The organism is Paraburkholderia sp. SIMBA_054, assembly GCF_046534875.1.
GTDB lineage: Bacteria > Pseudomonadota > Gammaproteobacteria > Burkholderiales > Burkholderiaceae > Paraburkholderia > Paraburkholderia hospita.
Genome location: NZ_JAWRXV010000011.1, coordinates 55,635 through 113,305, shown reverse-complemented (window position 1 = coordinate 113,305; position 57,671 = coordinate 55,635). Strand labels below are relative to the sequence as shown.

Annotated in this window: 52 protein-coding genes (2 of these 52 cut by a window edge); 24 read left to right on the top strand and 28 right to left on the bottom strand. The window is 63.5% G+C overall.

What is annotated here, in order from left to right; all coding sequences use genetic code 11:
- Positions 1–228 carry the 3' end of a MotA/TolQ/ExbB proton channel family protein gene (locus SB822_RS15795; protein WP_007740081.1) on the top strand. It extends 462 nt beyond the left edge of the window, so 228 of the gene's 690 nt are visible here — the last part of the coding sequence; the start codon falls outside the window, past its left edge; its stop codon occupies positions 226–228.
- Between the two features lie 196 nt (positions 229–424).
- Here the strand turns inward: SB822_RS15795 and SB822_RS15790 are convergent, their stop codons facing one another.
- From SB822_RS15790 to SB822_RS15780, 3 genes are all read right to left on the bottom strand, one after another.
- A complete protein-coding gene (locus tag SB822_RS15790; protein WP_007579973.1) occupies positions 425–1,795 on the bottom strand; it encodes a gluconate:H+ symporter in 1,371 nt (456 codons plus the stop codon).
- A gap of 82 nt (positions 1,796–1,877) precedes the next feature.
- A complete protein-coding gene (locus tag SB822_RS15785) occupies positions 1,878–2,996 on the bottom strand; it encodes a porin (protein WP_007579970.1) in 1,119 nt (372 codons plus the stop codon).
- Between the two features lie 170 nt (positions 2,997–3,166).
- Positions 3,167–4,366 (bottom strand): aminotransferase class V-fold PLP-dependent enzyme, encoded by a 1,200-nt coding sequence (locus SB822_RS15780; RefSeq protein WP_410855144.1) that lies wholly within the window; start codon positions 4,364–4,366, stop codon positions 3,167–3,169.
- 117 nt (positions 4,367–4,483) lie between these two features.
- Between SB822_RS15780 and SB822_RS15775 the strand changes: the two genes are divergently transcribed.
- On the top strand, positions 4,484–5,317 hold the full coding sequence (locus SB822_RS15775; protein WP_410855143.1) for an IclR family transcriptional regulator: 834 nt from the start codon (positions 4,484–4,486) through the stop codon (positions 5,315–5,317).
- A gap of 80 nt (positions 5,318–5,397) precedes the next feature.
- Positions 5,398–5,859 (top strand): RidA family protein, encoded by a 462-nt coding sequence (locus tag SB822_RS15770; protein WP_007730901.1) that lies wholly within the window; start codon positions 5,398–5,400, stop codon positions 5,857–5,859.
- A gap of 79 nt (positions 5,860–5,938) precedes the next feature.
- On the opposite strand, the gene katG is transcribed toward SB822_RS15770, so the two are convergent.
- Together katG and SB822_RS15760 are read right to left on the bottom strand one after the other, a co-directional pair.
- Positions 5,939–8,119, bottom strand: coding sequence for a catalase/peroxidase HPI (gene katG, locus SB822_RS15765; protein ID WP_410855142.1), 2,181 nt, complete (start codon positions 8,117–8,119; stop codon positions 5,939–5,941).
- 101 nt (positions 8,120–8,220) lie between these two features.
- Positions 8,221–8,565, bottom strand: a complete 345-nt coding sequence (locus SB822_RS15760) for a hypothetical protein (protein ID WP_410855206.1) — start codon at positions 8,563–8,565, stop codon at positions 8,221–8,223.
- Here SB822_RS15760 and SB822_RS15755 point away from each other — a divergent pair.
- Entirely contained in the window at positions 8,486–9,778 is a 1,293-nt protein-coding gene (locus SB822_RS15755; protein WP_410855141.1) for an autotransporter strand-loop-strand O-heptosyltransferase, read from the top strand. The two genes, SB822_RS15760 and SB822_RS15755, sit on opposite strands and share 80 nt — an antisense overlap.
- Positions 9,779–9,945: 167 nt before the next feature.
- Complete coding sequence (locus SB822_RS15750; RefSeq protein WP_410855140.1) at positions 9,946–15,231, top strand: AIDA repeat-containing protein; 5,286 nt, start codon at positions 9,946–9,948, stop codon at positions 15,229–15,231.
- A gap of 91 nt (positions 15,232–15,322) precedes the next feature.
- Here the strand turns inward: SB822_RS15750 and SB822_RS15745 are convergent, their stop codons facing one another.
- From SB822_RS15745 to SB822_RS15730, 4 genes are read right to left on the bottom strand one after another with little or no spacing between them, the layout of a single operon-like run.
- A complete protein-coding gene (locus tag SB822_RS15745; RefSeq protein ID WP_410855139.1) occupies positions 15,323–16,156 on the bottom strand; it encodes an AraC family transcriptional regulator in 834 nt (277 codons plus the stop codon).
- Complete coding sequence (locus SB822_RS15740) at positions 16,153–16,875, bottom strand: NAD(P)H-dependent oxidoreductase (RefSeq protein ID WP_410855138.1); 723 nt, start codon at positions 16,873–16,875, stop codon at positions 16,153–16,155. Before SB822_RS15740 ends, SB822_RS15745 begins: the two co-directional genes overlap by 4 nt.
- Positions 16,868–17,602 carry an enoyl-CoA hydratase-related protein gene (locus tag SB822_RS15735; RefSeq protein WP_410855137.1) on the bottom strand — a complete coding sequence of 245 codons (735 nt, stop codon included), beginning with the start codon at positions 17,600–17,602 and terminating at the stop codon, positions 16,868–16,870. Before SB822_RS15735 ends, SB822_RS15740 begins: the two co-directional genes overlap by 8 nt.
- A complete protein-coding gene (locus tag SB822_RS15730; protein ID WP_410855136.1) occupies positions 17,599–18,051 on the bottom strand; it encodes a DUF2000 domain-containing protein in 453 nt (150 codons plus the stop codon). The genes SB822_RS15735 and SB822_RS15730 overlap by 4 nt, the downstream gene beginning before the upstream one ends.
- Before the next feature lie 248 nt (positions 18,052–18,299).
- Here SB822_RS15730 and SB822_RS15725 point away from each other — a divergent pair, with 248 nt between their 5' ends.
- Both SB822_RS15725 and SB822_RS15720 read left to right on the top strand, forming a co-directional pair.
- Positions 18,300–19,967: a GMC family oxidoreductase gene (locus SB822_RS15725; protein ID WP_410855135.1), complete on the top strand. Its 1,668-nt coding sequence runs from the start codon at positions 18,300–18,302 to the stop codon at positions 19,965–19,967.
- A 78-nt stretch (positions 19,968–20,045) separates the two neighbouring features.
- Complete coding sequence (locus SB822_RS15720) at positions 20,046–21,962, top strand: alkyl/aryl-sulfatase (protein ID WP_410855134.1); 1,917 nt, start codon at positions 20,046–20,048, stop codon at positions 21,960–21,962.
- 82 nt (positions 21,963–22,044) lie between these two features.
- On the opposite strand, the gene SB822_RS15715 is transcribed toward SB822_RS15720, so the two are convergent.
- From SB822_RS15715 to SB822_RS15705, 3 genes are all read right to left on the bottom strand, one after another.
- Entirely contained in the window at positions 22,045–22,452 is a 408-nt protein-coding gene (locus SB822_RS15715) for a VOC family protein (protein WP_410855205.1), read from the bottom strand.
- 204 nt (positions 22,453–22,656) lie between these two features.
- Entirely contained in the window at positions 22,657–23,268 is a 612-nt protein-coding gene (locus SB822_RS15710) for a TetR/AcrR family transcriptional regulator (protein ID WP_410855133.1), read from the bottom strand.
- Positions 23,269–23,625: 357 nt separating this feature from the next.
- Positions 23,626–24,654 carry a LysR family transcriptional regulator gene (locus SB822_RS15705; protein WP_007585125.1) on the bottom strand — a complete coding sequence of 343 codons (1,029 nt, stop codon included), beginning with the start codon at positions 24,652–24,654 and terminating at the stop codon, positions 23,626–23,628.
- Positions 24,655–25,038: 384 nt separating this feature from the next.
- On the opposite strand from SB822_RS15705, the gene SB822_RS15700 reads away from it, so the two are divergent.
- The gene (locus tag SB822_RS15700; RefSeq protein WP_007585126.1) at positions 25,039–25,542 is read left to right on the top strand and encodes an Ohr family peroxiredoxin; all 504 of its coding nucleotides are present in this window, start codon (positions 25,039–25,041) and stop codon (positions 25,540–25,542) included.
- 15 nt (positions 25,543–25,557) lie between these two features.
- Here the strand turns inward: SB822_RS15700 and SB822_RS15695 are convergent, their stop codons facing one another.
- From SB822_RS15695 to SB822_RS15680, 4 genes are all read right to left on the bottom strand, one after another.
- A complete protein-coding gene (locus SB822_RS15695; RefSeq protein WP_410855132.1) occupies positions 25,558–26,787 on the bottom strand; it encodes an MFS transporter in 1,230 nt (409 codons plus the stop codon).
- A 12-nt stretch (positions 26,788–26,799) separates the two neighbouring features.
- Positions 26,800–27,633, bottom strand: a complete 834-nt coding sequence (locus tag SB822_RS15690; protein WP_007585128.1) for a shikimate dehydrogenase family protein — start codon at positions 27,631–27,633, stop codon at positions 26,800–26,802.
- A gap of 53 nt (positions 27,634–27,686) precedes the next feature.
- The gene (locus SB822_RS15685) at positions 27,687–29,072 is read right to left on the bottom strand and encodes an MFS transporter (protein ID WP_007585134.1); all 1,386 of its coding nucleotides are present in this window, start codon (positions 29,070–29,072) and stop codon (positions 27,687–27,689) included.
- A gap of 243 nt (positions 29,073–29,315) precedes the next feature.
- Entirely contained in the window at positions 29,316–29,897 is a 582-nt protein-coding gene (locus SB822_RS15680; RefSeq protein WP_410855131.1) for a TIGR00730 family Rossman fold protein, read from the bottom strand.
- Positions 29,898–30,103: 206 nt separating this feature from the next.
- Here SB822_RS15680 and SB822_RS15675 point away from each other — a divergent pair, with 206 nt between their 5' ends.
- The 4 genes from SB822_RS15675 (at position 30,104) to SB822_RS15660 (ending at position 32,929) form a co-directional block, all read left to right on the top strand.
- Positions 30,104–31,525: a PLP-dependent aminotransferase family protein gene (locus SB822_RS15675; RefSeq protein WP_410855130.1), complete on the top strand. Its 1,422-nt coding sequence runs from the start codon at positions 30,104–30,106 to the stop codon at positions 31,523–31,525.
- A 123-nt stretch (positions 31,526–31,648) separates the two neighbouring features.
- Entirely contained in the window at positions 31,649–32,092 is a 444-nt protein-coding gene (locus SB822_RS15670) for a carboxymuconolactone decarboxylase family protein (protein ID WP_007730841.1), read from the top strand.
- Positions 32,093–32,160: 68 nt separating this feature from the next.
- Positions 32,161–32,481, top strand: coding sequence for an SMR family transporter (locus tag SB822_RS15665; protein ID WP_410855204.1), 321 nt, complete (start codon positions 32,161–32,163; stop codon positions 32,479–32,481).
- 127 nt (positions 32,482–32,608) lie between these two features.
- The gene (locus tag SB822_RS15660) at positions 32,609–32,929 is read left to right on the top strand and encodes a pyrimidine/purine nucleoside phosphorylase (RefSeq protein WP_410855129.1); all 321 of its coding nucleotides are present in this window, start codon (positions 32,609–32,611) and stop codon (positions 32,927–32,929) included.
- A gap of 60 nt (positions 32,930–32,989) precedes the next feature.
- On the opposite strand, the gene SB822_RS15655 is transcribed toward SB822_RS15660, so the two are convergent.
- Positions 32,990–33,949, bottom strand: coding sequence for a LysR substrate-binding domain-containing protein (locus SB822_RS15655; RefSeq protein ID WP_410855128.1), 960 nt, complete (start codon positions 33,947–33,949; stop codon positions 32,990–32,992).
- 136 nt (positions 33,950–34,085) lie between these two features.
- On the opposite strand from SB822_RS15655, the gene SB822_RS15650 reads away from it, so the two are divergent.
- The 9 genes from SB822_RS15650 to SB822_RS15610 all read left to right on the top strand — a co-directional run bounded on the left by SB822_RS15650 (position 34,086) and on the right by SB822_RS15610 (position 42,418).
- On the top strand, positions 34,086–35,150 hold the full coding sequence (locus tag SB822_RS15650) for an ABC transporter substrate-binding protein (protein ID WP_079494566.1): 1,065 nt from the start codon (positions 34,086–34,088) through the stop codon (positions 35,148–35,150).
- A gap of 54 nt (positions 35,151–35,204) precedes the next feature.
- Positions 35,205–36,275 carry an ABC transporter ATP-binding protein gene (locus SB822_RS15645; RefSeq protein WP_410855127.1) on the top strand — a complete coding sequence of 357 codons (1,071 nt, stop codon included), beginning with the start codon at positions 35,205–35,207 and terminating at the stop codon, positions 36,273–36,275.
- Positions 36,262–37,134 (top strand): ABC transporter permease, encoded by an 873-nt coding sequence (locus SB822_RS15640; RefSeq protein WP_410855126.1) that lies wholly within the window; start codon positions 36,262–36,264, stop codon positions 37,132–37,134. Before SB822_RS15645 ends, SB822_RS15640 begins: the two co-directional genes overlap by 14 nt.
- 4 nt (positions 37,135–37,138) lie before the next feature.
- The gene (locus tag SB822_RS15635; RefSeq protein ID WP_007585148.1) at positions 37,139–37,936 is read left to right on the top strand and encodes an ABC transporter permease; all 798 of its coding nucleotides are present in this window, start codon (positions 37,139–37,141) and stop codon (positions 37,934–37,936) included.
- Positions 37,933–39,069, top strand: a complete 1,137-nt coding sequence (locus SB822_RS15630) for an NAD(P)/FAD-dependent oxidoreductase (protein WP_410855125.1) — start codon at positions 37,933–37,935, stop codon at positions 39,067–39,069. Before SB822_RS15635 ends, SB822_RS15630 begins: the two co-directional genes overlap by 4 nt.
- A gap of 7 nt (positions 39,070–39,076) precedes the next feature.
- The gene (locus SB822_RS15625) at positions 39,077–39,418 is read left to right on the top strand and encodes a (2Fe-2S)-binding protein (RefSeq protein ID WP_007730857.1); all 342 of its coding nucleotides are present in this window, start codon (positions 39,077–39,079) and stop codon (positions 39,416–39,418) included.
- Positions 39,408–40,826 carry an FAD-dependent oxidoreductase gene (locus SB822_RS15620; RefSeq protein ID WP_410855124.1) on the top strand — a complete coding sequence of 473 codons (1,419 nt, stop codon included), beginning with the start codon at positions 39,408–39,410 and terminating at the stop codon, positions 40,824–40,826. Before SB822_RS15625 ends, SB822_RS15620 begins: the two co-directional genes overlap by 11 nt.
- Positions 40,827–40,833: 7 nt before the next feature.
- Positions 40,834–42,000: an NAD(P)/FAD-dependent oxidoreductase gene (locus SB822_RS15615; RefSeq protein ID WP_410855123.1), complete on the top strand. Its 1,167-nt coding sequence runs from the start codon at positions 40,834–40,836 to the stop codon at positions 41,998–42,000.
- 64 nt (positions 42,001–42,064) lie between these two features.
- Positions 42,065–42,418 (top strand): RidA family protein, encoded by a 354-nt coding sequence (locus tag SB822_RS15610; protein ID WP_114223256.1) that lies wholly within the window; start codon positions 42,065–42,067, stop codon positions 42,416–42,418.
- 30 nt (positions 42,419–42,448) lie between these two features.
- Here the strand turns inward: SB822_RS15610 and SB822_RS15605 are convergent, their stop codons facing one another.
- The 3 genes from SB822_RS15605 to SB822_RS15595 all read right to left on the bottom strand — a co-directional run bounded on the left by SB822_RS15605 (position 42,449) and on the right by SB822_RS15595 (position 45,124).
- On the bottom strand, positions 42,449–43,966 hold the full coding sequence (locus SB822_RS15605) for a diguanylate cyclase domain-containing protein (RefSeq protein WP_410855122.1): 1,518 nt from the start codon (positions 43,964–43,966) through the stop codon (positions 42,449–42,451).
- Between the two features lie 444 nt (positions 43,967–44,410).
- Complete coding sequence (locus SB822_RS15600) at positions 44,411–44,671, bottom strand: hypothetical protein (protein ID WP_007585162.1); 261 nt, start codon at positions 44,669–44,671, stop codon at positions 44,411–44,413.
- A gap of 288 nt (positions 44,672–44,959) precedes the next feature.
- A complete protein-coding gene (locus SB822_RS15595; RefSeq protein WP_007585164.1) occupies positions 44,960–45,124 on the bottom strand; it encodes an FmdB family zinc ribbon protein in 165 nt (54 codons plus the stop codon).
- A gap of 265 nt (positions 45,125–45,389) precedes the next feature.
- Between SB822_RS15595 and SB822_RS15590 the strand changes: the two genes are divergently transcribed.
- Positions 45,390–47,312 carry an SMP-30/gluconolactonase/LRE family protein gene (locus tag SB822_RS15590; RefSeq protein WP_410855121.1) on the top strand — a complete coding sequence of 641 codons (1,923 nt, stop codon included), beginning with the start codon at positions 45,390–45,392 and terminating at the stop codon, positions 47,310–47,312.
- 34 nt (positions 47,313–47,346) lie between these two features.
- Here the strand turns inward: SB822_RS15590 and SB822_RS15585 are convergent, their stop codons facing one another.
- From SB822_RS15585 to SB822_RS15570, 4 genes are all read right to left on the bottom strand, one after another.
- Positions 47,347–48,495: an acyltransferase family protein gene (locus SB822_RS15585; RefSeq protein ID WP_410855120.1), complete on the bottom strand. Its 1,149-nt coding sequence runs from the start codon at positions 48,493–48,495 to the stop codon at positions 47,347–47,349.
- A 126-nt stretch (positions 48,496–48,621) separates the two neighbouring features.
- A complete protein-coding gene (locus SB822_RS15580) occupies positions 48,622–49,236 on the bottom strand; it encodes a hypothetical protein (RefSeq protein ID WP_007730872.1) in 615 nt (204 codons plus the stop codon).
- A gap of 53 nt (positions 49,237–49,289) precedes the next feature.
- Entirely contained in the window at positions 49,290–50,081 is a 792-nt protein-coding gene (locus SB822_RS15575) for a molybdopterin-dependent oxidoreductase (protein ID WP_410855119.1), read from the bottom strand.
- A gap of 3 nt (positions 50,082–50,084) precedes the next feature.
- Positions 50,085–50,678, bottom strand: a complete 594-nt coding sequence (locus SB822_RS15570) for a cytochrome b/b6 domain-containing protein (RefSeq protein ID WP_007730876.1) — start codon at positions 50,676–50,678, stop codon at positions 50,085–50,087.
- Positions 50,679–51,036: 358 nt separating this feature from the next.
- Here SB822_RS15570 and SB822_RS15565 point away from each other — a divergent pair, with 358 nt between their 5' ends.
- The gene (locus SB822_RS15565) at positions 51,037–53,232 is read left to right on the top strand and encodes a TonB-dependent receptor (RefSeq protein WP_410855118.1); all 2,196 of its coding nucleotides are present in this window, start codon (positions 51,037–51,039) and stop codon (positions 53,230–53,232) included.
- Between the two features lie 22 nt (positions 53,233–53,254).
- Here SB822_RS15565 and SB822_RS15560 read toward each other — a convergent pair whose 3' ends face one another.
- On the bottom strand, positions 53,255–53,908 hold the full coding sequence (locus tag SB822_RS15560; RefSeq protein WP_410855117.1) for a DsbA family oxidoreductase: 654 nt from the start codon (positions 53,906–53,908) through the stop codon (positions 53,255–53,257).
- 174 nt (positions 53,909–54,082) lie between these two features.
- Here SB822_RS15560 and fusA point away from each other — a divergent pair, with 174 nt between their 5' ends.
- Positions 54,083–56,128 carry an elongation factor G gene (gene fusA, locus SB822_RS15555; RefSeq protein WP_007585190.1) on the top strand — a complete coding sequence of 682 codons (2,046 nt, stop codon included), beginning with the start codon at positions 54,083–54,085 and terminating at the stop codon, positions 56,126–56,128.
- 30 nt (positions 56,129–56,158) lie between these two features.
- Here the strand turns inward: fusA and SB822_RS15550 are convergent, their stop codons facing one another.
- The 3 genes in view from SB822_RS15550 to SB822_RS15540 are tightly spaced (each overlapping or abutting the next) and all read right to left on the bottom strand, a layout consistent with a single transcriptional unit that may run on beyond the window.
- Positions 56,159–56,806, bottom strand: a complete 648-nt coding sequence (locus SB822_RS15550; RefSeq protein WP_024162981.1) for a DUF2894 domain-containing protein — start codon at positions 56,804–56,806, stop codon at positions 56,159–56,161.
- On the bottom strand, positions 56,799–57,446 hold the full coding sequence (locus SB822_RS15545; protein WP_007585194.1) for an OmpA family protein: 648 nt from the start codon (positions 57,444–57,446) through the stop codon (positions 56,799–56,801). Before SB822_RS15545 ends, SB822_RS15550 begins: the two co-directional genes overlap by 8 nt.
- Positions 57,443–57,671, bottom strand: partial view of a DUF802 domain-containing protein gene (locus SB822_RS15540; RefSeq protein WP_410855116.1) — the end only. 2,210 nt of this gene lie beyond the right edge of the window; the window shows 229 of its 2,439 coding nt (coding positions 2,211–2,439); the start codon falls outside the window, past its right edge — the gene reads right to left on this strand; it ends in the stop codon at positions 57,443–57,445. Before SB822_RS15540 ends, SB822_RS15545 begins: the two co-directional genes overlap by 4 nt.

Below are 57,671 nucleotides of genomic sequence, written 5' to 3'. Positions count from 1 at the left end.
CATGCGCTGATCGTCATCGGACATACGGGACAGGCGAGTATCGATCACGTCGCGGGTCCCGTGGGCGAGTCGCTGATCATGACGGCGTTCGGGCTGTTCGTCGCGATTCCCGCCGTGCTCGGCTACAACGCGCTGACGCGGGCCAATCATGGGCTTGCAACCCAGCTCAACCGCTTCGCACATGGCATTCACGCGTACTTCGTGACGGGCGCGCGGCCTGCGGCGTGAAGGGCGCGAACCCTATTTACAAGGCTTCCTGTCCCTGGCATGGCGCGCTGGGCCGCTTCGGCGTGCGCGACAGCGCAAAAGTCAGCGAAGCGTGAGAGGAAGCACGAAGGAGATTGTCGATCTGAGGCTGGCAAGCATGCGCTCGCCAGCCCTGGCGGCTCATGGCATCCGGATGACTGCCGTCACCCGGCGAAACTCACACCACAGCGGCGACGCCCAACGTCAGCAGCAACGCCGTGACGGAGATGATCGTTTCGCAAACCGTCCACGTCTTGAAGGTCTGCGGCACGCTCATGCCGAAGTACTCTTTCACGAGCCAGAAGCCGCCGTCGTTGACGTGCGACAGAATCAGCGAGCCCGCGCCCGTTGCCAGCACCAGCAACTCGGGGCGCACGCCCGTCGCCGTCGATGCCGCCGCTGCCGCGATCGGCGCGATGATGCCCGCTGCCGTCGCCATCGCGACCGTCGCCGAACCCGTTGCGACGCGGATCAGCGCTGCCACCAGCCATGCGAGGATCAGCAGCGGCACATGCGCGCCCGTCGCGACATCGACGATCGCCTTCGACGCGCCGCTGTCGATCAGAATGCGCCCGAAGCCTGCACCCGCGCCCACTACCAGCGTGATGCTCGCGGTCGGCGCAAGACACTCGTTGGTGAACTTCAGGATCTGCTCGCGTCCGAAGCCGCGCGTCGTGCCGAACGTATAGAAGCTCAGCAGCACGGCAAGCAGCAGCGCCATGTCGGGGTGGCCGATCAGATGCAGCACGTCGTTGGCCGTGGTCTTCGCGGGCACGATCAGATCGGCCCAGCTTCCGACCAGCATCAGCAACACCGGCAACAGCACCGTCAACAGCGTGATGCCGAAGCCCGGCAAGGCCTGATTGGCGCGCCTCGCATCCTGCTCGATGAACTGCTGCGCCATCGGATTCACGCCTTCCAGCACCACGAAGCGCTCAATCAGTTTTGAAAACAGCGGACCGGCAAGGGCCGCCGTCGGAATGCCGACGATCAGCGCGTAGAAAATCGTGTGGCCGATATCCGCGCCATACGCGGTAACGGCCAGCAGCGCGGCCGGGTGCGGCGGAATCAGGCCGTGCACGACGGACAGACCCGCGACCATCGGAATGCCGACGCGAATCATCGACGTGCCTGTGCGTTGCGCAACGTTGAACGCAATCGGGATCAGCAGCACGAAGCCCACTTCGAAGAACACGGGCAGGCCGACCAGGAATGCGATACACATCATCGCCCAGTGCACGTTCTTCGGCCCGAACAGATCGATCAGCGTGCGCGCGATGCGCTCGGCACCGCCCGACTCGGCCATCATCTTGCCAAGCATCGTGCCGAGCCCGACGACGATCGCGATATGGCCGAGCGTGCCGCCGACCCCGGTTTCGAACGACTTGAGAATCGACGTCATCGGCATGCCGACGGCCAGCGCGAGCGCGACGGACACCACCATCAGCGTGATGAACGGATTCAGTTTGAAGCGCGCGATCAGCACGACGAGTGCGACGATCGCGATCAATGCGTAGACGAGTAGCAGACTGCCGGTGACGGTCGCCATGTTTGCTCCTGATATAGGTGATCGGCAACAGGACACGGCACGCTGCGATGGCGCGCTTTCGTGCCTGTTGCCATGCCGTGCTTTAGAACTTGTGGCGGATGCCTGCCACGGTCACGAACTGGCCTTGATTGCTCGACGGATTCGAAATGCCTTCAACCCACGCATTCGCGCCCGACGCGCGCTGATAGATGCCGTTCAGGTACAGGTCGGTCGTCTTCGACAGGAAGTACTCGCCGCCCAGTGCGACCTGGTTGTAGTGCGCGTTTTTCGCCGACGCCGCCGTGCTGTTCTGCAGCGTGTAGATGTAGCCGAGCGTGACGAGCGTTGCGGGCGTCGCCTGGTACTTCAGCATCGCTTCGTAGTTCTGGAAGTGCAGGCTGCCGCCCGCGATGATGTCGAAGTGCGAGTTCGTGTACAGCAGCGCGAGCGTGGCCGGCCCGATCGTGTACGCACCGCCCGCGCCCCACACCTGGTTGCGCTTCACGTTGCTGATGATCGACGTGCTCGTGCTGTAGTAGTTGTCGGACGGTGCGGCGCCCGTCGTATTGGTCGCCGGCTGGTTGGTGAGCGAGTACGCCGCGTCGAGGCGCAGCGGGCCGTTCACGTAGTCGGCGCCAACGCTCCATGCGCGGTTGTTCGCGAAGTCGCCCGCCGTGTTCGAGAACGCGTACATGGCATTCGCGGTGAAGCCGGCGATGGTCGGCGTCGTGTACTTCACTGCGTTGCTGGTGCGGTACGTGTTGTTCAGGTCGTCGTTGTCGTAGATCGCGTTTCCATACTGGCTCAACGCGCCGACGCCGTTGGCCTGCAGATTCGACAGATAGTCCTGCACGCTGTTGTACTGGCGGCCGAGCGTAATCGTGCCCGCCTTGCTGTTTTGCAGCGCAACCCATGCGCTGCGGCCGAACAAACGGCCGCCCTGGCCCAACGCGCCCGTCTCCAGGCTGAAGCCGTTTTCAAGGCGGAACAGCACCTTGTTGCCGCCGCCCAGATCTTCGCTGCCGAGCAGGCCCCAGCGCGAGCCCTGCACGTTGCCCTGCGTCGCCTGGATGTTGTGCTCGCCCTTCTGGTTGTTCGTGTACGTAAAGCCCGCATCGACGATGCCATACAACGTGACGCTGCTCTGCGCGTGGGCCGCTTGCATGCCAAGTCCGGCAACAGCGACAGCAATGGCTGAGCGGGCGATCTTCTTCTTATACATCGTGGTTTCCTCTGGTTGAAGTAAAAGCCAATGGATTGATGGCTGCTCCAATGACTTCAGGTATCCTAAACAGACGTGACAAAGCAGCACCTTGAACAAGGTGCATCGGCCAATATGACCGTTGAAACTGGCGGTGAATCAGTTCGGTGCGGCCGGTTTATTTGTTTCGTTCAATCCGGCCATGCGCGACGCGCCGCAATCCGGCGCGCGTCGCGTTTGTGAAACGGCGTGACAATCGGTTCGGGCGACGCCAGCGCCCGTTCAAGCTCGGCCACGATCCGCGCGAGCACGACCTGTTCTTCACCCGCGTGCAGGTTGCATGGATCGAGGTAAAAGAAATTCAGTTCGGCTTCGTGGTCGCGCACGATCACGGGCGCGTCGTCGCCTTGCGGACGCGCCAGCGCGTCGGCGAGATCCCATGCGGTGATACGCGCCTGATTCGGATCGATATGAAGCTTCAGGCGGTCGAGCGGATTGCCGGTCGGATCGGCCTCGATTTCCGCCCATACGCCCGTCTGACGGTTCAGCGTTTCGCGCCACAGCGTCAGGGCGCTGCGCTCCGTTGCGCGCATGGCAGCGTGATCGCGGGTGCGCCATTGCTCCAGCGCCGCGATGGCGCCGACGATGCCTTCCTTGCCGACCTTCATCCCGCGCCCAATGCCGCCGTTCTGGAAATACGCGGCGCGCACCAGCGCCTTCGACCCCGCGACGATGCCCGCCGTCGGCCCGCCCAGAAACTTGTGCGCCGAATACAGCACGAGGTCGGCGCCCGCCGCGATGAAGCGTGTGAGGTCATACTCGGACGCGGCATCGACGATCACGGGCACGCCCTTCGCATGCGCGACTTCGATGAATGCTTCGAGCGGGATCATGCCGTATTGCACGGTGTGATGCGAGACGACATACAATGCGGCCGCAGTGCGCTCGCCGATTGCCGATGCCAGTTGATAGTCATGCGCTTCCGTCGCCGCGCCGACGGGCACGACGCGTGCGCCCGCAAGCCGGATGGCCTGGTCGACGGGTGCGCCATAATTGACGAGGTGGCCTGTCTGCACGACGACTTCGTTGCGCAGTCCAGTCGTGTCCGGCAAACGTTCGATCAGGCCGAGGTCATCGCCTGTCATGGTGGCGGCGATGCTCAACGTGATGGCCGCCGAGCACGACGCCGTCACGTAACCGCTTTCGCTGCCGCACGCCTGCGCGATCGCGGCCGAGGCCTTGCGCTGCAGATCGTCGATTTCGACGAACTGCGGCAGGATCTCCGCGACGCTGTCGATCACGGCTGCGCCGACGCTGGACGCGCCCAGGCCCGTCATCGTTCCCGAGACGTTGATGACGGGGCGTAAGCCTAATCGAGAGCGGATGTCCATTCCAGCGCCTCCGAAGCATCATTCCTTAATTAAGGAATATATGTTGTAATTGTGGATGAGTCTAACATACAATGTCCTTGCGTCAACTGGACAAAAACATCCCTATCCGAGGACTACATGGCACGACCGCCCCGTTCCACCGCGGCTGCTCAAACGCCGGCCCGCGTCGACGCGAGCCCCGCTGCCGAAGCTGCCGCGCCTCGCACGCGCACCAGCGCGCTCGATCGCGCGGTGCAGATTCTCGACGCGCTGCAGGACGCCGGCAAACCGGCCACCGCATATGAAATCGCGCATCGCGTGAACGCGCCGCTGTCGACGGTCTACTCGATCATCAACGACATGGTCGAGAAGAACCTGTTGTCGCGCGCGGCCGACGGTGCAATCTGGCTCGGCTCGCGGCTCTATGGTTACGGACTCGCGTATGCGAGCTCACTGGACTACCTCGCCGTGGCCAACGAGGAAATGCAGCGGCTGTCGGCGGAAGTCGAAGAGACGGTGCAGGTTTGCGGTCTTGAAGAAGGCATGATGGTCGTGCTGCAGATGGCCGAGGGTCCAGGCCATTTCCGCGTGACCTCGCGCGTCGGCAGCCGCGTTCCGGTGAACTGGACGGCGTCCGGGCGACTGCTCGCGGGACATCTGCCCGCCGCCGAATGCACGGCGTTCTTCAGGCAATACGCGCAGCCCTCGCCCACTGGCCGCGCCGAAACGCGCCCCGATGTGCTCGCGCGCAACGCACGGCAAGCGCTCGACGAGCGGCTGTCGATCCAGATCGGCGAATCGGATGCCTCCGTGGCGTGCCTCGCAGCGCCCGTGATGAACCGTTCGGGCGCATGCGTCTTCACCATTTCGATCGTGATGCCCGAGGCGAAAGCGGAGCAAGGCACCGAACGTTACGCGCAGGCCGTGCAGAGCGTCGCGGCTCGCATCGAAACCCGCCTTGGCTGGCGCTGACCTCGACGCTGTTGCCGACAGCACAGCGACGCACGACACGTTGAACTTCCCTCAAGAACTCTTTCGCTTTCGACTTGCCGATGAACTGCTATGAGCGGCTGCGCGCGCGCGGCCTGACGCTTCCCACTGTGCCGACGCCCATCGGCAACTTCATGCACTGCACGCGCGAGGGCGGCCTGCTGTTTCTGTCCGGCCAGGGACCGCTCGACGAAACCGGCAAGCTGATGACAGGCAAAGTCGGCGCAACGGTCACGGCCGATGAAGCCTATCGGCACGCGCAGCTCGTCGGCCTGAACCTGCTCGCCGTGTTGCATGCGGAACTGGGCGATCTGCAGCGTGTACGGCGCGTGATCAAGCTGCTGGGTATGGTCAACGCAACGTCCGAATTTGCCGAGCATCCACGCGTGATAAACGGTTGCTCGGACCTGTTCGTCGAGGTATTCGGCGATGCCGGCCGTCACTCGCGTTCGGCTGTCGGCGTGGGCTCGCTGCCGAACAACATCACGGTCGAAATCGAGGCCATCGTCGCCGTGCGCGACTGACAATAAAAAAGCGGCCAGTCTCTTTCGACCGGCCGCCTTTGCCTTCGATTCAGGCAAGTTCAATACTCGCCCCGAAGCATCACGCGATATCGAAGCGATCCAGGTTCATCACCTTGTTCCAGGCCGCAACGAAGTCATGCACGAACTTCTCCTGCGAATCCGTGCTTCCATAGACTTCGGCCAACGCCCTGAGCTGCGCATGCGAGCCGAAAATCAGATCGACGCGTGTGCCCGTCCATTTGAGTTCGCCCGTCACGCGATCATGTCCGCCAAACACGTCGCCGGCCTCGGTCACTGGCTTCCACTCGGTGCCCATGTCCAGCAGATTTACGAAAAAGTCGTTGGTCAGCGATTGTGACCGGTTCGTGAAGACCCCATGCGGCGAGTGTCCCGCGTTTGCATCGAGCACGCGCATGCCGCCCACTAGCACTGTCATTTCGGGCGCAGTGAGTTTCAGCAATTGCGCCTTGTCGATCAGCAACGCTTCAGCCGAAACGGAGCATGGCCGCTGCAGATAATTCCGGAAGCCGTCCGCGAGCGGTTCGAGCACTGCGAACGAGTGTGCATCGGTTTCAGCCTGGCTGGCGTCGGTGCGTCCCGGCGTGAACGGCACGCTCACGTCATGCCCCGCGTTGCTTGCCGCCTGTTCGACGCCCACGCAACCGGCCAGTACGATCAGGTCGGCGAGGGACACTTTCTTCCCGTCCGATCGGTCGTCGTTGAATGCCTGTTGCACGGATTCGAGCGTCTCCAACACCTCCGACAACTGCGCCGGCTGATTCACCTCCCACCCGTTTTGCGGCGCGAGCCGGATGCGCGCACCGTTCGCGCCACCGCGCTTGTCGGAGCCGCGAAACGTCGATGCCGACGCCCATGCGGTCGACACGAGCTGTGAAACGCTCAGCCCCGTCGCCAGAATCCGCTCTTTGAGCGCATCGATATCGTGTCCATCGATGAGCGGATGATCGACGGCAGGCACGGGGTCTTGCCAGAGGAACGTTTCTTTCGGCACATCAGCGCCGAGATAGCGCGAGCGCGGCCCCATGTCACGGTGCGTCAGCTTGAACCACGCGCGCGCGAATGCATCGGCGAACTCGTCGGGATTGTCGTAGAAGCGGCGCGAGATCTTCTCGTAGTTCGTATCGAAGCGCAGCGCGAGATCCGTGGTCAGCAGCGACGGCGAGCGGCGCTTCGACGGATCGTGCGGATCGGGAACGGTGCCCGCGCCCGCGCCGCCCTTCGGCGTCCACTGATGTGCGCCAGCGGGACTCTTCGTCAGTTCCCACTCGTAGCCGAACAGGTTCTCGAAGAAGTTGCTGCTCCACTGCGTCGGCGTCGTTGTCCAGATGACTTCGAGTCCGCTCGTCGTCGTGTCGTCGCCCTTGCCCGTGCCGTAGCGATTCTTCCAGCCGAGTCCCTGCTCTTCGAGACCCGCGGCTTCCGGCTCGCGCCCGAGATCGGACGACGGACCGGCGCCGTGCGTCTTGCCCGTCGTATGCCCGCCCGCGATCAGCGCGACCGTCTCTTCGTCGTTCATCGCCATGCGCGAAAACGTCTCGCGAATGTCTCTCACGGCCGCAGCAGGATCGGGATTGCCGTTCGGCCCTTCGGGATTCACGTAGATCAGGCCCATCTGCACGGCGGCGAGCGGCGCTTCGAGTTGACGGTCGCCGGAGTATCGCTCGTCGCCCAGCCACGTGCGCTCGGAGCCCCAATAGATGTCTTCGTCCGGTTCCCATGCATCCTCGCGGCCGCCCGCGAATCCGATGATCTTGAACCCCATCGACTCCAGCGCGACCGTGCCCGTCAAGACGATCAGATCGGCCCACGATATCTTGTGGCCATATTTCTGCTTGATCGGCCAGATCAGCCTGCGCGCCTTGTCGAGATTGACGTTATCCGGCCAGCTGTTGAGCGGCGCGAAGCGCTGCTGCCCCGAGCCCGCGCCGCCACGGCCATCGCCCGTGCGGTAAGTGCCCGCGCTGTGCCACGCCATGCGTACGAACAGCGGTCCGTAGTGACCGAAGTCAGCTGGCCACCAGTCCTGCGACACAGTCATCAACGCGCGCAAGTCCCGCTTGACTGCTTCGAGGTCGAGGCTCTTGAATGCTTCTGCGTAGTTAAAGCGCTTGTCCATCGGATCGGACAAGGACGAGTGCTGGTGAAGGATCTTCAGGTTCAGCTGATCGGGCCACCAGTCATGGTTCGACGTACCGCTTCCGGCGGTATGGTCGAACGGACACTTCTTTTCAATCGACATGTCACCACTCCTTTGCTCGGGCATCGCCGAGCTTAAGAGCAATGCCCTTGCGCCGATTTCTCAAAACATGCGTGCGCTTCCAAATTGCACGAAAAGAGAATTCATAAGCCCTCATTGCACCGATTGCACACTGACAAACCGCAATTAAAGTTTTCAGGCTCACCTGCCGATATCACCGCGGTCAATAAAAAGATCGTGAAGCCAGAACACTTCACGACCAGCAGCGGCAGCGGCAAAGGTTTTTTCCAGTATTTGGGCAATCGTGCATGGCCCGCCTCTTCCGCTTCACGACATCTGGAATAAAGCGCACGCGCGCTCTTGACCGGATAGCTGGGGTTCCCGTGTTGTTTAACTTTCATTTCGAATATGTCGACAGCAGTGACGCAGTCATGCACGGTGACAGAGAGCGCCGATAGCGCGCAAACCAACTCGAAGAACAACGACACGGCCGCCCCTCAAGCAACGCCTTCGAGCGGCCAGCCCGTTCAAAGACCAACGGCCGTGCCGACCCAGCAAGGGCCCGCCGGCATCCGCTTCGATTTCAACGATGGCTGCCGCGTCACGCTCCCCGCGGGCGACGGCGAATGGCGCGTGCTGCTGCGTGACACCGCAACCGCGAATCCCCTGTTCGAAACGCAACTCGTGGCGGGCGCGGTCGCCAGCAGCAAGAAGTACTACGTGCCGTTCGAAATCGAAGTCTGGTCGCAAGGCAAGGAAGTGTTCCGGCATCGACTCGATCTGACCGATCGCAACGTGCTCGTGCATCTACCCGTCGGCACGCTTGGCGACACGCTGGGCTGGTTTCCTTATGTCGCGAAGTTCGAGCGGCAGCATCGCTGCCGGTTGACGTGTGTGATGGGCGAAGCGCTGATCGCACTGTTCAGGGACGCCTACCCGTCGATCACCTTCGTCACGCCCGACGCCGTCAATCCCGACGACTACTACGCGACCTACAACATCGGCCTCTTCTTCACCGACGAAGCGAATGTGCATCAGCCCTGCGATTTCAGGCTGGTCGGCCTGCATCGTACGGCCGCTTACATTCTCGGCGTCGATCCGCAAGAGGAGCGTCCGAGGATCACATTGCCCGACGCGAGCCGCCCGATTCCCGAGAAGTACGTCTGCATCGCGACCCAAAGCACCACGCAATGCAAGTACTGGAACAACCCCACCGGCTGGCGCGAGATCGTGCAATTTCTCAAGCAGCGTGGCTACCGCGTGATCTGCATCGATCAGAAAGCGACGCACGGTAACGGCGTCGTATGGAATCACCTGCCCCACGGCTGCGAGGATTTCACCGGCGAGCAACCGCTTGCCGAACGCGCGCGCTGGCTAAAGCATGCTGAGTTTTTCGTTGGCTTGAGCAGCGGCCTGTCATGGCTTGCATGGACGATGAACACGCCTGTCGTGATGATCAGCGGCTTCACACATCCCACCAACGAATTCGACACGCCGTACCGCGTCATCAACTATCACACGTGCAACAGCTGCTGGAACGATGTGCGCGTGCAGTTCGATCATCAGGATTTCATGTGGTGTCCGCGTCACGCGGGCACATCGCGGCAATTCGAATGCACGCGGCTCATTACGGCCGAACAGGTCAAAAACACGATCAGCCGGATTCCGGCGTTCAATGCACAGGCAGTGGCAGCTGCCTGAACTTCGTCACCTCGATGCATGAGATTCCCACAGCGAAAAACTGAGGGCGAAGCACCAGAAGTATCAGAAGCACCCAATACAGAACTAAAAAGCAGCACGCAGTACCCGTAGCACGACAAACAACAAAAGAAGTGCAGTAGTGAATACAGGGAAATTCGGGGAACACAATGACAAGAATGACGTGGCGTCGCGTGCACGCTGTGCACGTCGTGCGCGCTTTCGGCCGACGCTATCGCCGATGTTCGCGCCTGCTCGGCATGCTGCTCGCGGCGCTGACGATCCAGCCGTGGCTCGCACAAGGCGCACTCGCCCAGACGACGGTCGCCGCGGGTGACACCGAAACGGGCGCGACGATCGGCGGCACGGAGAACGTGCTCGGCAAGACGGTCAACGATAGCGTCACGCTGGGCGGCTTGCAGAACGTACTGTCCGGCGGCGTCACCAGCAACACGAGCGTCGGCAACGGCGGCACGCAGGCCGTCTTGTCGGGCGGCGTGGCGCAGAGCACGAGTGTCGCTACGGGCGGACTCATGCACGTGTCGTCGGGCGGCGTAGCACGTGGCGCGACTATCAGCGGCGGCGCCGACGTCGTCGATGCGGGCGGTACGACGAGCGGCACGACGCTGCTCGGCGGAGCGTCTGAAGTCGTTTCATCCGGTGGCCTGGCAAGTGGCACGATCGTGAGCGGTTCGTCCGTGCAGATCGTCGCGGGCGGCGGTATTGCGAGCGGCACGACGGTACGCAGCCTGGGCACAGTGACCGTGTCGTCGGGTGGCGTCGTACGCGGAACGACGGTCAGCGCCGGCGGGCAGATCATCGTGTCCGCAGGCGGCAGCGCGACGCGCACGACGGTCTCGTCGGGTGGTATCGACTCGGTCATGGGCACGGACCTGTCGGCCACCATCAGCAGCGGCGCGTCGCAGACCGTGTTGTCGGGCGGCACAGCGAGCGCGACGACCGTGGTGGGCGGCCAGAGCATCGTTAGCAGCGGCGGGTCGGCGGTCGGCACCATCCTCAGCGGCGGCACGCTCACCGTTTCGGCGGGCGGCACTGCGACAGGCACGACGATCAACGCGGGCGGCATCGAAAACGTCGCGGGCATCGACACGTCAGCGACGGTCGGCGCGGGTGGCCGGTTGATCGTGTCGTCCGGTGGCGTCGCGAGTGCGACGTCCGTCAACAACGGCGGCCAGGCAAGCGTCGGCAGCGGCGGCTCGGTCGTGAGCGCCGTCGTGAGCGGCGGCGCGCTGACGGTCTCCAGCGGCGGCACAGCTGTATCGACGACGCTCTCCGCAGGCGGCATCGAGAACGTTCAAGGCACCGACAGCGGGGCGAGCATTCGCGGCGGCGGCGCGCAGAACGTGCTGAGCGGCGGCGTCGCGACCAGCGCGACCGTCAGCAACGGCGGACGGCAAACAGTATCGGCGGGCGGCACGGCGAGCAACACGACTGTACTCAACGGCGGCACGATCGCCGTGTCCGGCGGCGCGACCGCGACGGGAATCGTGCAATCGAGCGGCGCGGCGCTTATCACCGACACCTCGGCAACCGTCAGCGGCATCAACGGCGACGGCAACACCTTTTCGATTTCGAGCGGCGCCGCGAACAACATCCTGTTGGAAAACGGCGGCACGTTGACGGTGCTGGCCGGCAATTCGGCAACCAATACGCACATCGTCAATCAAGGTTCTGCGGTGGTCGTCGCGGGCGCGTCGGCTACGACCACCACGGTTGGCAACGGCGGCACATTGACCGTGTCGTCCGGCGGCACCGCGACGAACGTCACGCAGCAATCGGGCGCGGCGCTCATCACGAATACGTCGGCGACCGTCACGGGCACCAACACTGCGAACGGCTCGACCAACGCGTTCTCGATTTCCAACGGTGTCGCGCAAGGCGTATTTCTCGAAGGCGGCGGCTCGCTGAGCGTACTCAGCGGCACGACGGCGAGCGGCACGCAAATCGGCAATCGCGGCAGCGCGACCGTGCAAGGCGGCGGCGAGGCGGACAACACGACCGTCAGCAATGGCGGCCAATTGCTCGTGTCGTCGGGCGGCGTCGCGGACGGTGCAACGGTGAACAACGGCGGCCGGCTGATCGTGTCGGGCGGCGGGACGGCCGTCAATGTCACGCAGAGCGCGGGCGCAGCGCTCATCACCGATACGTCGGCGACCGTGAGCGGCAGCAACGCGAGCGGCGCGTTCAGCATCGTCAGCGGCCTGGCGCAAAACGTGATCGTCGAGAACGGCGGGCAACTGTCGGTGCTGGCGGGCGACACGGCGACGCAGACCACGGCCGGCAGCGGCGGGCTCGTGATCGTGTCGGCGGGCGGCACGACGATCGACACGTCCGTCAAGAGCGGCGGCGCACAAACCGTGCTGACGAACGGCACGGCATCGGCGACCACTGTGTCGAGCGGCGGCAAGCTCACTGTGTCGTCGGGGGGAACAGCCGTCGGCGTCACGCAACTGGCAGGCGCCGCGCTCGTCACCAATACGTCCGCGACTGTGTCCGGCACCAATGCGAATGGCGTATTTACGATCGTTTCAGGCACCGCGCAGAACGTGATCGTCGAAAACGGCGGCGCGCTGACGGTGCTCGCGGGCAACACGGCGATCAACACGTCGGTTGGCAGTGGCGGTGTCGACACCGTGTTGGCGGGCGGCACGGCGAGCGGATCTTTCGTGACGTCGGGCGGCTCCGAAGTCGTGTCAGCGGGCGGCACGACGGTCGGAACGACGGTGACGTCCAACGGTTCGCAGACGGTGTTCGGCACCGCGTCGGGCACGACGGCGGTGGCGGGCGGCAATGTGATCGTCAGCGCGGGTGGCAGGACGAACGGCACTGTCGTCAGTAGCGGCGGCCGCGAGATCGTATCGTCGGGCGGGACGACGCAAGGCACGCAGGTCGTGTCCGGCGGCACGCAGGACGTCGCGGGCGGCACGACGAGCAATACGCAAGTGAGCAGTGGCGGACAGCAGGTCGTCTCGTCGGGCGGCATCACGCGCGGGACAGTGGTGAGCAGCGGCGGCACGCAGACGGTTCTGGCGGGCGGCGCCGTGAGCGGCACGCAGGTCAGCGGCGGCACGCAATTGGTCTCGTCGGGCGGTGTCGCGACGGGGACCTCCGTCGGCAGTGGTGGGTCTAGCATCGTGACGTCGGGCGGCACGGCGAGCGGCACCGTCGTCAGCAGCGGCGGCAGCGAGGTCGTGTCGGGCGGAACGACGGTCGGTACATCCGTCGGCAGCGGCGGCCAGCAGTCGGTGACGGGCGGCGGCAAGACAAGCGGCACGACAGTGGCCTCCGGCGGCTCGCAGACGGTCAGCTCGGGCGGCATCACATCCGGCACGACAGTCGCCTCGGGCGGCACGCAGACGGTCGGCTCGGGTGGCTCCACGTCCGGCACGTCGGTTGCCTCGGGTGGCACGCAAACGGTCAGCTCGGGCGGCGTGACGAACGGCACGTCGGTCGCCTCGGGCGGCACGCAAACGGTCAGCTCGGGCGGCGCCACGAACGGCACATCGGTCGCGTCGGGCGGCACGCAGGCGGTCGGCTCCGGCGGCGTGACGAACGGCACATCGGTCGCGTCGGGTGGCATGCAGACAGTCAGCTCGGGCGGCGTGACATCCGGCACGATGGTGGCCTCGGGCGGCACGCAGGACGTGCTGTCGGGCGGCACAGCAAACGGCTCGATCGTCGCGAGCGGCGGCCTGCAGACGGTATCGAGCGGCGCGAGCGTGAGCGGCACACAGGTGCTGAGCGGCGGCACGCAACATCTGTTCGGATCACTGACGAATCCCGTCGTGTCAGCGGGCGGCACGCTGACGATCGGCCAGGGCACGGCGGCAGGCGAACTCGTCGGCAACACCGTCAACGACGGTCTGCTCGTATTCAACCGGCCCGACGCAATCACCTACATGGGCAATGTCACGGGCGCAGGCCGCATCGAGCAGCAAGGCACGGGCACCGTCGTGTTGAACGGCGACAGCCATCTGTTCACGGGCGCGACCGAGGTGATGACGGGCACGCTCGCCGTCGGTGATATCGACAATCCTGGCGCGCGACTGGGCGGCGACGTCATCGTCGATGCGCCGGGCACCTTGCGCGGGCATGGTTCGATCGCGGGCAGCGTGACGAACAACGGCGTCGTGATGCCGGGCGGTTCCATCGGCACGCTGACAGTCGGCGGCAACTATACGCAGGCAAGCAGCGCAACGCTCGCGATCGAGGTGAGCCCGACCTCGGGTTCCCAATTGCGCGTAGGCGGCGCGGCGACGCTCAATGGCGGGCTGCGGATCGTGTACGACCCGGGCACCTATCAGGCCACCCGATACGCGATCGTGACCGCAAACGCGGGCGTGAACGGCCGCTTCACGAATGTATCGAGCATGCTCGCCAGCGGAGCGAACCTCGGCTCGTTGCAGCAATCCGTCGAATATGCCGCTAACGAAGTCGATCTGGTGCTGAGTGGACTCGGACAGCAGCCGCCCGCCGACAGCGCACCGACGGGCGTAACGATTGTCGCGCCCGCCGACACGAGCATCTACACCGCGCTCGGCACTACGCTCGCACTGTCCGCGCAGGCGACGAACGCCGCGCTGCTCGAACGCGTGGCGCTGTCGGGCTACGAGATGGTCGGCAAGTCGGTGTGGGTGAACGCGACCGGCTCGCAGACAAAGGTGCATGGCACAGGCAGCGCGCCAGGCTTCGAAGCGCGCAACTATGGCTTCATCGCCGGTCTCGATCATCGGGTCGGCGCGTCCACGGTCGGCGTCGCGGGCAGCTACAACCACAACGACATCAGCGAGGACGGCACGGGCGACTCCGGCACAACGGACTCGCTGCGTGCAGCGCTGTACGGCGCGAGAACGTTAGGTCCCGTCGATGTCTCCGCAACGGTTGGCGCGGGCGTCGATTTCCTGTCGCAGAAGCGGCCTTTCGGCACGGTAGGCACGGCCGAAGGGGATCACGTGGGACAGGAAGCGTCGGCGGCTGCGCAGGCGGCGCTGCCGCTCGCGCTTGGCGGCGTCAAGGTGACGCCGCGCATCGGCATGCGCTTCTCGTATCTGCACGCCAACGGCTTCGGCGAAAGCGGCGCGAATGGCCAGGATCTGACGGTCGGTACCGACAACGTGCGCAGCCTGCAACCCTATGCGCAGATTTCGTTCGACAAGGACTTCGGCAATCAGCTACGGCCGATGAACCTCGAACTGCGAGTCGGCTATGCGCGCGAGTTGCTCGGCACTGGCCGCACCGTGACGGTTGGCGCGCAGGACGGCACGCTGTTCGCCGCGTCCGGCACTACGCTGCCGCGCGATCAGCTGACGGCGGGCGTCAGCCTCGGCATGCAGCCGACGAAAGCGTTGAGCGTGTCGATCGACTATGACGCGCTGATCGCGACGGGGCATGCTTCCGCGCAGGCGGCGCATCTGCAGGTGGGTTATCGGTTCTGAGCGCGCGAAGCTACGCAACGGCTCGCGGGCGGCATGCTTCGGCATGCCGCCGCCGATGCTACCCTGCCCGCTCGCATGCCGGCTTCGTCGATCATGAGAACGCGGCCTGATAGACCTTCGGTGTCACGCCCGTCTGTTGCTTGAACACGCGCGTGAAGTGCGACTGATCGGCAAAGCCGGTTCGCGCGCCGACTTCCGCGATGGGTCTGCCGGATCGCAGCATCGGCATGGCGTGACGCACGCGTTCCTGCTGCTGGAACGCATGCGGGCTCAGCCCAACTTCGCGCTCGAATGCACGCAGCAGCACGAACGGCGTCACGTTGAACTCGCAGGCCAGCGTCGACAGCGTGATCCGCGCGTGCAGGTCTTCGCACAGCCGGCTCTTGACCGCGCGAACCAGCGCAGGCTCTCGGCGCACCACAGGGAAATCGGCGGCGCGTGCGGCGTGCCGCGCATGCAGGCCGACGACAGCACACGCAAGCGCCTCGCTGCGCTTGAATGGATCGTCATCCACTTCGGAACACCAGTTCACGCCGTAAAGGTAGCGCGACACCTCGGCGTCGACGATGAACGGGCTCGTCACCTCGAACCGTTCGCGTCGTGGAATGCCAAGCCGCTCGCAATAAGCAGCGAGCGACGCAGGCTGCACGTGTTCGACGCGCATTTTCCAGTGGCCATCACCGGCGGCTACGCCTGCATGCACCACGTCCGCGTCGATGACGATCACGTCGCCGCGACGGCACAGGCGCCGCTCCTGCCGGACCTCGACCGCGAGCGTTCCGCCCGTGATCACGGCAAGGCAATGGGTGTCATGCGTGTGCGGCGGATACCGGTGGCCGACGAACTGGCCCTTGAGCATGACGGCATCCATGACATCGGGCGCGCGCCAGAGCTTGACGGAAGGCGTCGGCAATGTGGCTTTCATCGTGATGCGGCCTGTGGAAGCGGACGAAAAATATCATCATAGTCCTCCAGCCGCGGCATCGTCATGGGCCGCTGCTCGTCGAGCCGCTCGACGAAATCGCCCCAACGTGTGAGCGTATCCGCCCGCTCGCCTGGCGAGCAGTAAGGAACATGCCACGCGAAGAACGGTTCGAGAACTTCGTAGCCGACATAGCCGAGCGTGCCCTGCAACAGATGACGCAGCATGCCGCGCGCGAGTTCGCCATGAATGCCTTGCGCGCCGAACATGTGCTCGCGTCCGCCGAGCGTGACGCCGATCACGGCCCGTTTGCCCACCATGCCGCCTCGCCCATAGATGCGCTTGCCGCCATACAGCGCGCCCGACAGAAAGCACCGGTCGATCCAGCCCTTGACGAGCGCCGGCACCGAGAACCAGTAGAGCGGGAACACCAGCATCAGGATGTCGCTGGCCATCAGCGCATCGACTTCGCGCCGGATGTCGGGCGCAACGGCATCGTGTTCGAGCGCATGGCGCTGCTCTAACGCGTAGACGAGGTAGTCCTGATCGGCGCGTTCGGTGAAATCGCTTGCGCGGACGACGGGATCGAAGTCGAGCGCGTACAGATCGGAAAAGCTCACGTGGTCGCCGCGCACCGTCAGCACGCGTCGCGCGGCATGCGCCATTGCCGTGCAGAAGGAATGCGATTCCGGGTGAGCGTGGACAATATGAACGCTACGCATGAGGGATGGACCTCCATGAAACAGCCGGGATATAGGCGTTGAGATACGCAAGCTCGCTGTCAATTGCCTGCGCGGCTGACAGCGTGGCGCCTTCGCGCAACAGGCGCCGTGTGGCCTGAAGCGCGCTCGGCGGCTTCGAAGCGAGGCGCGACGCGTACTCGACGGCCGCTTCGCGCACCTCGGCGTCACGCACCACGCGCGAAACGAAGCCACATTTCAAGGCTTCCTCGGCGCCGACCGGTCGGCCGCTCATCAACCAGTCGCGTGCGACCAGATCGCCGACCCGGCGAGCCAACAACGCAGTCGCGCCCGCTTCGGGGACGATGCCGAGGTCGGCGAATGGAAAGCGGAACACCGCGCTTTCGCCGGCGACCACCCAGTCGGCGTGCAACAGCATCGTCGCGCCGAAGCCCACCGCCGCGCCGTTCACAGCGGCGACCAGCGGCTTGGGCTGCTCTGCAAAGCCGTTGATGCAGCGCGTGACTGCGCCGTCGGCGGTCTGCGGCCACAGCGAGCCGAATGCAGCCGTGTCGTGACCCGCGCAGAAGCAATCGCCGGTTCCGTGCAGCAGCACGCAATGGACGCGCACGTCGCCCTGTGGAAGCCGTAGCGCGTTCGCGAGCGCATCGAACATCGTGCCGTTGAGCGCGTTGCGCTTGTCCGGGCGGTTGATGCCGATGGACCAGACCTGTCCGTCCAGTTCCGATGTGAGGTTGGCGATCATCATGCGAACAGCGCGAAGCCGCCGACCAGTTTGCCGATCCTGTTCCTCGGTCCGACGAGGCCGATTGCGAGGTACTGCAACGAAGGTCCGGACAGCGCGTTGACGGCGTCGAGGAAAGCGTCGTAGTCGGTGGTGGCCTGCCCTTGCACGGGAAAGTCCACCACGTCGCAGTGGGCCAGCGATTTCTGCCGAAGCTCGCCCAGCTGCTGCGCTGTGGCCTTGAGCACGGGAATGCCAATCGGGATCAGACCGGGATGCGCGGTGCCGTCGCTCTCCCGCAATGGCGGGCCGACGAGATGGCTGTGGCGCTGCCCCAACGTGAACGCGACGACGGCTGCGGCATTCGACGCCTTGCCCGGCGCCAACGCTGCGTCCACGACGATGACGCAGCGCTCCGGCTTGCACGCGGCTTCCGACTCGATCGATGACTGTGCTTCTGCTTGCAAAGACAATTCCCTTCTCCTGATGAACCAACCTTGGAGAGATGCTAGGGAAAGTTTTGTCGAAAGTATTGGACGATTTTGCAGGGCCTCGCCTGATCGCGGTCAAGCCGATCCGACGATAACGCATCTCCATCTCCACCCCTCCCCGTTTCGGGTAGTCCCGCCTTTACCACACTGCCTCTATCGTCGTACCGCATACCGCCTGGAGACAGCGACGGCGCGCCCACGCCTGCCGCACAACAAAAAGGAATCCATCGATGACCCGGTCCGCCTCCCCGCCGCTTTCAGGCGAATACGACTATCTCGTGATCGGTGCCGGCTCCGCCGGTTGCGCCGTCGCGGGACGTTTGTCCGACGATCCGACGGTCAGCGTCGCCGTACTCGAAAACGGCGGCCCCGATGACCACTACCTGATCTGGACGCCGGTCGGTCTCGCCAAAACTGTCGTCAAGCCGGGCCCATATAACTACGGCTACTACACCGAGCCGCAGCCGGCACTCGACGGCCGCCGCAGCTACCAGCCGCGTGGACGCGTGCTCGGCGGCTCGTCGTCGCTCAACGGCATGGTGTATATCCGGGGCCATCGCAAGGATTACGACGACTGGGCCGCGCAAGGCTGCACAGGGTGGAGCTACGACGACGTCCTGCCTTATTTCAGGCGCAGCGAAAACAACACGCGCTTTGCCGGCACGGCCAACCCGTGGCATGGGACGGACGGCCCCTTGTACGTCAACGACCTTCGTTCGCCCAACCCGTTTTGCCAGTACTTCCTGCAAGCCGCGCAGCAAGCGGGCCACACGTTGAACGACGACTTCAACGGCGCCGAACAGGAAGGCTTCGGCTACTACCAGGTGACCCAGCACAACGGCGAACGCTGGAATGCGGCTCGCGCGTACCTGCATCGCGGCAAGACCGTCGATGGGCGCTACAACGGCGGCCGCCATAACCTGCATGTGCTGACGGGAACGCAGGCGCTGCGCCTCGTGTTCGAAGGCCAGCGCGCGGTGGGCGTGGTGGTCTCGCGCGATGGCGTCGAACAGACCTTGCGCGCCCGACGCGAGGTGATCGTAAGCGGCGGCGTGTTCAATTCGCCGCAACTGCTGCTCGCCTCAGGCATCGGACCGGCGAAACATCTGCAGGAAATGGGCATCGAGGTGCGTCACGATCTGCCCGGCGTCGGCGAGAACCTGCAGGATCATCTCGACATCGTGATCAATACGCAGCTCGACAGTACCGATCTGTTCGGCGCCACGCTGCGCGGCGGCTTGCGGCTGTTGAAGGAGATCCGCCGCTACCGGCGCCAGCGTGCCGGCATGCTGACATCGAACTTCGTCGAAGCGGGCGCGTTCGTGAAGAGCAGGCCTGAACTCGATCGCCCCGATCTGAATCTCGTGTTCACCGTCGCGCTGATCGGCAATCGCAACATGGGCAGCCGGCGCAAGCTGGGGCATGGCTACTCGGGGCATATCTGCGTGCTGCGCCCTGAGAGCCGCGGTGTCGTTCGTCTTCGGTCGCCTGACATGCGCGAAGCGCCGCTGATCGATACGCGTCTGATGAGCGCGCCGCGCGACATGGAAACGCTGATCGCCGGCATTCGCATCATGCGCGACGTGATGAACCAGCCGGCCATGAAAGACCTCGGCGGACGCGAGATGAAAAGCGAAAGCTTCGCGAGCGAGGAAAACTTGCGCGCCTTCGTGCGCGGCCACGCCGATTGTTTGTACCACCCGGTCGGCACCTGCCGGATGGGGCCGGCCAGTGACCCGCTCGCGGTCGTCGATAACGAACTGCGCGTGAGAGGTGTCGAGCGATTGCGCGTCGTCGATTGCTCGATCATGCCTACGCTGATCGGCGGCAATACGAATGCGCCCGCGATGATGATCGGTGAAAAGGCGGCGGACATGATTCGCGCCGCGGCGCGCTGATTCGAAAGACCAACAACATGGATTTAGCGTCCGCGAGTCCTGAGGCTGCGGGCGCCACCTGTCTAACAGGAGCATTTGATGCCACACCAGACGCCTTATCAATCGTTGCCTGCGTCCGCTGTCACTGTGTCCGCGCAAGCGCGTGCGCTGCGCGAACTGCCACCGGACGATCCCCTTGAAGAAGCCGACGCGCGACGTGGTTTCATCGGCACGATTCCCGATGCGGAGATTCGCGGCGCGTACGATCAACTGGTCTGGAGCCTCGCAGACTACCGCTTTCTCGAAGAAGAACGCGCGCCCGCGACGGCTCATCCCGCGTTATGGCGTCACGCGCGGCTGAACATGCTGCATGGGCTGTTCAGGGTGACGGAGCGCATCTACCAGGTGAGAGGCTTCGACGTCTCGAACATCACGTTCATCGAGGGCGACAGCGGGTTGATCGTGATCGATCCGCTGACCTGCAAGGAGACAGCCGCCGCCGCGCTCGATCTGTATTTTGCGCATCGCCCGAAGCGTCCCGTTGTCGCGGTGATCTACAGTCACAGTCACGCCGATCATTTCGGCGGCGTGCGTGGCGTCGTCAGCGAGCACGATGTGACGGCAGGCAAGACAGCGATCATCGCGCCAGTGGGATTCATGGAAGAGGCGGTGTCGGAGAACGTGATGGCGGGCACGGCAATGGCGCGCCGCGCGCAGTTCCAGTTCGGCCACACGCTGCCGCGCAACGCCTGTTGCCAGATCGACACGGGCATGGGAAAAACTATCCCACGCGGGACCATCACGCTGATCGCGCCGACACAATTGATCAAAGCGACGTCGGAGACGCATGTGATCGACGGCGTCGAGATCGTGTTTCAGCTGACGCCCGAAAGCGAAGCGCCCGCCGAGATGCACTTCTACTTTCCGCAAGAGCGCGCGCTCAATCTCGCCGAGAACGGCACGCGCTCGCTGCACAATCTGTGTCCGCTGCGCGGCGCGCAGGTTCGTAACGCGCAACTGTGGTCGCGCTACCTCGGCGAATCGCTCGACCGCTATGGGCACGACGCGCAAGTCGTGTTCGCGCAGCACAACTGGCCGACGTGGGGCAACGAGCGGATCGTCGACTACCTGGAGGCGCAACGGGACCTCTACAAGTTCCTGCACGATCAGACCGTACGGCTCATGAATCGCGGACTGAATGCCGTCGAAATCGCCGAGCAGATCCGGCTGCCCGATGCGTTGCTCAACACGTGGCATACGCGCGGCTACTACGGCACCGTATCGCACAACGTGAAGGCGATTTACCAGCACTATCTGAGCTGGTACGACGGCAATCCGAGCCACCTGCATGCGCTGCCGCCGGAAGCCTCGGCGCCCCGCTATGTCGAGTACATGGGCGGCGCCGATGCGATTCTCGAACGTGCCCGCGTGGACTTCGAAAAGGGCGAGTACCGGTGGGTCGCACAAGTGATGAATCATCTGGTGTTCGCTCAGCCGCGCTTGCGCGAGGCGCGTGAACTCGGCGCGGCTGCGCTGGAGCAGATGGGCTATCAGGCGGAATCGGCCACGTGGCGTAACGCGTTCCTGCTCGGCGCGCGCGAGTTGCGCGAGGGGCGCGGCGATGCTTCGACGCAATTCGGCAACCGCAGCCGTGACATGGTGTGCGCGATAACGGAAGAAATGTTCTTCGATTATCTTGCGGTAAGGGTCGATGGGTTGAAGGCGCAGCATCTGAAGATGCAGATCGACTGGCGATTCACCGACATTCGCAGGCAGTTCACACTAAAGCTGCAACACTGTACGTTGACGTGGTCATCGTCCGTGCGTGGGGAAGGCACCGATCTGCACGTTTCGATGTCGAGGCAGACGCTGAACCGTATTCTCTGTGGCGAGACGGGCTTCAAGGATGCCGTCGCGGCGCGTGAAATTCAGCTGGAAGGCGATGTTGCGCTGTTCCGCGCGCTGCTCGAAACGCTTGATCAGTTCGACGGCGATTTCAATGTCGTCGAGCCGTAGTCCGTCTAGTCCGACACCACGACCGCCTTGCCCTGCTCTAATCATAAAGAGTATTCAGATCCTCTTTATGATCAGGCCATTCTCAGTTGTCGAATGTCCCGCGATATTCAGGCGCCGCGTCGCGGCGTGTGTTCAATTCGAACATCACGCCGCCCGGCGCGCGGCAAAAGAAGCGCGAACCGCGGCCATTATTGAAAATGCCCGTTTCCATCTGCACGCCGTCCGCCTTGAAACGCTCATACAACGCGCGAACGTCATCGAAGCCCGGCAACTCGAAGCCGACATGAAAATTCTTCGGCCATGCCGGAACATCGTCGCTGGCGTGATCGATCACGACGTCATAGCCGGGGCGCTTCAGGATGTACGATTTCTCCCACGTTCCCGCGATCGTGAAGCCCAGGTACTGTTCAAAGAACTTCGCGGTCGCGGCGGTATCGGCGGAAGGAAAGCTCAGATGGTTGAGCTTCATGCTTTGGGTAAGGTCATTCATCATCGGTCTCTCATACTTGGGCGGTGGCCCTATGCCACGTCCACCCGAGGACCTCAGAATATAAGCAGAGGCTCACATTCAACAACTCGCATTGCGCGTACGCGCCGATGCACGCGAAACCCGCCTGCGCAAAGGCGTTTCAGCCAATAACCGGCCACAGTCGGCAATCCGTTTGCTCACATTCGCGCATGTTTCGCCGTGCATTCACGGCGCGCCCGTCTTCGACAGATAACCGAACACAGCCGCCCGCACGCGATACTCGAGGTTCTCGATATCGGTCTCTCCCCGCTCGCCAGCCGCATCGACGATGCCCCGGACAATGGCGAACAGGTCGCCTGCCGCAACCTCGGGATGTGCATGCCGGGGTATCGCGCGTTTGATGACCTCGGTGGCCATCTGTTCGAGCTCCGACGTGGCCAGTTCATCGCGCAATGCAGGCCGGCCCTCTTCGATATCGAGAAGTCGCGCCAGGCGCGGACGCTGCAATTGCTGGCGCACGGCCGCGCCGATCAGATACTCCAGCCCGGCCTTGCCGCTGCGCTTCGTAAGGGCGACGGCGATGTCCTCATGAAAACGCGTCATCTCACGCCGGATCAGCGCGACCGTGAGTGCGTCCTTGCCCGGAAAATACTGATAAAGCGAGCCGATGCTGACGCCGGCCCGCGCGGCCACGACATTCGTGTTGAATCCGTCGAATCCTTCCGCTTCGAGAATCTGCGCGGCCGCCTCGATGATTGATGCGACTGTCTCTTCCGAGCGCGGCTGGCTCGGTGTCTTTCGGGGCCGCAAGCGTTTTTGCGGTGACCGGTCGTTCATTCCTTGTTTTCCTTGTGGAGTCTCGTGCCCGTCAAAACGGTGCAACGAAACCTATTCTACGGGCCACGGGATTAGGGAATGAAGATGCGAGCCATCCGCCAGGAAAACAGAAATCAGATAGCGCCGCTGAACGAGACGGCAATGGCAAGTGCGATATTGATTGCGACCAGCACGATCCAGCCGGTCAACGCCCATAGAGGTTCGACACGAAGCATGATGCCCTCCATCCAGATATCGACGGCGCGTCGATATGTCTGAATGGTAGGCGGCGCGCCTCTGCACCGGTAGATACACGCGTGAACACTCACCGTTGCCGCGTGAGCACCAATGCGCACCCCGTAAGCGACGATCAGCGCATCACGCCTGACGCTCGCTTTCCAGCGAATCGATATAAAAATCGTCGAGGCAAAGCAGATTCAGCGCCCGGATATGCTCGGTCATGAAATCGACGAACACGCGGATGCGCGAAGGCAGATGCTGACGGCAGAGGTAGCAGATGTAGTGTCCCCGATCGTCCGGCACATGCCGCCTCAAGGCCATCACGAGTTCATTGCGCGCGATGTGATCGGCTATCTGATAGCCCGGCAATTGCGCGATGCCGCGCCCTTCTAGCACCGCGCGCAATACCAGGTCCGCATCGTTGAACGTCAGTCTGGCCGTCGGCAGGAACTTGCGCATATGGCCGTCGACCTTGAATTCCCACTCGTAGACGCGCCCGCCCGAGAACCTGAGGTTGACGCATTCATGCTGCGCCAGTTCTTCGAGCGTCATGGGCAAACCATGTTGTTCGGCGTAGAGACGCGACGCGCACAGCGCCATTTGCATCGGAACCAGCTGCTTCGCAATGATGCTGGAGTCCTCGATGCAACCGTCGCGAAACGCGACGTCGATCTGCTCGGCGGCGAAATCCGCGGGCTTGTCGTCAAGAATGAGATCGACGGCGATATCGGGGTAAGCCTCGCAAAACTGCGCAAGCAACGGCGCCACGACCTTGCGCCCGAAGCCCACATTCGAGCTGATGCGAAGCACGCCGCGCGGTGGACCATGACGCAGATCGAGCATGTCGTTCATGGCGTCGACGATATGCGTCACGCCCTGATTACAGTTCTCGAAGAAACGCTCGCCCTCGCGGGTCAGATGCGTGGACCGCGTCGTGCGGAGAAATAGCCGGGTACTGAGTTGCGATTCAAGCTTCTGAACATTGCGGCTGACGGCAGAGCGCCCTATTCCCAGACGCTCGCCCGCTTTCGCGAAGCTGCCTTCCGTCGCGACCGCCATGAAGGCGATGATTCCCGCGTAGCTTGTCGAAAAACAGGTGGACAGGGCGTCGGCCGGGTTGGGCAAGCCAACGCGAAAAGCATGCAGCGATGCATCCGAGTGATCCATCGACAGTTCCCACAGTTTGGCGTTTTCGTGGAAGAAATCTGGCTAGCCGCTGAACGAAAGGAAGGCGCTTCGCGAACCCGGCCGCGCTGCGCCCGGCGCGGCCGGCTTTCGGCGGGGCCGCCTTTCGGCTGGCTTTCTCAGTTTAGGACACATCGAACAGATGTGGAACCGCTTCCCATACCTGCATATTTCGACTGAACAAAAAGCGCGCCGCGGATTGACGCCATTCGGGAAACACCGTGAGTCCGTGAACGACGCTACCGCGACATTTTTCCGCCACGTAACATAGGGCCGGGTTCACTGTCGCTTCGTCTGAAAGGGAGAAGGCTTGGGGCTTGGGCCATCGATCAAATCGAGGTTCGCCACCAGGCCTGGGAACGAATCATGGACAAAAAACAGAAACTGGAAGCGCCCCCGCTTTCCCTGCTCGACCGATATCGGGGTCGGGAGTTCGAGGCGCTCTACACGACATCGGTCACCGTATCCGGCGGCGAGACGGGACATGGCCGCGCATCCGGCGTGGCTCGCTCGGCCGACGGCAACCTCGATGTGCAACTGCGCTTGCCCACCGAACTCGGCGGTCCCGGCGACGGAACCAATCCCGAGCAACTGTTCGCCGCGGGCTTTGCCGGCTGCTTTCATGGCGCGCTCAATCTGCTCGGCAAGCGGGCCAAGATGGAACTCAACGACATTGCCGTCGACGTGCAGGTCGCCTTCGGCCGCGATCCGATGGATGGCGGCTATGCGCTCGTGATTGATGTGCGGGTGCGGATACCGGGCGTCGGCCGGGCCGTGGCGGAAGAACTGGTGCGAAACGCAGAGCGTTTGTGCCCGTACGCGAAGATGGCGAGACAGGGGACGGTTAATATCGTGGCCGTCGTGGATTGAGCGCGGACCGGCGGACTACTCCGCGCTCACCGGAACGCCCGTGGTCCTGGTTCCAACGGGCAATGACCGCCCCACCTTCGGCAGCCAGACGAAAGCGATCGTCACGATGATCACGCCCGCGAACAGCATCGGCACGACCATCGGCCACGCGCCGTAGCGATACTGCGGATCGACGAAGGCGGCAGCCGTCTGCCCCATGCAGAAGGCCGCGAACATCATGATGAAGCCGGACCACGACACAGCGCGACCCGCGAGGTGCGGCAGACCGCCCACGGCGCCTGCCTGCCCGCACGGCTGGTGAATGCCGTGGCCGAGGCTATAGACCCCATGACCGAGTAGCAACGGCCACACGGTGCCCGGCAACAGCCAGCAACCCAGCGCCTGGATGATCGCGCCCGTGATGCTCAGGATCGCGCCCTGCCGCACCGTCAGCAGCACACCCTGGCGATACAGCAGATGCCGGCAGCCAATCGTGCTCAACATGTAGACGGCCGAACCGCCTGCGGGAATCCAGCCATACATCTGTGGCGACAGGCCAAGGTAGCCGATGTACACCATCGGCGAAAGCAGCAGGAAACAGAACATGCCGCCATAGGTGGTCGCGGCGAGCAGCGCCCACGCCCTGAACTCCGTGCTCTGGAAAATCTCGCGAACGCTGCCGGCGGGCGCCTGCGCCGTCTCGCCTTGCTGCATGGTTTCGCCGAAGCCGCGCCAGCACGCGGCGCATAGCACCAGCGCATAGAGACTCATGACCGCGAGCACCCAGCGCCAGCCGGCATGCTGTGCAATAAACGCGCCGACAATGGGTGCCGTGAGCGCCGTCGCGCCGAGGCCCGTCAGGCCGCGCGCCATGACGTGTGGTCCGTCTCGCGCGGGATAGAGGTCGCGCACCGCCGCGCGCGTGCAGACGAGAATCGCGGCCATTGCCAGCCCCTGAAACGCACGCGCCGCCGTCAGCATCGAAGCATCGGCGGCAAGTGCGCCCGCGAGCGCAGCGACGGCATAAGCGGCGAGACCCGTCAGCAAGACGGGGCGGCGTCCATAGCGATCGGCGAGGCTGCCCATCGGCAGCTGGCCGATGCCGAAGGCCAGCGCGAAGACCGTCAGGCTCGAGCTGGCCGAACCGAGCGACGCAGCGATCTCAGGCAGCGCGGGCAGGTAGCTGTCGGTCGCGACGGGCTGCGCCGCGAGCAGGAAAGGCAGAAGTAACGCAAAGCTCAGCGAGCCGCGATACGAAGGGGACATCGAAGCAGCGACTTAGTAGGCGATAGTCGCCGCGCTGCGCAGCTCGTCGGGCGTCGCCGTCCCGAAGCCGAAGAACTCCAGATAGGCGGGAATCATCTCGAACAGCATGTCGGTGCCGACCTGCACTTCACAGCCCTTCTCACGCGCGGCGCGCAGAAACGGTGTGTATTCGGACTTCATCACGACTTCGCCGACAAAACACGTGGGCGAGATGCGCGCGACATCGAAGGGCAGCGGATCGCCCTCCTTCATGCCGAGCGGCGTCGCGTTCACCACGACCTCGTAGCCGTCGGGATCTTTCGAGCCGGTGCGGACCGTCAACGCCGGGTAGTGCTCGCGCAACCGCTGCGCGAGCCCCTCGGCGGATTCGTTCCGTGCGTCGTACAACGCAAGTTCGGCGACGCCCGCCGCCGCCAGCGACGCCGCGATCGCCGAGCCGACACCGCCCGAGCCCGAGATCAGCACGCGCGCGCCCTTCAGTTGCCGCCCCTTGCCCAGCACGCCGCGCACGAAGCCGGCGCCGTCGAACTGATCGCCGAGCAGCGTGCCGTCGGGACGCTTGAGCACCGCGTTGCAGGCCCCCGCGATGCGCACGGCGGGCGTGACTTCATCGACCAGTCCGACCGTCGTCACCTTGTGCGGCATCGTGATGAGCGCCCCGCGCAGATTGGTGAAGCGAAAGATCGACTTGAAGCTCTGCTCGTAATCTTCCGCCTTGACGCCCATCGGCACGACGACAGCGTCGATGCCCTTCTGCTCGAACCATGGGTTGTAAATCATCGGCGACTTGAAGCTCTCGGTCGGAAAACCGATGTGCGCGACGAGGGTGGTCTTTCCGGAAATCATGGTCAAGGTGCTCTCTCAGGCGTCAAGTTCCGCTCGGCGGGCTTCAGCGTACTTCAGTGGGCGAATGCCGCAGCCCGCGCAGCGTCGTACTCGGTTTTGTCGACGGGGTGAGCGTCAGGCTGGCCGAGTTCGTCCATATGAACACGGTACGTCTCGCGGGCGCTGAACGCGGCCAGTGCGGCGATGATGGTGATTGCGAAAGCGAGGGCGCCGACCGTCAACCAGATATTGTTGGATCCCGGAGGCGCCACGGCCGTGAACAGCGCGGGCAGCATCGCAGTGATCGCGGTGCCGATATTCTGCGCAATCGCCATTGCCGAGACGCGGGTGGCCGTCGGGAACAGTTCGGGGTAGAAGCTCGGGAACACGGCGTTGTAGCCCTGATAGACGACGCCCCACATCAGGATCGAGATCACGAAGGCGAGCGGCACACTGTGAATGCTGATCGCGTAGAGATACGCGAACGCCAGCAAGCCCGACAGCAGCGAACCGACGATGATGGGCGGCTTGCGGCCAATCTTGTCCGACAGGTTGCCGACGTACGGAATCACCAGCACGGCGACGATGTTGCCGACGACGGGAATCCACAGGTACATGTCCTTCGCGAAGCCGATGCCGTAGGCCGGCTGCACCGCATACGCCGCGCCGAAGATGGTCGCCACAACGGGGATCACGTTCATCAGCGCCATGCAGATCACGCGCAGCATGTTCGGCGTGCTGTACTTGAACGCGTCGATCACGGGCGAGCGGGCACGCGTCGTGCGCTCGCCTTCTTCCTTGAACGCGGGCGTCTCGTCGACCTTGCGGCGAATGACCCAGCCCGCGATGATGACCACGAAGCTCATCAGGAACGGAATGCGCCAGCCCCAGACATTGAACTGCTCAGCGGGCATGTAGTGCGCGAGCGGCAGGAACACGGCGGCAGCCAGAATCTGCCCTGCCTGCACGCCTTGCAGCGTGAAGCTGGAGTAGAAGCCGCGCCGGCCGAACGGTGCGTGCTCCAGAATCATCGAACTTGCGCCGGAGATTTCGCCCGCCACCGCGAAGCCCTGCACCAGACGCAGCAGCACGAGGAACAGGGGCGCCAGCAACCCGACTTGATCATACGTAGGCAGCAGGCCAACGCCGATCGTCGAAAAGCCCATCAGGAACATGCAGGCCAGCAGTACCTGCTTGCGGCCGTGCGTGTCGCCGAGGTGGCCGAGCACGAAAGCGCCGATCGGCCGCGCCACGTAGCCCACGCCGTACGTTGCCAACGACGCGACGATCGCAGTCGTGGCATTGCCCTTGGGAAAGAATATCTGCGGAAAGATCAGCGCCGATGCGGTCGCATAGATGAAGAAATCGTAGTATTCAAGCGCCGATCCGATCCAGCCGCTGGCGGCGGCCTTCTTCGACTGATGCTTACCCTGGGGCTCGTGAGCCGGGACTGCGGTCATGGTTGTCTCCTAGCTTTGTAGGCTGACGACTATCTGAATGTCGACAGGATGGAGCGCAGCGTAGCGCCCCGAGGCCATACAGCACAAGGGATTATCGCCCCTTTTTGTTCGATCATCGCGCATGACTGCGCGATGATCGAACGCTCTGAGGGTTTGTCCGGGTTCGGGAGGGGTGTCGGAGGGTGCCTTTAGTAGCCAGCGAGAGTGCGTCTCAACGGGAAAATCGCGGGGGAAAAGTCGAGCCTACAGCCATTTGGGCACATCCGTACGCGTATAGCTGCGGAGCTGGTCGACGAGGCCCGCCGCATCCGCATCCACGCATATCGAATGACGGTGCGCTGCCGGCAAGAATTTCGTGTCCACCATGTGATCGATGAACTGCAGAAACGCGCCGAAGAAGCCCGCGGAGTTCAAGATGCCCACGGGTTTGTCGATCTCCGAAAGCTGGTTCATCGACCATACCTGCATCAGTTCTTCGACCGTCCCGATTCCGCCAGGCAAGGCGATAAAGGCATCCGCGAGTTCGACCATCCGGGCTTTGCGAAGCTGCAGGGTCGGCGCGATCTCGCGCCTTGTCAGCCCGGGATGCGATTGTCCACGCAGGTGCAGGGTTTCGGTGGTCACACCGTGCACTTTGCCGCCCGAAGCGAGTGCGGCATCCGCGACGACGGCCATCAGACCGTTCGTCGTGCCGCCATAGACGACCGTCATCCCGGCTTTCGCCAGGATCCGGCCGAGCGCTCGCGCATCGTCGGCGTATGTTTCCGAGGCGCCGTGGTTCGAGCCACAAAATACGGCGACTGACCTGATTGAACGCAACGCCATGTCGAATGATTTCCTTGTTGTGAAGGTGTACGCAAATGGGGCAATCAGTCTATGAACCGGATGGTCTGGCAGGCAGAGCCATGAATCGACAATCGCACCAGGCCAAGACCGCGCAGGATCGGGCACGTCTGCATTTGCCTCGTACGGGATATCGGGATCATCATGGCATGCTTTACATTGATGATTTACGTACATCCGGCTGATCCATGAACGCCTCGAAATCCAGCCCGCTCTCGCCGCTCGATCCCGCGTCCGCCTCGCCTTTCTACCGGCAGATTTACGATCGGTTTTGCGCCGCTATCGCCGGTGGCGTGCTGAAGCCGGGTGACCGGATACCCTCGGCACGCGCGCTGGCGAACGAATTGGGTTTGTCGAGAGGCACCGTCGATACAGCCTACTCACTGCTGACGGCCGAGGGCTATATCGAGGCGCGCGGCCAGGCAGGCACGATCGTGACGCCGGGCCTCAAGCCGCGAACGCTCGTCGCCGCCACGCCGCCCAAAGCGGCTGAAAGTACTGACGAGCCCAGTTTCCGGCCCGATTCGATCTTGCCCTTCCAGATGGGCTTGCCCGCTCTCGATGCCTTCCCGCGAAAGATCTGGGCGCGCCTCGGCGCGCGCTGCGTACGGGCCATGCAAGCTTCCGACATGGTTCATCCGCCGGTATTCGGCTTGCCCGAATTGCGGACCGCGATTGCCGCCTACCTTCAGGTGTCACGCGGGATCGACTGCTCGCCCTCTCAGGTATTCGTGACCTCGGGATACCGTCACAGCCTCGGGTTGATCGCGCACACGTTGCTGAAGCCCGGCGACCGTGTGTGGCATGAGGACCCCGGCTTTCCGCCTACCCGGGAAGTATTGGCACGCCTGAATATCGCCGCTGTGTCCGTACCCGTCGATAGCGAAGGCATGGTCGTTTCCGACGCGCTTCGGCGGGCGCCAAAGGCGCGCGCAGCAGTCGTGACGCCCGCGCATCAGAGTCCGCTTTGCGTGTCATTGTCATTGCCGCGGCGCCTTGCCCTGCTGGAATGGGCCTCGCGCAACAACGCATGGGTAATCGAGGACGACTATGACGGCGAGTACCGTTACGTCAGTCGACCGTTGCCTGCGTTGAAGAGTCTGGATCGCGACGGCAGAGCCCTTTACGTGGGCACATTCAGCAAGGTACTGCTTCCCTCCCTGCGGCTTGCGTATCTTGTCGTGCCGGACGCGCTGGTCGAACGATTCGAACAAACCATTCACGCTTTCGCAGGCGGCAGCCCCGAACTGACCCAGACGATCGTGGCGGCCTTTATCGCAGAAGGACATTTCGCGCGACACATACAGCGCATGAGAAAGCTCTATGCCGAGCGTCGCGAAGCGGCCGTAGAGGGCCTGGAAAGCGTGCTCGGGCGACACCTGCGAATCGACTCGCAGCCAGGCGGCATGCATCTGATCTTGCGCCTGCAAGGCCGGCGATCCGATCGCCGGCTGGTGTCGCGCATGCGCGCAGACGGCTTGTATGGAGAAGCATTGACGGATTGGACGACGAATCGCGATGGCGCTTCCGCCGTGCTCGTCAGCTTCACGAATATCGACTCGCGGCGTACTGCCGAGAATCTCGCCAGTCGCATCCTGACGCTGATATGACGACGGCCGCCGTCATCTTCGCGGAAATCTTGGCCTGGTACTCAAGCCTATTTATGGATCTTCATCACCAGGCCAAGATCCCTCACGATAGAGTCTTTCAACAAGCACACACAAGGACTCGTCATGAACAATCGTATCGACTACGCAAAGGCATCGCCTGAAGGCTACAAGGCTTTCGGCGGCGTGTACGTCACGCTGCAGAATTCCGGCCTTTCAAAAGAACTGGTCGATCTCGTCTATCTGCGCGTTTCGCAGATCAACGGATGCGCGTTCTGCATCGACATGCACACCCGCGATCTCGTCAAGCGCGGCGTCACGGTCAACAAGCTCGCACTCGTGTCCGTGTGGCGCGAAGCAGGCGAAGCGTTCAGCGACCGCGAGCGCGTCGCGCTAGCGTGGGCGGAGGCCGTGACACGCGTGGCCGAAACCCGCGTTCCCGACACCGACTATGAAGCCGCAGCCGCCGAATTCAGCGACAAGGAACTCGCGGACCTCACCTATGCGATCGGCTTGATGAACGCATTCAACCGGTTGGGCGTCGCGTTCCGCACGCCGCCGCAACACTGATCAACCCGCACTGATCCAACCTCGCCCGGCCGCAACGCCTAGCGAGTCAACCAATGAATCTGTCATCCATGTCATGGACTTTACTTGGTGTCGCAGGCCTGTTTGAAATCGCGTTCGCTTTCGGCATGAAGTGGTCGGAAGGATTCACGCGATTGATGCCTGCGCTCTTCACCGTCGCCACCGGCTTGTCGAGTGTCTTTCTTCTTTCACTGTCGCTGCGTACGCTGCCCGTGGGAACGGGCTATGCCGTCTGGACGGGCATCGGCGCGGCGGGCACGGCGCTGCTGGGCATCGTGGTACTCGGCGACTCCGCGGCCCCTATGAGGATACTTTGCATCGCCCTGATTCTGGCCGGCGCGATCGGGCTCAAGCTGCTTTCCGCAAACTGAAAAATCAACGCTGCCGGCGCGGGGATTCCGAGCCCCGCCGCAGGCAGGCTGTATCATGGCGGCCTCGCGTCGCCACGTTCATGCGGCGCTCCTGCCTCCATTCACAACGACCCAGAGGAACACCGCCATGACGGCCGCAACGCAATTCGATCAGGTTTCCGTTGTCAAACGCGCCAATGTCTACTTCGACGGCAAGTGCGTGTCGCACACCGTTCTTTTCGCCGACGGCACGCGCAAGACGCTGGGCGTGATCCTGCCCGGCGCGCTCAACTTCGGCACCGACGCACCCGAACTGATGGAAGTGCAGGCGGGCACATGCCGCATTCGTCTGGAAGGCAGCGACGAGTGGAAAACCTACAGCGCAGGCGAAACGTTCTCGGTGCCCGGCAAGAGCCGCTTCGACATCGACGTGATCGAAACGCTCGACTACGTCTGCAGCTATCTGTAACGATTCACGCGTGTTGCCGCGACGATGCACATGGGTTCGCGGCAACGTCCCTTTGCGTCATTACCCCGCCCGTTTAGCGCTTTGCTTGCGCGTGCGTTTCGGCGTTGAATCAGGGACGATCAGCGCCAGCTTCTCCATCACTTCCTCATGCTCCGTGCGGAGCACTTCGACGAACGCCGCAGCCAGCCGCTCGCGCGGCTGATTCGGCGGAAAAAGCAGATACATCGGGAACATCACCGCCGGCGAGAACGGCCGGATGGCGATATCCGGCCCGGCAAAATCCAGCGCCACGCCCGGATGCGCCAGCGTCACGCCCATTCCGCAGCGCACCAGCTCACAGCAGATCGCCGTGTATTGCGCCTCGATCGCGAGCTTCCGTTCGACGCCCGCGCGCACGAACACCTCGTCCATCTGCGCACGCGTGCCGTCGCCATGACACAGCGAAATAAACGACTCGCCTTGCAGATCGGCCGGCTTGATGACGGCCTTCGAAGCCAGCCGGTGCGCAGCAGGCATCACGCAGACGGCGGCGACTGTCGACAGCATTTCGACATCGCAATTCGACGCCTCGCTGATATACACGGCCACGCCCAGATCGCAGAACTGCGATGCCGTCCAGTGATTGACGGTGCCTGACGTGTTCACGTGCAGCGACACAGTCACGCCCGGATGCAAGTCCTGAAAGCGCTTGATCGCATGCGGCACGAGCGTCAGGCCTGCTGACGGCATCGCCGCGATACGCAGACGTCCGCTGCCCAGGTTGCGAATCTGCGCGGCGGCATTGGTGAGCCCCTGCAGGCCGACATACGCGCGCTCCACTTCACGAAAGAACGCCGTGCCTTCGCTGGTCGGAATCAGCCGCACGCCGCTGCGCTGAAACAGCAGCAAGCCCGTCTCGCGTTCGAGCTGCGAGATCAGACGGCTCACGTTCGGCTGCGACGTGAAGAGCGCCTTCGCCGCCGCCGTCATCGACCCCGCCACCATCACCGCGCGAAACGCCTCGATATGCTTCAGGTTCATCGTCTTCAACCCATATCAACCATGTATGGATAGCTTATTTTATTCGTATTGGACGATATGACCATTGCGGACCAGACTGTGATTCATTGACACGCCGCCAGAGCGTCCTTTCCCACACTGAATGGAGATCGTCGTCATGCAAGAAACGCTGCGCCGCCGTTGCCGTTTTACGATCCGTGTTCTCTCCTCCGCCCTTTCCGCCGCCTGCCTGACCGCACCGTTGCTCGCGCACGCCGAGACGACGCTGTATGTCGCGAACGTCGGCGGCTCCAATGAGCAGCTCTATCGTCAGAAGATCATCCCGCCGTTCGAGAAGGCGCATGACGTGAAGATCGTCTACGTCGCGGGCAATTCGAGCGACACGCTCGCGAAGCTCCAGGCGCAGAAAGGGCATCAGCAGATCAACGTCGCGGTGATGGACGACGGCCCGATGTATCAGGCAATGCAGCTCGGCCTGTGCACGAAGGTCGACGAGGCGCCCGTGATGAAGGACCTCTATCCGCTCGCGCGGCTCGGCCCGACGGCCGTCGGCGTCGGCATGGTGGCGACGGGCATCGGCTACAACGAACAGGCGTTCAAGAAGCTCGGCCTGCCCGCGCCCGACTCGTGGCAGGTGCTGACGGACAAGCGCCTGAAGGGCAAGCTCGGCGTGCCGCCCATCACCAACACGTATGGCCTGCATACGCTCGTGATGCTCGCGCGCATGAACGGCGGCGGCGAGAAGAACATCGACCCGGGCTTCAACGCGATGACGAAGCAGGTCGCACCCGACGTGCTGTCCTGGGCACCGACGCCCGGCGAGATGGACGGTCTGATGCAGGCCGGCGACGTCATCATCGCGCCGTACGGCAGCGGCCGCGCGGTCGCGCTGCAAAACACCGGCTTTCCGCTCAAGTTCGTCTATCCGAAGGAAGGCGGCGTCGCATTGCAGGTCGCGGCGTGCCCCGTGGCGGAGAACGCACAGCCCAAGCTCTCGCAGGACTTCATCCAGTACCTGCTGAGCCCCGAAGTGCAGGCGATGCAGGCGCAAGGCATCGGCCTCGGCCCCGTCAACAAGACCGTCAAGCTGACGCCCGACGTGGCCGCGCGCGTGCCGTATGGTCCGGACCAGGTGAGCAAGCTGACCGCGATGGACTGGGCCACGATCAACCAGCACCGCACCGAATGGACGGAGCGCTGGAACCGCTCGGTCGAGCGATAAGCACCGCAGCCGCATCACAGCCGCAACGCCCGCATCCGCACAGGACCGCCGCTTATGACCTTCCTCACCCTGCAAGGCCTCTCGAAGCGCTACGGCGACTTCACTGCCGTCGAGCATATCGATTTGTCCGTCGAACGCGGCGAGTTTCTGTCGCTGCTGGGCCCGTCCGGCTGCGGCAAGACGACCACGCTGCAGATGATCGCCGGCTTCGCCACGCCGAGCGCGGGCCGCATCACGCTCGCTGGCCGCGACATCACGCACGAGCGCCCCGAAAAGCGCGGCATGGGCGTGGTGTTCCAGAGCTACGCGCTGTTTCCGCACATGACGGTGGCGGGCAACGTTGGCTTCGGTCTGGAAATGCGCAACATGAAGCGCGACGAGCGCGCGGTGCGCGTCGCCGAAGCGCTCGATCTGGTGCGTCTGAAGGGGCTCGACGCTCGCTATCCGAAGGAACTGTCGGGCGGCCAGCGCCAGCGCGTCGCCATCGCGCGTGCTCTGGCGATGCGCCCCGAACTGCTGTTGCTCGACGAACCGATGTCGAATCTCGACGCGAAGCTGCGCGAGGAAATGCATATCGAACTGCGCGCGATCCAGAAGCGCCTCGGCATCACGACGATCCTCGTCACGCACGATCAGGTCGAAGCGATGACGATGAGCGATCGCATCGCCGTGCTGCACAAAGGGCGCATCGCGCAACTGAGCACGCCGTTCGATGCGTACGAGCGCCCCGCAACGCCGTTCGCGTCGACGTTTCTCGGCCGCACGAATACGCTGCCCGGTGAAGTACTGGGACGCAATCCGCGCTGCGCGGTCGTGGACGTCGCGGGTACGACGCTGCATGTGCCGCACGAAGGCCGCGAGGTGGAAGGCGCGGTGCACGTGTATATCCGCCCCGAGAAAGTGCGTCTCGCGAATGGCGATGCGCGCATGCACGGGCGCATCGCGAACCGTGTGTTCATCGGCAATCAATGGCTGCTCGAAGTCGACACCGAACTCGGCATGCTGCGTGTCGCGCAGCCGAATTACGGCGCGCCGCCGCCCGAGGAAGGCCACGAAGTCGGCCTCGCTTTCACCGACGACGATCTGCGCGTGCTGACCCGGGAGAGCGCCCATGGCAACGCTTGACGACTCGCGCGCGGGCGCCGCGCCGTGGCTGCTCTCTGCGCCCGCGCTGCTGCTGTTCGGCGCACTCCTTCTCGTGCCGCTCGTGCTGACGCTGCTGCTGTCGTTTCGCGTCTTCAGCGACGTGGCGGGCGTGCAGACCGCGTACACGCTCAAAAACTACGCCGAGGTCGTGAGCGATCCGTACTACGGGGAAATTTTTCTGCGCACGGCGGGCCTCGCGCTCGCGGTGACGCTGCTGAGCGTGCTGCTCGGGGTGCCGGAAACTATCGTGCTCGCACGCATGAAGCGGCCGTGGCAGTCGCTGTGCCTGCTGATCGTGCTCGGACCGCTGCTGATCTCCGTCGTCGTGCGCACGCTCGGCTGGCAGATCCTGCTCGGCAACAACGGCGTGCTCAACAACGCGTTGCAGGCCTTGCACATCACGTCCGAGCCGATCCGCCTCGTCTTCACGATGACGGGCATGATCATCGCGCTCACGCATGTGCTGGTGCCGTTCATGGTGATGTCCGTGTGGGCGACGCTGCAAAAGCTCGATCCACAGGTCGAATGGGCCGGGCTGTCGCTCGGCGGCTCGCCGCTGCGCGTGTTTCGCCGCGTGGTGCTGCCGCAGATCATGCCCGGCGTGCTGTCCGGCTCGATCATCGTGTTCGCGCTGTCCGCTTCGGCATTCGCGACGCCTGCGCTGATCGGCGGGCGCCGTCTGAAAGTCGTCGCGACGGCCGCCTACGACGAATTCCTCGGCACGCTGAACTGGCCGCTCGGGGCGAGCATCGCGGTGCTGCTGCTGATCGCGAACGTCGCGATCGTGATGGGTTGCAGCCGTCTCGCCGAACGCCGTTTCAAGCACATTTTCGAGTGACGCCATGAAACAGAACGGATTCTGGGGCCTGCTGTTCAACGCGCTGTTCCTCACTTTCATCCTCGCGCCGCTCGTCGTGGTGCTGCTGGTCGCGTTCACCGACAAGGGCTTTATCTCGATGCCGTTCGACGGCGCGTCGCTGCGCTGGTTTCGCGCGATTCTGGAGAACGGCGACATCGTGTCGGCGTTCTGGCTCTCGGTGCGGCTCGCGTTCGCGGCGGCGACCATCGGCGTCGCGCTCGCGGTGCCTGCCGCGCTCGCGATTGCGCGTTACCGCTTTACGGGCCGCGCCGCGCTGATGAGCTTCTTCCTCTCGCCGATGATGATTCCCGCCGTCGTGCTCGGCATCGCGTTCCTGCGCTTCCTGTCCATGCTGCATCTGAGCGGCTCGTTCTGGGCGCTCGTCGCGACGCACGTGATCGTCGTGCTGCCGTATGCGCTGCGGCTCGCGCTGTCGTCGGCTGTCGGGCTCGACCGCGACGCTGAGCGCGCCGCGCTGTCGTGCGGCGCGAGCCGCTTCACCGCGTTTCGCCGCGTCGTGCTGCCGATGATCCGCACGGGCGTCGCGGGCGGCTGGGTGCTGTCGTTCATCCAGAGCTTCGACGAACTGACGATGACCATTTTCGTCGCGACGCCCGGCACGACCACGTTGCCCGTCGCTATGTACAACCAGATCGCGCAGACCATCGATCCCCTCGTCGCATCTGTCTCGGCGGTGTTGATCGTCGGCACGGTTCTGCTGATGGTGCTGCTCGACCGCATGGTCGGACTGGACCGCATCCTGATCGGAGAAGCACGATGACCCGCAACTCATCCGTCAATCCCGACGTGCTCGTGCTGGGCGGCGGGCTGGTCGGTTCCGCCGTCGCCTGGGGCCTTGCGCGCGAAGGCGCGCAAGTGACCGTGCTCGATCAGGACGACGGCGCGTTTCGCGCGTCGCGCGGCAATTTCGGGCTGGTATGGATCCAGGGTAAGGGCTATGGCCTGTCGCCTTACGCGCGCTGGTCGCGCAGTTCGGCCACGCGCTGGCCCGCGCTCGCCGCGGCGCTGCTCGACGAAACGGGTATCGACGTGGCGCTGCGCCAGCCTGGCGGCTTTCACTTCTGCTTCTCCGACGACGATCTCGCCGACCGCGCGAAGCGGCTCGGCACGCTGCAACGCGAATTGGGCGACTACCCGTATCAGTTGCTAGATGCGCGCGAAGTGCGCGAGCGCCTGCCGCAGATCGGGCCGGACGTGATCGGCGCGAGCTATACGCCGATGGATGGGCACGTCAATCCGCTCAAGCTGCTGCGCGCATTGCACACAGGCATACAGCAGCGCGGCGTGAAGCTCGTCAACAACGAGGAAGCGCTGCGCATCACGCCCGACAGCGGCGGCTTCGCCGTGCAGGGCAAGCGCGGCACGTATCGCGCGGCGCGCGTGGTGCTCGCGGCGGGCCTCGGCAATCGCGCGCTCGCGCCGCATGTCGGTCTGCATGCGCCCGTCGCGCCGAACCGCGGCCAGGTGCTGATCAGCGAGCGCGTCGCGCCATTTCTGCATTACCCGACGCTCAATGTCCGGCAAACGGACGAAGGCACCGTGCAATTCGGCGATTCGATGGAAGAAGTCGGCTTGAACGATTTCACCACCACGCACGTACTGTCCGACATCGCGCGGCGCGGCGTGCGCGCGTTCCCGATGCTGAAGAACGTGCGGCTGGTCCGCACATGGGCCGCGCTGCGGGTCTACAGCCCGGACGGCTTTCCGATCTACGACCAGTCGGCGGTGCATCCGGGCGCCTTCGTCGTCACCTGCCACAGCGGCGTAACGCTCGCCGCCGCGCACGCGCTGCGCATCGCGCCGTGGATCACCGGCGGCGCGATGCCCGACGAGCTTCCCGCGTTTTCCGGCACGCGCTTCACCGAATCCCCTGCTCTCATTCCCGCTCACTGATTCCGACATGACTTCCACACCGCTATTCAAGGCCCTGCCCGGCGCCGATGCGCCCGTCGATATCTGGTTCAACGATCAGCCGCTGCGCGTGCCGGGCGGCCGGTCGGTGGCCGCGGCGCTGCTTGCTTCCGGCATTGCGCGGTTTCGCGCGACGCCCGTGTCCGGCGCACCGCGCGCGCCGTATTGCATGATGGGCGCGTGCTTCGAGTGTCTGGTCGAGATCGACGGCGTGCCGAGCCGGCAAAGCTGCATGGTGACCGTGCGCGACGGCATGCGCATCCGCTCGCAGGAAGGCGCGCGCGATCTGCCGCCCATCGCTGTTTCGCTGGAGGATGCTCATGGCCGCTGAACACGCCGCAGAGTTTGTGTCCGAAGCCGTCGATGTCGTCGTGGTCGGCGCCGGTCCCGCCGGCATGAGCGCGGCGACGCGCGCAGCGCGCGCCGGTCTTTCCGTCGTGCTGCTGGACGAGCAGGATGCCGTCGGCGGACAGATCTATCGCGCGATTGGCCGTGCCGACGCGCGCCGCAAGGAGATACTCGGCCCCGACTACGCAGCGGGGGCCGCGATTGCCGACGCGTTCGCGCGCTCCGGCGCGCGGCATGTCGCGCATGCATCCGTGTGGCAGGTCACGCGTGAGCGGTCCGTGCATTACCTGGAGGACGGCAAGGTCGGCAGCTTCGACGCGCAGCGCGTGATTCTCGCGACGGGCGCGCTGGAACGTCCGTTCCCGATTCCCGGCTGGACGCTGCCCGGCGTGCTGACGGCGGGCGCCGCGCAGATCCTGCTGAAAAGCGCGGGCGAAGTGCCCGCCGAGCCGCCCGTTCTCGCCGGCTGCGGCCCGCTGCTCTATCTGCTCGGCTGGCAATACGTGAGAGCGGGCGTGCCGATCCGCGCGCTCGTCGACACGACGCGCCATGAGGACCGCTGGCGCGCGAAGAAGCATCTGCTGTCCGCGCTGCGTGCGTGGCCGTTTCTCGGCAAGGGGCTGCAACTGATCCGCACGCTGCGCGACGCCGGTGTCCGGATCTTCGAGGCCGCCGACGATCTGCGCGTCGAATCGAAGCAGGACGCCGATGGCGTCGAGCGCGCCGCCGCGCTGAGCTTCACGACGCAGGGCCGCGCGCACAAGGTGGAAGCGAGCGTGATCCTGCTGCATCAGGGCGTCGTGCCGAACACGCAATTCACGCTCTCGCTGCGCGCGCAACACCACTGGGACACGGCGCAGCTATGCTTCGCGCCGACCACGGATGCATGGGGCGAACTCGACGTGCCGGGCATCTTTATCGCGGGCGACGGCGGGGGCATCGGCGGCGCGCTTGCTGCCGCCGAACAGGGCGCGTTGAGCGCGCTCCAGGCCGTGTGCCAGCTCGGCGCGATCGACGCGTCCACGCGCGACAGTGAAGCGGCGCCGCATCGCCGCGCGCTGGCGAACGTGATGCGCATCCGTCCGTTTCTTGACAGCCTGTACCGCCCGCGCGACGCAAACCGCATTCCGAGCGACGACGTGATCGTCTGCCGCTGCGAAGAAGTCACAGCGGGCGACGTGCGCGGCTTCGTCGAACTGGGCTGCCTCGGGCCGAACCAGGCGAAGTCGTTTGGACGCTGCGGGATGGGGCCGTGCCAGGGGCGGATGTGCGGGCTGACCGTCACCGAGATCATCGCGGACGCGCGCAAGGTGCCGCCGGGCGAAGTCGGCTACTACCGCATCCGTCCGCCCATCAAGCCGCTCACGCTCGGAGAACTCGCCGGTGAATGACGCCGCCATGTCCCCTTCCGCCGACATGCGCGAAGCCGATGTGCTCGTGATCGGCGGCGGCCTGCACGGATCGAGCAGCGCATTTCATCTGGCTGCGCGCGGCGCGAAAGTGATCGTGCTCGAAGCCGATTACGTCGCACGGCACTCGTCGGGCGTCAACGCGGGCGGCGTGCGCACGCTCGGACGGCCTGTGCCGGAAATTCCGCTGGCGCTGATGTCGCGCGAAATCTGGCACACGTTGCGCGACACGATCGGCGACGACGGCGGCTTCGTGCCTTCTGGCCAGTTGAAGATCGCGGAGACGGACGCAGAACTCGACGAATGCCGCGAACGCGTCGCGCTGCTCGAAGCGCATGGCTTCACGCACGAAAGGCTGATCGACCGCGCGACCGTGCTCGAACTCGAGCCCGCTCTCGCGCCGCACGTGACGGGCGGCATCTGGGTCGAGCGCGACGGCTACGCGTTGCCGTTCAGGACCACGACGTCCTTCCGGCTCGCCGCGCAGCGACATGGCGCACAGTTCTTCGAAGGCACGCCCGTGATCCGCATCGAACAACGCGGCACACGCTGGCTTGCGCAGACGCCGCACGGCACGTTCAGCGCGGAAAAGCTCGTCATCACGGCGGGCGCGTGGGCGGGCCAACTGGCCGAGCAGGTCGGCGAACGCGTGCCCGTTCATCCCGAAGGGCTGATGCTGATGGTGACGCATCGCGTCGCGCCGTTCTGCCGCGCGACGCTCGGCGCAACGGGACGGCCGCTGTCGTTCAAGCAGTTTGACAACGGCACGGTCGTGATCGGCGGCAAGCTGATCGGTATTGCCGACCTCGATGGACGGCACGGCGAGGTCGACTTCGCGCGGCTCGTTCGCAGCGCGAATACCGTTGTCGATCTGTTTCCGCATTTGCGGCATCTTGGCGTGAATCGCGCGTGGGCGGGCGTCGAAGCCTTCACCGACGACGCGTTGCCCGTGATCTCGGCGAGCCGTCGCGCGTCGAATCTCGTCTACTCGTTCGGCTATTGCGGCAGCGGGTTTCAGCTCGGACCGGCATGCGGGCGGCTCGTCTCCGAGCTGGTGCTCGACGGCAAGGCTTCGTTGCCGCTCGATGCATTCGCGATCGACCGCTTCGCGCGGCAGGTCGCCTCCGAGCGGACGGCGAGCGCCGTCGCTCATTGAATTGCTTTACGCGCGCCCTGTCCGGCGCGCTTTCCACCACTTCAACCAGGGAGCAAATGAAGGTATGTCCGATATCGTGAGAATCGAAACGAATCAGCGCATGAGCCGTGTCGTCAAGGCGGCGGGGCTTGTGTTCATCGGCGGCCAGACGTCGAACGATCACGCGGCTGATGTGAAGATCCAGACAGCAAGCGTGCTGGCGAAGATCGACGGCTTTCTGGAGAAGGCTGGCATCGACAAAACGCGCCTCGTGTCGGCTCAGGTGTGGGTCGCGAATATCGAGCGCGATTTCGCGGGCATGAACAGCGTGTGGGACGCGTGGGTCGCGCCCGGCTGCGCGCCGACCCGCGCGACCGTCGAGGCGAAGCTCGCCGCGCCTGAGCTGCTGGTCGAGATCGCCGTCGTCGCGCTGGCGTAGCGGCGGCGCTTCGAAGCAGGCGCCGTGCGCCTACGCGTTCGCCACGCGATACGTGCCCCGGCCCGCCTGCTTCGCGGTATACAACGCCTGATCCGCGCGCCGGATCAGGCCGTCGACGGAATCGTCGTTCGCCGCCAGCGCAATGCCGACGCTGGTGCCAATGCTGACGGCCTCGCCCGTCGACAGGTGATACGGCAGCGCGATGTCGCGGATCACCCGCTGAGCCAGCGCGACAACGGAAGGTAGCGTGGTGTGGTCGGCGATGATCGCGAACTCGTCGCCGCCCAGGCGGGCGACCAGTTCGCCCGGACGCAGCACGCGCGACAGCCGCGAGGCGACCGTCTCCAGCACCTCGTCGCCCGCGCAATGGCCGAGCCGGTCGTTGACCTGCTTGAAACCGTCCAGGTCCAGATACATCATCGCGATCGCATCGCCCTTCATCCGCGCGCGGTCCAGCAGGATCTGCTCCAGCCGGTCGCGCAGCTCGCGGCGGTTCGGCAGCCCCGTCAGCGCGTCGTGCCGCGCGAGGTGCAGGATCTTTGCCTCCGTCTGGCGCCGCTCCGTCACGTCCTCGATGATGATGACGGCGCTGCCGTCCGGCACCGGGTTGCGGGTCAATTCCAGCTGGCGGCCGTCCTGGAGTTCGAGGCCCATCGGGCTGCGCTCGTCGCCGAGCCATGCGCTGAACCGTTCGACGAGCCGCTTGCGCAGCGTCCCGCCGAACTGCGCGATGCCGACGTGGCCGATGAACTCGGGCAGCGGCACGTTGAGCTTGAGCATCTCGACGGTCGCGCCGAAAAGCTCCGCCGTGCGGCGGTTGGCGATCACGACCTTGCCCGCTCCGTCGACGGTGCAGAGACCATGCGGCATGTAGGCCAACGCGGCGTCGAAGCGCGCGGCCAGTTCGGCGTGCCGCTGTTCGGCCGTCATCAGCGCGACGAGGCCGTGATAGTGGCGCCGCACGACCGACACCATTGCCGCGTTGTACGCGATGAGCGGCGGCACGAGAATCCATGCACCGCTTTGCGGCGCGATCAGCGCACCAATGCCGATGGGCACCGTGCCGAGAAAGATCTGCGCGATCGCAAGCCGCGGCAGCGCCGCGTTGCGCGACGCGATGCCGCCGAGGATGCCTGCCGCGACCATGATCGCGAGCGTGGCCAGTTCCTTGTCCGGTGACAGAAAGCACGCCGCCGTGCCGAGGCCGAGCAGCAGGCAGGCAATCAGGCTGACGGGCGCGTAGCGGGCGGCCCACGGGCCGGGATGCACCTCACCGACGCGGCTGCGCGCCACATAGAGGCGCACGATCCCGAGGCGTGCGGCCAGCAGGGCGATATCGGCGACCAGCCAGAGCGCCGTCCATGTCTGATGCAGCCGGAAACACGCAACCACCGCCACGAAAATGCTGGAGATGCCCGACAGGAACAACGGCCATGCGTTGTCGAACAGCGCGGACAGCAGCGCTGCGCGCACCGACGGACTGACAACGGCCTTCTCTGGCGTGGGCGTCGCCAGTAGCGAATCGAACATGGAAGTTTTCTCGGACATGGCTCGGCCGTGGTCGGGACGCTGCATTCCGGCCCATCGCGGGGCAAGCTTTGCTCTCTGAATTAACGGCCTGAAAATGCGGGTCTTGAGTCAGGTAAACGCGACGCAAGCGGCAGGTGACGCATGATGCCGTAGTTTTGGCCGCTCGTGCTGGCCGCGTGTATATGTTACTGACGCAAAATTCCGTTGAGCGCGCATCCGTCTGCAATCCCGGAGACTGACGTTTCCGTGAGAGTCGAGCATGCGGTGAAAGAACGACTGCGGCGCATCGTCGTCGAACAACCTCGCGACGACGAAGTCCTGATCGGGTCGGTCTGCGCGCAGGAGCGCTAACGGCAATTCACAGCCGATAACGCCCGAAGGAGAGATAAAGCGATTGCCGCCTCAAGCCACGCCGATGGTGTGAACATCAGCACGGCCGCCGACAGGCATTGATGCGCGCCGTCAACGATGAACGTGCTCATCGCGGGCAGGCAAAGCAAAACCTTTTGCCTGCTCGCGATCCTGCAGGTTCACGGCGGCAATCACCGTATTGCGTGGAATCAGGATTTTCAGGCCATCGACTTCCGCTTCGCACATGCCTTCGCTTGCGTCGAAGGTGTCGCACGTCATCTGGCTCCAGTCGTCCTCTTTCGGATGCTCGCTGAATACGTCGTGTGAAACGTTGCGCCAGTAAGCGCCGTGCAGAATGACAAGCCATGCCATCACGACCTCGATCAGAAAATTCCGCTAGTGAACGTCGCTCGTTCACGCGGCGGATGCGCCCGACGGATTGCGCAGCGACCAGATGCCAGGCGTGTTTCTAAGCATCCAGTTACCACAGACGGTGCAACGGTATTCGTCATAGCGTTCGGCGGGAGACGCCGGCGACACCCTGGCGTCAGAACCCATGGCGCTCAAATCGCCATGCGGCGGCGCTGACGACGGCTTTCCGGCTAAAGCCTTGCATGCGTCGCATGGTTTCATCTGCGTGCCTCGCGTTATGCCACGCGCTCAACTCTTGCGCGACGTCTTCGCGACGAAAGGCGTCGGTGCGTGCTGCACCTTGTCGCTTCCGCATTTAGGACATTTCAGCTGCGCCGTCGCATGTTCTGCGACGTGCTCCGCGTGCTCGAACTTTTCCCCACAACTCTCGCAACGATACTGATAGGTCGGCATGCTGATTCTCCGATGCGGAAGAATTGGATGCGGATGCGAAAACGCATACGGCAGTAACCCATTCTAGTGCGGCATGCATCGATTGAAGGGTTTTTCGTATCGCGTATGGGTGCTGGGTATGCGCTCAGCATCGGAGATTACTTTTTCTGCACTCACGTTCGGATATCGATACCCGTTTGAATAAATGGGCACTTAAAATTTGCTGCATCGCCAATGCACGATTTACTCAATTATCCGATCGATCGACGTCAGGAGAACCTATCGCATGCTCGACAGACGAATACGACTACGCGCCCTGTTCTTCGGCGCGTTCATTGCGATGATCGCATCGGTCTGTCATGCGCAATACACGACCGACTGGCTCGCGAATACTTATGGCACGCTTGCGTCGCACGTGGGCAATGCCGCGCGTTCGATGTGGGTCGCGCCAGAAGGCGTCGTCTATACAGCTTCGATGTGGGACGAGAACGAAGGCGGCGTCGCGATTTACCAGAACGGACGAAGCGTCGGATCGATTGGTATCCATAGCGAGTTCCAGGGCGGCGCCATTACGGGCAATGCGACATCGATTTTTGCGGCGATGCAGGTGGGCACGCAATACGGCAGCGGCGGCGTCGGCCGCTACAACCGCGCGACAGGCACACGCGATCTCGTCATCAACGTCAGCACCTGGAACGCGGTGACCCGCGCCGATGCGATCACGGGACTCGCGACAGCCGGCTCGCTGCTCTATGCGAGCGATTTCTTCGGCAATCGCGTGCGCGTCTTCACGACGGATGGCGCATGGCAACAGGACTTCAGCGTCGCTGGACCTGGGGCGCTCGCGCTGGATAGCGCGGGCAATGTCTGGGTGGCGCGCAAGAGCGCGAGCGCCATCGTCGAATACGGTCCCACGGGCGCCTTGCTGAACACGATCCAGATGGCCGCGACTTCGCGTCCTTCCGCTTTGTACTTCGATGCATCGACGGGCCTGCTGATGGTCGGCGACGAAGGCCCCGACATGAACATCAAGCTCTACAGCTTGTCAGGCGCGCCGCAACTGGCGGGCACGTTCGGCGTTCAGGGCGGCTATCTCGACACGACGACGGGCATCAAAGGCCAGGTCGGCGACAAGCGCTTCACGCGTATCGAAGGCATCGGCAGGGACTCGGCCGGCAATCTGTATGTGCTCAACAATCCGTGGGGCGGCGGCTGGGATCTCGGCCGCAACGGCGGCACGGACATTCACGCATATAACAGCGCGGGCACCCTGCAGTGGAAGCTGCAATCGCTCAACTTCGAAGCCGTCGCGGCGCCTGACCCCGTGACGGATGGCGCGTTGTTCTATAGCGGCACGAACATCTATTCGGGCACGGCGGGCGGCACTTTCGTCGCGAATACCGTCGATCCTTTCTCGTATCCCAACGACCCGCGCCTCAACGTCAACGACACGCAACGCGACGAGCACTTTGGCCAGCTCGTCAGCGTCGGCGGCAACCGGATTCTCGTTGCGTCAGGACAGAATCCGGCCATCTTCTACTTCTTCCATTTCGAACCGTCGAAGGGTTATGTCGCGGTGCCGGATGCGTCGCTGCCAGGTACAACGTTCAATACGACGCGCCCGGTGACAGGCGGCTTCAGCATCGACAGCAAAGGCGACGTGTGGGCCGGGCTCGATCGCACGAATCACATCTATCACTATCCGCTGACGGGTTTCGATGGATATGGCAAGCCGGCATGGGGACCGGGCATTGCTTTGCCGATTCCGATGAGCATCCGCCCATTGACGCGCCTCATCTATCTCGCCGAAAGCGACACGATGATTCTTGCGCAAGGTATCGCAGGCAGTTGGGACTGGACCGCGATGAATACGCGGATCGAGGTGTATCACGGCTGGAGCGCGGGCAACATGACGCGGCCCGACCCGGTGATCAATCTCACCAGCGCAAATGCGAAATCGATGACGGCGGCGGGCAACTATCTGTTCATCGGATACGTGCACACGGTGCCCAACATCGACGCGTTCAATCTCACCACGGGCCGCCTCGACGCGACGCTGACCAATTCGAACCCGGGTAATGTGGACGTCGGCAACGATGTCGACTCGATGTATGGCCTGCGGGCGTACCTCAGATCGACTGGCGAGTATGTGGTCACGAAAGACAACTACAACGGATCGAGCATCATTGTTTATCGCTGGACGCCGTGATGTCTTTGCGCAAGGGCAGCGCCGCCGTTGTGGTTCAGGCCGCGGGCGCGCCCGGCACGTCCGGTGTGTACTTGCGCAGCCGCTGCGAAATGACGTGCGAAGGCTTTTCGATGATCCGGTAGAACGCGTAGCTGAGCGCGAAGGCCAGCGCCACTTCGACGAACCATGCGTAGCGCGAGCTTTCGTCGAATGTCGTCATTTCGAGCAGCGCGAGCGCCGTCTTGTGGCAAAGATAAAGGCTGTACGACCACGCGCCGCATGCAGCCAGCATCGTCCACGAACGGGATTGTGACGGCGTCGCGGTTTCCGTCGCGATCCAGATCGCCGCGAGAATTTGAAATACTGGCAGCGTGATGTCCGGTGTGATCAGCGGCAGCATTGCAGGCTTGAGACTCGATTCCGACAGCAGAATCATCACGGCTGCGCCTGCGGCAACAACCACCGTCCTCAGCACCACGAGATGGTTGCCAAGCAGACGCGTGCTCGCATCCAGGCCTCGCCTCATCGCCATCGTCAGCGGCGAATACGCGCCACGAATCTGAAACTGCGCCGCGTTGCGCTGCGTCTCCGCGATCAGGCAGCCTGAAATCCAGCCGGCAGCGTACAGCAATGCCGTGCCCGGAATGCGATAGGTTTCATAGACGCAACCATGACAAACGGGATGCCCGAACAGCCGCACGCATGCAACCATCGCAGCCGCCGTCAACGCACAACCGACGATCATTTCGCCGATATAGTGAAAGCGCGGCCGCAAAAGCGGATAAACCGCGTAATACACCATCTCGCAGTAAAGCGACCACAACACCGATTCCAGATAGTTCTGCCCCGTTGGCAATGGCTGAACGACGCATAGCAGAACGACGAGCGGCAATCCAATACGGATGAATCGCGACGCATAATAGTTGACTGGCTTGAGCGCGACGTCCTTATGATATGCCGCGTGAATGCAATAGCCGGAAATCACAAAGAACACGATGACAGCGGCGGGTCCGGCGAACAATGCGGTCGATCCGGACCACAGCGCGCCGCCGAGAAACGAAAGCCGATGCGGCAAGAGTTCGCGGAAAAGAGGCGGCTTGAAGTGGTACATCAGTACCCAGAACGCCGCAAGAAAGCGAATGCCGTCGATCTTTAAAGATTTTCCGGAATTGGCCGACGCCGGCAGCTTCAAGGTACTCGCCATTTTTTCGCCCCATTTATTACGGCTGCGCCGATCTTATCGTCGCAGCCGATAACAAAAATGGAAAATAATTGGCGAAATTAAATAGCGCCACTCGAGGCTTGAATGCTCGAGCGGCGCTTGCAGCAATTACATCGGCGGCGCAACGCCATCCTTCTCGACGACGACACGCTGTGCGACGTAGCTACCCTGCGAAGCCGGCGTCGCGACGACGAACACCTTCTTGCCCGGCGTCAGATCGCCGTGCGTGGCAGGCGTGAACGTCACGATGGGAACATTCGGCGGTACGGTCACGTCGTTGCTGCCGCCTTTGTACGACAGCTTCAGGTCGCGCCCGCTCGTGCTCTGCACCACAGTGTCGACGTTCGCATTGGTCATCGAACTGTTCGGCCCGAGGTCCCAGTCGTAGTGCCCTTCACCCGTGCCGCGCGCGGACTCCGGGAATACCACGACTTCCGTTGCCGTCAGCTTGCCATCCGTGCCCGTGGTCGCAGCTGTGCCGATGAACGAGCCCGGCTTGATATCGGACAGTTGAATTGCCTTGACGGCCGAAACGGTCACGGCCGGCTTCACTTCGATCGACACCGTGTCGCCGCTGCGGCGATGGACCTTGAGCGTGTCGCCGTCGAGCGACACGATTTCGCCGCGGATGCGCGAGGGCTTGGTCGCGGGCGTCTGCGCGAACGCAGCCGTGGCAAGCGTGGCTGTCAGAAGTGTGGCGCCGAGTTTGATGCGGAAAGACATGGAAGCTCCCAACGGTTGGTTTAGGTGTAGCGAGAGAGAACAACGTCATTGCGTCACGAACCGCCGAACCAGTTGTAGCCCTGGTTCTCCCAGTAGCCGCCCGGGTACTGGTTCGTGATTTCGATAGCGACGATATGCTTCGGATTCTTGTAGCCGAGTTTGGTCGGCATGCGCAGTTTCATCGGAAAGCCGTACTTCGGCGGCAACACGTCGTTGTCGTAAGTGAGCGTGAGCAGCGTCTGCGCATGCAGCGCGGTCGGCATGTCGATGCTGGTCCAGTAGTTGTCTGCGCAACGTAGCGACACATACTTGGCGCTAGTATCCGCGCCCGCGCGGCGCAGGAAATCGGAGAAGCGCACGCCGCCCCAATGCCCGATCGCACTCCATCCTTCGATACAGATATGCCGCGTGATCTGGCTTTCCTGCGGCAGCGCGCGCAGTTCGTCGAGCGTCCACACGCCCTTGCCGTGCGCGAGTCCACCTACCTGCAGGCGGTAAGACGCGGCGTCCACTTCGGGCACGTCGTCGATGTCATAGAACGCGTTGAACGGAAACGGACGCGTGATCATCGACTCGGGATAGGTCGGCGCGAGTTTGTTCGGGTCGAACAGCAGGGCCTGCACGTCGTCGTTGAAGAACGAAATGCGGCGCAATGCCGTGTTCACTGCTTTGTCGTTGGTCAGATCGCAACCGGACAACATCGCGATGCCACCGAGCGTTAGCAGCCGCTGCCCGAACAGTCGTCGCGCGGGTGATTTGAGTTCGCGCTGTGCATCGCGGATGATCGACTCGCCGTGTGTCGCGAGAAAAGAGCCTGGCTGCGGGGTGCGTTTGCGGATCGTCATGATTCAGCGCCCCCGGATCATCAGCAGCAACGAGCGCGGCACGAGCGCGACCATCATCACATGCACGACGAAGAACGCGACCAGCACGCTCATACAGACGAAGTGCACGATGCGCGCATTGTCATAGCCGCCCATCAGCGTGCGCAGCAACGGAAACTGTACGGATTTCCACACTGCGAGCCCCGACAGCACGATCAGCACGATATCGGCGATCACGACGAGATAGGCGAGCTTTTGGATCGCGTTGTAATGCGCGAGGTCGTCGTGCTTCAGACGTCCGCGCAAGGCGGCGACCAGATCGGCGACAAGCTGTGTCGGTTTGAGCGGCAACAGCTTGCGCTGAAAGCGGCCCGACGCAAGATTCGCCGCCAGATACACGATGAAGTTCGCCACCAGCAGCCACATCACCGCGAAGTGCCATTGCAGCGCGCCGCCAAGCCAGCCGCCTAGCGTGATCGAAGGAGAGAAATGAATGACGGGAAAGATCGGCGACGCATCGTAAATCTGCCAGCCGCTCATGACCATCAGCACGACGGCCAAAGCATTGATCCAGTGCGTAATTCGCAACCACCCCGGTTGAACCGTGTTGTGACTCAAGACCACTCCAGGTTTGATGTTGTTGTTTCCGGCGCCACGCGATCCGCAGCGGGCATGCACATGCGCGCCCGTCAGGCACCGCGACATATGGGCTAACGCTGTCGATCGATGCTTATTCCTTCGCGTCGTCAGATTTTTTTCTTGCAATCGGCTTGCAGTGACAATGCGGACGGCGCGTCTCTTGGACGGCATGCGGCGCTTGCATCGCATGAATGTTATGTTATAACATCGCCGGCATTGCCTTTCGTCACGACGAGAGGACGGAGAGCCATAACTACAACCGTTTCAACGGCGCAATCAGTCATCGCGTAAGCGATTCGAAAACAAGTCTGCTGCATGACGCATTCATAGGATTCCTATGGATCGGACGCGCTCGCGCCATCAAAACGAATCGAACAAGATTTCAACGACAGCAAATCAAAACAAAATGCGCAAACACACTCACGTGATGTACGCCACGCTACTTCTGTTTAGTGCCGCTTCACGGGCATCGGCGGCTACGGATCCTTCCGCGTCGACAGAGAGCATCGCCGACCCAACCCAGATGACCGACGTGAAGGTGAGCGCCAAACGTCTCGATGACGTTCGCAACGGCTTGTTGCCCGAGACGGGCAGCAGCGTCTACCGTTTCACACAGGACGATATCGACGCCCTGCCCGCCGGCCAGAACACGCCGCTCAATCAGGTGTTATTGCAAGCACCAGGCGTCGCGGCGGATTCATACGGCCAGTTACACGTGCGCGGCGATCACGCGAACCTGCAATACCGGATCAACGGCATCATCATTCCCGAGCCGATCAGCGGCTTTGGCCAGTCGCTCGACACGCGCATCATCGATCAGCTCAATCTGCTGACGGGCGCGTTGCCCGCGCAATACGGCTACCGGACAGCAGGCATCATCGATATCCGTACCAAATCGGGCGACACGGGCAACGGCGGCTCGATCGATGTCTTCGGCGGCAGCCATCAGACCATCAAGACGAGCGCCGATGTATACGGCAACAAGGGACCGTTCAGCTACTATCTGAGTGGCTCGCTGGGCATGAACAATCTGGGCATCGAAAACCCAACGGCAAGCGCCAACGCGATTCACGATCACACGCGACAAGGCGACGCGTTTGGCTATCTGTCGTACATCATCAATCCGCTGACACGCGTGAGCCTGTTGTTCGGCACGACCAGCAACCAGTTCGAGATTCCGAATACGCCCGGCCTGCCGACCAGCTTCACGCTCAACGGCAACAACACATTCGATTCATCGCAGCTCAACGAAACCCAATCCGAACTGAACAACTTCGCGGCCATTGCGTTGCAGGGCACGAACGGCGGCACATTCGACTATCAGGTCGCGTTTTTCACACGCTACACGCGCACGCAGTTCAACCCGGACCCCGTCGGCGATCTGATGTTCAACGGCGTCGCGGCGCAAGACTTTCACAGCAACTCGGCCAACGGCGCGCAAGTCGATACCACCTGGCGTCTGAACGACAAACACACGGTGCGCGCAGGCCTGTTTTTCCAGCAGGAGCACGCGGTCTTCGACAACAGCGTGAACGTCTTCGCCGTCGATGTAAACGGCAACCAGCTCTCCGATCAACCGTTCAACATTCAGGACAACAGCAGCAAAACGGGCTACCTGTACAGCCTGTACGCGCAGGACGAATGGAAGCTCACCGACCGCCTCACGCTGAACTACGGTCTGCGTTACGACCGGATGGACGAATACACGACCGCGAGCCAGTTGAGCCCGCGCATCGGCATGGTCTACACGCTCACGCCGACGACGACCGTGCATGCCGGCTACGCGCGCTATTTCACGCCGCCCGCATTCGAACTGGTATCCGGCTCGACGATCTCGAAGTTCAACGGCACGACGAACCAGAGCCCGTCCAGCCAGAACGATCCCGTGCAGCCCGAGCGCAGCCATTACTTCGATATCGGCGTCACGCAAAAGGTCGGCTCGGCGCTCACGCTCGGGCTCGATGCGTACTACAAGAAGTCGACCAATCTGCTCGACGAAGGGCAATTCGGTTCGGCCCTGATCTTCACGCCGTTCAACTATCAATATGGCAAAACATACGGCGTCGAATTCACGGCGAACTTCAGACACGACAATGTCTCCGCCTATCTGAACCTCGCGTACAGCCGGGCACAGGGCAAGCAGATCAGTTCGGCGCAGTTCAATTTCGATCCCGACGAGTTGGCCTTCATCAACAGCCATTGGGTGTTTCTCGATCACGACCAGCGCGTGACGGCTTCGTTCGGCGGCACCTACGATCTCGGCAGGACCACCTTCACGTTCGACGGACTCGTCGGCAGCGGACTTCGCAGCGGCTTCGCCAACACGGACCGTCTGCCCGTCTATGCGCAGGTCAACCTCGGGGTGATCCAGCATTTCAACCAGCCGCTGATCGGCAAGTTCGACGGGCGATTGCTCGTCGTCAACGCCTTCAACCGCGTCTACGAACTGCGCGACGGCTCGGGCATCGGCGTCGGCGCACCGCAGTACGCTCCGCATTTCGCGGTGTATGCGGGCGCGACGAAATACTTCTGATGCTTGAGGCGGGAGAAAGCGACTACGCGCCCGCTTTCTCTTCAGCAAGAATTTGCTGAATCACCTGCTCGAAGGCTTCGACGGGTTGCCCGCCCGTCACCAGATACTTCTGGTTGAAAACGATCGACGGCACGGACTGGATGCCCATAGCCTGGAACTGCTGCTCTTCTGCTCGAACTTCGTCGGCATAGTCGTTGCCGTTCAACACATCGCGTGCTTTCGCGGCATCGAGACCGACGGATTGCGCGGCTTCGACCAGCACGTCGTGATTGCTCGGGTCCTTGCCGTCGCCGTGATAAGCCTGCAACAGCGCGAGCTTCAAAGGCAACTGCTTGCCTTCGATACCCGCCCAATGCAGCAGCCGATGCGCATCAAACGTGTTGTACACATAGTTGCGCGGCGCGAACGCAAAGCCGACGCTCGCACCGCGCTCGCGGATCATCGCCTGCGTCTCTTCGATCTGCGCCAGCGTGCGGCCATATTTCTTGCCGAGATAATCGACGATCGCCTCGCCTTCCGGCCCCATCTGCGGATTCAGTTCGAACGGATGCATGACGATCTCGGCATTCACGTCATCACCGAGACGCGACAGCGCAAGTTGTAGCGACGAAAGCCCGATCGCGCACCACGGGCAGGCGATATCGGAAACAAAATCGATTCTGAGTTGTTGCGTCATGTGTTGCGGATCCAATGAATGTCTAGAAGATCGGAGCACCTTATCAGAAACAGGCGCGACCGTTTTCTACCGCGCCGCAACATACCCGAATTCGCAAATTCGCGCGTGTCTTGTGGCAGGCGGCGCCATTTTCACCAATAATGGCCCAATAACTGTCGCAGAATGAGGACGGCCATGGATTACCCACCCGAAGCCATCCGTACCATCGCGCTGGTCGGCCACGCCGGTTGCGGCAAGACCTCGTTGATCGAGGCGCTGCTGAAAGAAGGCGGCGCGATCCATGCGGCAGGCAGCGTCGACCGAGGCTCGACCGTCTGCGACTTCGATCCGCTGGAGCGCAAATACCACCACTCGCTCTCCTCCGCGATCGCCCACCTGCATTACCAGAACACCCGCATCTACCTCGCCGACACGCCCGGCTACCCCGACTTCTCCGGCCTTTCCATCAGCGCCTTGCCTGCCGTCGAAACAGCCGCGATCGTCATCAACGCGCGCACCGGCATCGAAATGACCACGCGCCGTATGATGGCGTGGGCCGAGGCGCGCAAGCTGTGCCGGATCATCGTCGTGAACGGCATCGATGGCGACAAGGTCAATCTGCCCGGTCTGCTCGAAGAGATTCAGGAGACTTTCGGCAAGGACTGCCTGCCTATCAACCTGCCCGCGCAAGGCGCAACTGCCGTAGTCGACTGCTTCTTCAATCCGTCCGGCGAATCCGATCTGCTGACGGTGGAATCCGCGCATAACGCGCTCGTCGATCAGGTGATCGAGCTTGATGCAAAGCTGATGGAGCTGTATCTCGAACAGGGCGAAGCGGTCCAGCCGGAACAACTGCACGAACCGTTCGAGCGCGCGTTGCGCGAAGGGCATCTGGTGCCTGTGTGCTTCACGTCGTCGGCGACGGGCGCGGGCATCCGCGAACTGCTCGACGTGTTCGTGAAGCTATTGCCCAATCCGCTCGAAGGCAATCCGCCCCTCTTCTACCGCGACGTCGATGGCCGGCGCGAGACGGTGCAGGCCGAGCCCGATCCAAACAAACATGTGCTCGCACATGTGTTCAAGATCGTGATCGACCCGTACATCGGCAAGATGGCCGTGTTCCGCATCCATCAGGGCACGGTGCGGCGCGACGGTCAGCTCTATATCGGCGACGCGCGCCAGCCGTTTCGCGTCGCGCATCTGATGCTGTTGCAGGGCAAGGACCACGAGGAGGTCGCGCAGGCGGGACCAGGCGATATCTGCGCGACGGCGAAGGTCGACGAGATTTCATTCGACGCCGTGCTGCACGATGCACCCGAAGACGGCAACATCCATCTCGCACCGCTCGCGTTCCCGACGCCGATCTACGGCCTCGCCATCGAGCCGGAGCGGCGCGGCAACGAGCAGCGGCTTTGGGAGATCTTGCAAAAGCTCGCGGCGGAAGACCCTTGCCTGAAAATCGAACATCCCGTCGGCACCAACGAGACCGTCGTGCGCGGACTGGGCGAATTGCATCTGCGGCACATGCTGGAGCGGCTCGCCGATCAATACAAGCTCGGGGTCATCACGCGGCCGCCGAAGATCGCGTACCGCGAGACCATTGGCGGCAAGGCCGAAGGGCATCATCGCCACAAGAAACAGACGGGCGGCGCAGGTCAGTTCGGCGAAGTGATGCTGCGCGTCGAGCCGTTGCCGCGCGGTGCGGGCTACGAATTCGTCGATGCCGTGAAGGGCGGCGCGATTCCGGGCCAGTTCATGCCAGCCGTCGAAAAGGGCATTTTGCAGGTGATCGAGAACGGCCCGCTTGCGGGCTTTCCGATGCAGGACGTGCGCATCACCGTGTTCGACGGCAAGAGCCATCCTGTCGATTCGAAGGAAGTCGCGTTCGTCACGGCGGGCCGCAAGGCGTTCATCGACGCAATACTCAAGGCGCAACCGATCCTGCTCGAACCGATCGTGAACATCGAGGTGATGACGCCCGACACGACGATGGGCGACATTATCGGCGATCTGTCGTCGCGTCGCGCGCAGGTACAGGGCACGCGCAATCTGGCCGGCCGTGCTGTGGTCGTGGCGGGGAAAGTGCCGCTATCGGAACTGGCCGACTATCAGTCGCGCCTGAACGCGATCGCGGGCGGGCACGGCAATTACAGCATCGAATTGAGCCATTACGATCCTGTTCCGCCGAACCAGCAGGACAAGCTCGCGTCGCAGTACAAGAAGCAGTCCGATACGGCCTGACGCGCCCGTTCGGCGACGCGACAGAGATGCCTAGCGCGACTTGCCGCGCGCGCCCTTCTTCGCGCTCGCGGGGCGCGGCGTATCCTTGACGGGCAACGCGCCGCCCGTGATCTGCTCCATCCACGACAACGCATCGACGTAGGCCAGGAACTGCTGCAGATACCCTGGCGACAGCTCGCGCATCAGCGACAGCGACCGATGCACGAGGCTGCTCGAATTGAGCGGCCCGGCATTGCCCGGCACCTGTTCGAGCGACACGCGCACCTGTTTCTCGGCGCTGACCTTGGACCAGGTTTCGCGGAAGTAATCGAGCGCCTTCAATTCGGAGCGAACGGCGGCGTTGAGCGCGACGCGCTCGTCGCCTGCCTGCGGGTGGCTCGCGATGTAATCGACCAGTTCCGCGAGCGGTCCGCGTGTTGCCTTGCACGGCAGAGCGGCGCGCTCAGGCGCTTGTGCCGTCGGCGCACGGCTGGCGATATCGCCAGCATAGGCTTCGAGCAAGGTCGACAGACGCGCATCGAGAATGCGGCGCGCTTCGCCGTCGTGAGCGGCTGCCCGCCGCGCCAGCGCGTCGATGAAATGAAAGCGCAGTGGATCGAGCCGGTCGTCGCCCTGCTCGCGCCAAGCGTCGAGCGTCGTCTGTGCGTCGCTGGCGCGCGCGGTTGCGTCGCTACTCACGGTTTCCGCCGCCCGATGACGCGGGCCTCGGCACCGCCGCAATTTCCACGCGACGGTTCTTCGCCCGCCCTTCACTATCCGCGTTCGAGCTAACCGGCTGCTCGGAGCCGAACGCCGCCGCGAACACCGACGACGCGGGAATGCCCGCATCGATGAACGAACGTGTCACCGTCAGCGCGCGCTGCGCCGACAGCTCCCAGTTGTCCGCGAAGCGCCGGTTGCTTGACCGCACCTGCTGATCGTCGGCAAAGCCGCTGACCATCAGGATTTCGTCGTGCGAGCGGAGATACGCGGACAACGGCCCGGCCAGGCTCTTCAGCAGATCGCGCCCCTGCGGCTGCAACTGGTCGGAGTTCAGCGCGAACAGCACGTTGCCGCTGATGCCGATGCGCCCGTTGACCAGCGTCACGCGCCCGGCCGCGAGCGGCCCGGCCAGCGCCTGCTCCAGCGTCTTGCGGCGCTGCGCTTCCATCTGCCGCTGCTTGACGGCATCGTCGAGCCGCGCCGACAGTTCCAGCTGCACGCCGATCACGCCGACCAGAATCAGCACGAACGCGCCCAACAGCACCGACATCAGATCGCTGAAGGCGGCCCAGATGGGCGTCGTCGGCTCGACGCCGCCGTCGATATCGTCGTTCATGCCGCGTCGGCTCCAGCAGATGCGCGCTGACCCGCCAGCTGTTGCAGGTCTTCGACGATCTGCTTCTGCGACAGCATGCTGAGGTCGATCACTTCCCGCGCCTGCGCGACGTAGTACGCAAGCTGCTCGTCGCTACGCAGCAGCGACTTGTCGAGCGCCGCCTCGATACGGTGCAGGTGAGCCATCAGCTTGTCGTTCGATTCGCCGAACAGCCGCACGCCCATG

Coding starts and splice junctions, on each gene's coding strand:
- SB822_RS15790 (WP_007579973.1), bottom strand. CDS start 1,795: ATGGCGACCGTCACCGGCAGTCTGCTACTCGTCTACGCATTGATCGCG.
- SB822_RS15785 (WP_007579970.1), bottom strand. CDS start 2,996: ATGTATAAGAAGAAGATCGCCCGCTCAGCCATTGCTGTCGCTGTTGCC.
- SB822_RS15780 (WP_410855144.1), bottom strand. CDS start 4,366: ATGGACATCCGCTCTCGATTAGGCTTACGCCCCGTCATCAACGTCTCG.
- SB822_RS15775 (WP_410855143.1), top strand. CDS start 4,484: ATGGCACGACCGCCCCGTTCCACCGCGGCTGCTCAAACGCCGGCCCGC.
- SB822_RS15770 (WP_007730901.1), top strand. CDS start 5,398: ATGAACTGCTATGAGCGGCTGCGCGCGCGCGGCCTGACGCTTCCCACT.
- katG (WP_410855142.1), bottom strand. CDS start 8,119: ATGTCGATTGAAAAGAAGTGTCCGTTCGACCATACCGCCGGAAGCGGT.
- SB822_RS15755 (WP_410855141.1), top strand. CDS start 8,486: ATGTCGACAGCAGTGACGCAGTCATGCACGGTGACAGAGAGCGCCGAT.
- SB822_RS15750 (WP_410855140.1), top strand. CDS start 9,946: ATGACAAGAATGACGTGGCGTCGCGTGCACGCTGTGCACGTCGTGCGC.
- SB822_RS15745 (WP_410855139.1), bottom strand. CDS start 16,156: ATGAAAGCCACATTGCCGACGCCTTCCGTCAAGCTCTGGCGCGCGCCC.
- SB822_RS15740 (WP_410855138.1), bottom strand. CDS start 16,875: ATGCGTAGCGTTCATATTGTCCACGCTCACCCGGAATCGCATTCCTTC.
- SB822_RS15735 (WP_410855137.1), bottom strand. CDS start 17,602: ATGATGATCGCCAACCTCACATCGGAACTGGACGGACAGGTCTGGTCC.
- SB822_RS15725 (WP_410855135.1), top strand. CDS start 18,300: ATGACCCGGTCCGCCTCCCCGCCGCTTTCAGGCGAATACGACTATCTC.
- SB822_RS15720 (WP_410855134.1), top strand. CDS start 20,046: ATGCCACACCAGACGCCTTATCAATCGTTGCCTGCGTCCGCTGTCACT.
- SB822_RS15715 (WP_410855205.1), bottom strand. CDS start 22,452: ATGAATGACCTTACCCAAAGCATGAAGCTCAACCATCTGAGCTTTCCT.
- SB822_RS15710 (WP_410855133.1), bottom strand. CDS start 23,268: ATGAACGACCGGTCACCGCAAAAACGCTTGCGGCCCCGAAAGACACCG.
- SB822_RS15705 (WP_007585125.1), bottom strand. CDS start 24,654: ATGGATCACTCGGATGCATCGCTGCATGCTTTTCGCGTTGGCTTGCCC.
- SB822_RS15700 (WP_007585126.1), top strand. CDS start 25,039: ATGGACAAAAAACAGAAACTGGAAGCGCCCCCGCTTTCCCTGCTCGAC.
- SB822_RS15695 (WP_410855132.1), bottom strand. CDS start 26,787: ATGTCCCCTTCGTATCGCGGCTCGCTGAGCTTTGCGTTACTTCTGCCT.
- SB822_RS15690 (WP_007585128.1), bottom strand. CDS start 27,633: ATGATTTCCGGAAAGACCACCCTCGTCGCGCACATCGGTTTTCCGACC.
- SB822_RS15685 (WP_007585134.1), bottom strand. CDS start 29,072: ATGACCGCAGTCCCGGCTCACGAGCCCCAGGGTAAGCATCAGTCGAAG.
- SB822_RS15680 (WP_410855131.1), bottom strand. CDS start 29,897: ATGGCGTTGCGTTCAATCAGGTCAGTCGCCGTATTTTGTGGCTCGAAC.
- SB822_RS15675 (WP_410855130.1), top strand. CDS start 30,104: ATGAACGCCTCGAAATCCAGCCCGCTCTCGCCGCTCGATCCCGCGTCC.
- SB822_RS15670 (WP_007730841.1), top strand. CDS start 31,649: ATGAACAATCGTATCGACTACGCAAAGGCATCGCCTGAAGGCTACAAG.
- SB822_RS15665 (WP_410855204.1), top strand. CDS start 32,161: ATGTCATGGACTTTACTTGGTGTCGCAGGCCTGTTTGAAATCGCGTTC.
- SB822_RS15660 (WP_410855129.1), top strand. CDS start 32,609: ATGACGGCCGCAACGCAATTCGATCAGGTTTCCGTTGTCAAACGCGCC.
- SB822_RS15655 (WP_410855128.1), bottom strand. CDS start 33,949: ATGAACCTGAAGCATATCGAGGCGTTTCGCGCGGTGATGGTGGCGGGG.
- SB822_RS15650 (WP_079494566.1), top strand. CDS start 34,086: ATGCAAGAAACGCTGCGCCGCCGTTGCCGTTTTACGATCCGTGTTCTC.
- SB822_RS15645 (WP_410855127.1), top strand. CDS start 35,205: ATGACCTTCCTCACCCTGCAAGGCCTCTCGAAGCGCTACGGCGACTTC.
- SB822_RS15640 (WP_410855126.1), top strand. CDS start 36,262: ATGGCAACGCTTGACGACTCGCGCGCGGGCGCCGCGCCGTGGCTGCTC.
- SB822_RS15635 (WP_007585148.1), top strand. CDS start 37,139: ATGAAACAGAACGGATTCTGGGGCCTGCTGTTCAACGCGCTGTTCCTC.
- SB822_RS15630 (WP_410855125.1), top strand. CDS start 37,933: ATGACCCGCAACTCATCCGTCAATCCCGACGTGCTCGTGCTGGGCGGC.
- SB822_RS15625 (WP_007730857.1), top strand. CDS start 39,077: ATGACTTCCACACCGCTATTCAAGGCCCTGCCCGGCGCCGATGCGCCC.
- SB822_RS15620 (WP_410855124.1), top strand. CDS start 39,408: ATGGCCGCTGAACACGCCGCAGAGTTTGTGTCCGAAGCCGTCGATGTC.
- SB822_RS15615 (WP_410855123.1), top strand. CDS start 40,834: ATGTCCCCTTCCGCCGACATGCGCGAAGCCGATGTGCTCGTGATCGGC.
- SB822_RS15610 (WP_114223256.1), top strand. CDS start 42,065: ATGTCCGATATCGTGAGAATCGAAACGAATCAGCGCATGAGCCGTGTC.
- SB822_RS15605 (WP_410855122.1), bottom strand. CDS start 43,966: ATGTCCGAGAAAACTTCCATGTTCGATTCGCTACTGGCGACGCCCACG.
- SB822_RS15600 (WP_007585162.1), bottom strand. CDS start 44,671: ATGGCATGGCTTGTCATTCTGCACGGCGCTTACTGGCGCAACGTTTCA.
- SB822_RS15595 (WP_007585164.1), bottom strand. CDS start 45,124: ATGCCGACCTATCAGTATCGTTGCGAGAGTTGTGGGGAAAAGTTCGAG.
- SB822_RS15590 (WP_410855121.1), top strand. CDS start 45,390: ATGCTCGACAGACGAATACGACTACGCGCCCTGTTCTTCGGCGCGTTC.
- SB822_RS15585 (WP_410855120.1), bottom strand. CDS start 48,495: ATGGCGAGTACCTTGAAGCTGCCGGCGTCGGCCAATTCCGGAAAATCT.
- SB822_RS15580 (WP_007730872.1), bottom strand. CDS start 49,236: ATGTCTTTCCGCATCAAACTCGGCGCCACACTTCTGACAGCCACGCTT.
- SB822_RS15575 (WP_410855119.1), bottom strand. CDS start 50,081: ATGACGATCCGCAAACGCACCCCGCAGCCAGGCTCTTTTCTCGCGACA.
- SB822_RS15565 (WP_410855118.1), top strand. CDS start 51,037: ATGGATCGGACGCGCTCGCGCCATCAAAACGAATCGAACAAGATTTCA.
- SB822_RS15560 (WP_410855117.1), bottom strand. CDS start 53,908: ATGACGCAACAACTCAGAATCGATTTTGTTTCCGATATCGCCTGCCCG.
- fusA (WP_007585190.1), top strand. CDS start 54,083: ATGGATTACCCACCCGAAGCCATCCGTACCATCGCGCTGGTCGGCCAC.
- SB822_RS15545 (WP_007585194.1), bottom strand. CDS start 57,446: ATGAACGACGATATCGACGGCGGCGTCGAGCCGACGACGCCCATCTGG.